The 57142-nt window shown below is 60.0% G+C and carries 55 protein-coding genes (2 of these 55 cut by a window edge); 51 read left to right on the top strand and 4 right to left on the bottom strand.

Annotated features, from left to right (window positions below; translation table 11 throughout):
• The 17 genes from BM062_RS12170 to coq7 form a co-directional block, all read left to right on the top strand.
• Positions 1 to 1804, top strand: partial view of an ABCB family ABC transporter ATP-binding protein/permease gene (locus BM062_RS12170; RefSeq protein WP_092397135.1) — the 3' portion only. The gene continues 77 nt to the left of window position 1, outside the view; 1804 of the gene's 1881 nt are visible here — the last part of the coding sequence; the start codon falls outside the window, past its left edge; the stop codon is at positions 1802 to 1804.
• An 83-nt stretch (positions 1805 to 1887) separates the two neighbouring features.
• Positions 1888 to 2868, top strand: coding sequence for a LysR family transcriptional regulator (locus tag BM062_RS12165; protein ID WP_092397191.1), 981 nt, complete (start codon positions 1888 to 1890; stop codon positions 2866 to 2868).
• A gap of 238 nt (positions 2869 to 3106) precedes the next feature.
• Complete coding sequence (locus tag BM062_RS12160; protein ID WP_092397133.1) at positions 3107 to 4393, top strand: Glu/Leu/Phe/Val family dehydrogenase; 1287 nt, start codon at positions 3107 to 3109, stop codon at positions 4391 to 4393.
• Positions 4394 to 4673: 280 nt separating this feature from the next.
• Positions 4674 to 5552: an amino acid ABC transporter substrate-binding protein gene (locus BM062_RS12155; RefSeq protein WP_092397189.1), complete on the top strand. Its 879-nt coding sequence runs from the start codon at positions 4674 to 4676 to the stop codon at positions 5550 to 5552.
• 156 nt (positions 5553 to 5708) lie between these two features.
• Positions 5709 to 6662: an amino acid ABC transporter substrate-binding protein gene (locus BM062_RS12150; RefSeq protein WP_092397131.1), complete on the top strand. Its 954-nt coding sequence runs from the start codon at positions 5709 to 5711 to the stop codon at positions 6660 to 6662.
• Between the two features lie 134 nt (positions 6663 to 6796).
• On the top strand, positions 6797 to 7549 hold the full coding sequence (locus BM062_RS12145; protein ID WP_092397129.1) for an amino acid ABC transporter permease: 753 nt from the start codon (positions 6797 to 6799) through the stop codon (positions 7547 to 7549).
• A 2-nt stretch (positions 7550 to 7551) separates the two neighbouring features.
• Positions 7552 to 8247 (top strand): amino acid ABC transporter permease, encoded by a 696-nt coding sequence (locus BM062_RS12140; protein WP_092397127.1) that lies wholly within the window; start codon positions 7552 to 7554, stop codon positions 8245 to 8247.
• Positions 8248 to 8330: 83 nt separating this feature from the next.
• Positions 8331 to 9056 carry an amino acid ABC transporter ATP-binding protein gene (locus BM062_RS12135; RefSeq protein WP_092397125.1) on the top strand — a complete coding sequence of 242 codons (726 nt, stop codon included), beginning with the start codon at positions 8331 to 8333 and terminating at the stop codon, positions 9054 to 9056.
• A 161-nt stretch (positions 9057 to 9217) separates the two neighbouring features.
• The gene (locus BM062_RS12130) at positions 9218 to 9967 is read left to right on the top strand and encodes an AAA family ATPase (protein ID WP_092397123.1); all 750 of its coding nucleotides are present in this window, start codon (positions 9218 to 9220) and stop codon (positions 9965 to 9967) included.
• A gap of 4 nt (positions 9968 to 9971) precedes the next feature.
• Positions 9972 to 11006, top strand: a complete 1035-nt coding sequence (gene pyrC / locus BM062_RS12125; protein WP_092397187.1) for a dihydroorotase — start codon at positions 9972 to 9974, stop codon at positions 11004 to 11006.
• Between the two features lie 142 nt (positions 11007 to 11148).
• Positions 11149 to 11769 carry an ANTAR domain-containing response regulator gene (locus BM062_RS12120; protein WP_092397121.1) on the top strand — a complete coding sequence of 207 codons (621 nt, stop codon included), beginning with the start codon at positions 11149 to 11151 and terminating at the stop codon, positions 11767 to 11769.
• 278 nt (positions 11770 to 12047) lie between these two features.
• Positions 12048 to 13331: a CmpA/NrtA family ABC transporter substrate-binding protein gene (locus tag BM062_RS12115; protein ID WP_092397185.1), complete on the top strand. Its 1284-nt coding sequence runs from the start codon at positions 12048 to 12050 to the stop codon at positions 13329 to 13331.
• Positions 13332 to 13375: 44 nt separating this feature from the next.
• Positions 13376 to 14287: a nitrate ABC transporter permease gene (gene ntrB / locus BM062_RS12110; protein WP_092397119.1), complete on the top strand. Its 912-nt coding sequence runs from the start codon at positions 13376 to 13378 to the stop codon at positions 14285 to 14287.
• A 17-nt stretch (positions 14288 to 14304) separates the two neighbouring features.
• Entirely contained in the window at positions 14305 to 15117 is an 813-nt protein-coding gene (locus BM062_RS12105) for an ABC transporter ATP-binding protein (RefSeq protein ID WP_092397117.1), read from the top strand.
• A gap of 19 nt (positions 15118 to 15136) precedes the next feature.
• Entirely contained in the window at positions 15137 to 15907 is a 771-nt protein-coding gene (gene cobA, locus BM062_RS12100) for a uroporphyrinogen-III C-methyltransferase (protein ID WP_092397115.1), read from the top strand.
• A gap of 32 nt (positions 15908 to 15939) precedes the next feature.
• Positions 15940 to 16749, top strand: coding sequence for a DUF3025 domain-containing protein (locus BM062_RS12095; RefSeq protein WP_092397113.1), 810 nt, complete (start codon positions 15940 to 15942; stop codon positions 16747 to 16749).
• Between the two features lie 61 nt (positions 16750 to 16810).
• Positions 16811 to 17437 (top strand): 2-polyprenyl-3-methyl-6-methoxy-1,4-benzoquinone monooxygenase, encoded by a 627-nt coding sequence (gene coq7 / locus BM062_RS12090; protein WP_092397111.1) that lies wholly within the window; start codon positions 16811 to 16813, stop codon positions 17435 to 17437.
• A gap of 2 nt (positions 17438 to 17439) precedes the next feature.
• Here coq7 and BM062_RS12085 read toward each other — a convergent pair whose 3' ends face one another.
• Positions 17440 to 17886, bottom strand: coding sequence for an OsmC family protein (locus BM062_RS12085; RefSeq protein ID WP_092397109.1), 447 nt, complete (start codon positions 17884 to 17886; stop codon positions 17440 to 17442).
• Positions 17887 to 18402: 516 nt separating this feature from the next.
• Here BM062_RS12085 and rplM point away from each other — a divergent pair.
• The 6 genes from rplM (at position 18403) to erpA (ending at position 22198) form a co-directional block, all read left to right on the top strand.
• Entirely contained in the window at positions 18403 to 18831 is a 429-nt protein-coding gene (rplM, locus tag BM062_RS12080) for a 50S ribosomal protein L13 (RefSeq protein ID WP_061944550.1), read from the top strand.
• Between the two features lie 9 nt (positions 18832 to 18840).
• The gene (gene rpsI, locus BM062_RS12075; protein WP_061534642.1) at positions 18841 to 19233 is read left to right on the top strand and encodes a 30S ribosomal protein S9; all 393 of its coding nucleotides are present in this window, start codon (positions 18841 to 18843) and stop codon (positions 19231 to 19233) included.
• 299 nt (positions 19234 to 19532) lie between these two features.
• Entirely contained in the window at positions 19533 to 20570 is a 1038-nt protein-coding gene (gene argC, locus BM062_RS12070; protein WP_092397183.1) for an N-acetyl-gamma-glutamyl-phosphate reductase, read from the top strand.
• 75 nt (positions 20571 to 20645) lie between these two features.
• Positions 20646 to 21353, top strand: a complete 708-nt coding sequence (locus BM062_RS12065; protein ID WP_092397107.1) for a DUF6776 family protein — start codon at positions 20646 to 20648, stop codon at positions 21351 to 21353.
• Positions 21354 to 21365: 12 nt separating this feature from the next.
• Positions 21366 to 21761 (top strand): bactofilin family protein, encoded by a 396-nt coding sequence (locus BM062_RS12060; protein WP_092397105.1) that lies wholly within the window; start codon positions 21366 to 21368, stop codon positions 21759 to 21761.
• A 74-nt stretch (positions 21762 to 21835) separates the two neighbouring features.
• Positions 21836 to 22198 (top strand): iron-sulfur cluster insertion protein ErpA, encoded by a 363-nt coding sequence (gene erpA, locus BM062_RS12055; protein WP_014007938.1) that lies wholly within the window; start codon positions 21836 to 21838, stop codon positions 22196 to 22198.
• A 122-nt stretch (positions 22199 to 22320) separates the two neighbouring features.
• Here erpA and BM062_RS12050 read toward each other — a convergent pair whose 3' ends face one another.
• Together BM062_RS12050 and BM062_RS12045 are read right to left on the bottom strand one after the other, a co-directional pair.
• Positions 22321 to 23478 (bottom strand): anhydro-N-acetylmuramic acid kinase, encoded by a 1158-nt coding sequence (locus BM062_RS12050; RefSeq protein ID WP_092397103.1) that lies wholly within the window; start codon positions 23476 to 23478, stop codon positions 22321 to 22323.
• A gap of 95 nt (positions 23479 to 23573) precedes the next feature.
• Positions 23574 to 24977 (bottom strand): M23 family metallopeptidase, encoded by a 1404-nt coding sequence (locus BM062_RS12045; protein ID WP_092397102.1) that lies wholly within the window; start codon positions 24975 to 24977, stop codon positions 23574 to 23576.
• A gap of 241 nt (positions 24978 to 25218) precedes the next feature.
• Between BM062_RS12045 and tyrS the strand changes: the two genes are divergently transcribed.
• The 26 genes from tyrS to lpxC all read left to right on the top strand — a co-directional run bounded on the left by tyrS (position 25219) and on the right by lpxC (position 53257).
• Positions 25219 to 26490 carry a tyrosine--tRNA ligase gene (tyrS, locus tag BM062_RS12040; protein WP_092397100.1) on the top strand — a complete coding sequence of 424 codons (1272 nt, stop codon included), beginning with the start codon at positions 25219 to 25221 and terminating at the stop codon, positions 26488 to 26490.
• Positions 26487 to 26945 carry a D-aminoacyl-tRNA deacylase gene (dtd, locus tag BM062_RS12035; RefSeq protein WP_092397098.1) on the top strand — a complete coding sequence of 153 codons (459 nt, stop codon included), beginning with the start codon at positions 26487 to 26489 and terminating at the stop codon, positions 26943 to 26945. The genes tyrS and dtd overlap by 4 nt, the downstream gene beginning before the upstream one ends.
• Before the next feature lie 44 nt (positions 26946 to 26989).
• Positions 26990 to 27625, top strand: coding sequence for a YbhB/YbcL family Raf kinase inhibitor-like protein (locus tag BM062_RS12030; RefSeq protein ID WP_092397096.1), 636 nt, complete (start codon positions 26990 to 26992; stop codon positions 27623 to 27625).
• A gap of 22 nt (positions 27626 to 27647) precedes the next feature.
• Positions 27648 to 28307 carry a histidine phosphatase family protein gene (locus tag BM062_RS12025; RefSeq protein ID WP_092397094.1) on the top strand — a complete coding sequence of 220 codons (660 nt, stop codon included), beginning with the start codon at positions 27648 to 27650 and terminating at the stop codon, positions 28305 to 28307.
• A 175-nt stretch (positions 28308 to 28482) separates the two neighbouring features.
• Positions 28483 to 29589, top strand: a complete 1107-nt coding sequence (locus BM062_RS12020; RefSeq protein WP_092397092.1) for a GGDEF domain-containing protein — start codon at positions 28483 to 28485, stop codon at positions 29587 to 29589.
• Positions 29590 to 29673: 84 nt separating this feature from the next.
• Positions 29674 to 30690 carry a tRNA dihydrouridine synthase DusB gene (dusB, locus tag BM062_RS12015; protein WP_092397090.1) on the top strand — a complete coding sequence of 339 codons (1017 nt, stop codon included), beginning with the start codon at positions 29674 to 29676 and terminating at the stop codon, positions 30688 to 30690.
• 112 nt (positions 30691 to 30802) lie between these two features.
• A complete protein-coding gene (locus BM062_RS12010; RefSeq protein WP_014007929.1) occupies positions 30803 to 31036 on the top strand; it encodes a Fis family transcriptional regulator in 234 nt (77 codons plus the stop codon).
• Between the two features lie 117 nt (positions 31037 to 31153).
• Positions 31154 to 32719 carry a bifunctional phosphoribosylaminoimidazolecarboxamide formyltransferase/IMP cyclohydrolase gene (purH, locus tag BM062_RS12005; protein ID WP_092397088.1) on the top strand — a complete coding sequence of 522 codons (1566 nt, stop codon included), beginning with the start codon at positions 31154 to 31156 and terminating at the stop codon, positions 32717 to 32719.
• A 407-nt stretch (positions 32720 to 33126) separates the two neighbouring features.
• Positions 33127 to 33669: a crossover junction endodeoxyribonuclease RuvC gene (ruvC, locus tag BM062_RS12000; protein ID WP_092397086.1), complete on the top strand. Its 543-nt coding sequence runs from the start codon at positions 33127 to 33129 to the stop codon at positions 33667 to 33669.
• A gap of 489 nt (positions 33670 to 34158) precedes the next feature.
• Positions 34159 to 34587 (top strand): division/cell wall cluster transcriptional repressor MraZ, encoded by a 429-nt coding sequence (mraZ, locus tag BM062_RS11995; protein WP_061534628.1) that lies wholly within the window; start codon positions 34159 to 34161, stop codon positions 34585 to 34587.
• Between the two features lie 10 nt (positions 34588 to 34597).
• Complete coding sequence (rsmH, locus tag BM062_RS11990) at positions 34598 to 35566, top strand: 16S rRNA (cytosine(1402)-N(4))-methyltransferase RsmH (RefSeq protein ID WP_092397084.1); 969 nt, start codon at positions 34598 to 34600, stop codon at positions 35564 to 35566.
• Positions 35563 to 35835 carry a cell division protein FtsL gene (ftsL, locus tag BM062_RS11985; protein WP_092397082.1) on the top strand — a complete coding sequence of 91 codons (273 nt, stop codon included), beginning with the start codon at positions 35563 to 35565 and terminating at the stop codon, positions 35833 to 35835. The genes rsmH and ftsL overlap by 4 nt, the downstream gene beginning before the upstream one ends.
• The gene (locus BM062_RS11980; RefSeq protein WP_092397080.1) at positions 35832 to 37613 is read left to right on the top strand and encodes a peptidoglycan D,D-transpeptidase FtsI family protein; all 1782 of its coding nucleotides are present in this window, start codon (positions 35832 to 35834) and stop codon (positions 37611 to 37613) included. The genes ftsL and BM062_RS11980 overlap by 4 nt, the downstream gene beginning before the upstream one ends.
• On the top strand, positions 37610 to 39175 hold the full coding sequence (locus BM062_RS11975; protein WP_092397078.1) for a UDP-N-acetylmuramoyl-L-alanyl-D-glutamate--2,6-diaminopimelate ligase: 1566 nt from the start codon (positions 37610 to 37612) through the stop codon (positions 39173 to 39175). The genes BM062_RS11980 and BM062_RS11975 overlap by 4 nt, the downstream gene beginning before the upstream one ends.
• On the top strand, positions 39172 to 40578 hold the full coding sequence (gene murF / locus BM062_RS11970; RefSeq protein ID WP_092397076.1) for a UDP-N-acetylmuramoyl-tripeptide--D-alanyl-D-alanine ligase: 1407 nt from the start codon (positions 39172 to 39174) through the stop codon (positions 40576 to 40578). The genes BM062_RS11975 and murF overlap by 4 nt, the downstream gene beginning before the upstream one ends.
• 1 nt (position 40579) lies before the next feature.
• On the top strand, positions 40580 to 41749 hold the full coding sequence (gene mraY / locus BM062_RS11965; protein ID WP_092397074.1) for a phospho-N-acetylmuramoyl-pentapeptide-transferase: 1170 nt from the start codon (positions 40580 to 40582) through the stop codon (positions 41747 to 41749).
• A gap of 15 nt (positions 41750 to 41764) precedes the next feature.
• On the top strand, positions 41765 to 43309 hold the full coding sequence (gene murD / locus BM062_RS11960) for a UDP-N-acetylmuramoyl-L-alanine--D-glutamate ligase (RefSeq protein ID WP_092397072.1): 1545 nt from the start codon (positions 41765 to 41767) through the stop codon (positions 43307 to 43309).
• Positions 43306 to 44541 carry a putative lipid II flippase FtsW gene (gene ftsW, locus BM062_RS11955; protein ID WP_092397070.1) on the top strand — a complete coding sequence of 412 codons (1236 nt, stop codon included), beginning with the start codon at positions 43306 to 43308 and terminating at the stop codon, positions 44539 to 44541. The genes murD and ftsW overlap by 4 nt, the downstream gene beginning before the upstream one ends.
• Before the next feature lie 8 nt (positions 44542 to 44549).
• Complete coding sequence (murG, locus tag BM062_RS11950) at positions 44550 to 45626, top strand: undecaprenyldiphospho-muramoylpentapeptide beta-N-acetylglucosaminyltransferase (protein ID WP_092397068.1); 1077 nt, start codon at positions 44550 to 44552, stop codon at positions 45624 to 45626.
• Positions 45627 to 45635: 9 nt separating this feature from the next.
• Positions 45636 to 47042: a UDP-N-acetylmuramate--L-alanine ligase gene (gene murC, locus BM062_RS11945; protein WP_092397066.1), complete on the top strand. Its 1407-nt coding sequence runs from the start codon at positions 45636 to 45638 to the stop codon at positions 47040 to 47042.
• A 30-nt stretch (positions 47043 to 47072) separates the two neighbouring features.
• Complete coding sequence (locus tag BM062_RS11940; RefSeq protein ID WP_092397064.1) at positions 47073 to 48059, top strand: D-alanine--D-alanine ligase; 987 nt, start codon at positions 47073 to 47075, stop codon at positions 48057 to 48059.
• A gap of 77 nt (positions 48060 to 48136) precedes the next feature.
• Complete coding sequence (locus BM062_RS11935) at positions 48137 to 48904, top strand: cell division protein FtsQ/DivIB (RefSeq protein ID WP_092397062.1); 768 nt, start codon at positions 48137 to 48139, stop codon at positions 48902 to 48904.
• 10 nt (positions 48905 to 48914) lie between these two features.
• On the top strand, positions 48915 to 50147 hold the full coding sequence (gene ftsA, locus BM062_RS11930; RefSeq protein WP_092397060.1) for a cell division protein FtsA: 1233 nt from the start codon (positions 48915 to 48917) through the stop codon (positions 50145 to 50147).
• A 118-nt stretch (positions 50148 to 50265) separates the two neighbouring features.
• Positions 50266 to 51441 (top strand): cell division protein FtsZ, encoded by a 1176-nt coding sequence (gene ftsZ / locus BM062_RS11925; protein ID WP_014007911.1) that lies wholly within the window; start codon positions 50266 to 50268, stop codon positions 51439 to 51441.
• 231 nt (positions 51442 to 51672) lie between these two features.
• On the top strand, positions 51673 to 52179 hold the full coding sequence (locus BM062_RS11920; RefSeq protein WP_092397058.1) for a peroxiredoxin: 507 nt from the start codon (positions 51673 to 51675) through the stop codon (positions 52177 to 52179).
• Between the two features lie 142 nt (positions 52180 to 52321).
• Positions 52322 to 53257, top strand: coding sequence for a UDP-3-O-acyl-N-acetylglucosamine deacetylase (gene lpxC, locus BM062_RS11915; protein WP_092397056.1), 936 nt, complete (start codon positions 52322 to 52324; stop codon positions 53255 to 53257).
• A gap of 68 nt (positions 53258 to 53325) precedes the next feature.
• Here lpxC and BM062_RS11910 read toward each other — a convergent pair whose 3' ends face one another.
• Positions 53326 to 53727, bottom strand: a complete 402-nt coding sequence (locus BM062_RS11910; protein WP_254785045.1) for a hypothetical protein — start codon at positions 53725 to 53727, stop codon at positions 53326 to 53328.
• Positions 53728 to 53880: 153 nt separating this feature from the next.
• Here BM062_RS11910 and BM062_RS11905 point away from each other — a divergent pair, with 153 nt between their 5' ends.
• Together BM062_RS11905 and secA are read left to right on the top strand one after the other, a co-directional pair.
• Positions 53881 to 54834, top strand: a complete 954-nt coding sequence (locus BM062_RS11905; protein ID WP_092397052.1) for a M23 family metallopeptidase — start codon at positions 53881 to 53883, stop codon at positions 54832 to 54834.
• A 197-nt stretch (positions 54835 to 55031) separates the two neighbouring features.
• On the top strand, positions 55032 to 57142 hold the 5' portion of the coding sequence (secA, locus tag BM062_RS11900; protein WP_092397050.1) for a preprotein translocase subunit SecA. It continues 649 nt past the right edge of the window; the window shows 2111 of its 2760 coding nt (coding positions 1-2111); it begins with the start codon at positions 55032 to 55034; the stop codon falls past the right edge of the window.

Raw genomic sequence — 57142 nt, 5'->3', positions numbered from 1 at the left:
CACGCTCAAGACCTTGCTGCCTTACCTTTGGACCTACAAGTGGCGCGTCTCGCTGGCGCTGCTGTTCATGCTGGGCGCCAAGCTGGCCAATGTCGGCGTGCCGCTGGTGCTGAAGAAGCTGGTCGACAGCATGACCATCACGGCCAGCCATCCGCAGGCGATGCTGGTGCTGCCGCTGGGAATACTGGTGGCTTACGGCGCGCTGCGCCTGAGCACCACCTTGTTCACGGAGTTGCGCGAGTTCGTGTTCGCCCGCGTGACGCAACGCGCGGTGCGCACCATCGCCCTGCAGGTGTTCCGCCACCTGCATTCGCTGTCGCTGCGCTTTCACCTGAATCGCCAGACCGGCGGCATGACGCGCGACATCGAGCGCGGTACGCGCGGCATTTCGTCGCTGGTGTCGTACGCGCTGTTCAGCATCTTGCCGACCTTGATCGAAATCTCGCTGGTGCTCGGTTACCTGGTGCTGCACTACGACATCTGGTTTGCCGGCATCACCGTGGTGGCGCTGGTCAGCTACATCTTTTTTACGGTGACCGTGACCGAATGGCGCACCCATTTCCGGCGCACCATGAACACGCTCGATTCGAGCGCCAACACCAAAGCCATCGATTCGCTGATCAACTACGAAACCGTCAAGTATTTCGGCAATGAGGAATACGAAGCACGGCGTTACGACGACGGCCTGATGCGTTATGAGACCGCCGCGGTGAAATCGCAGACCTCGCTGTCCTTGCTCAATACCGGCCAGTCGCTGATCATCGCCATCGCGGTGACGCTGATCCTGTGGCGCGCCACGCAGGGCGTGATCGACGGCAAGATGACGCTGGGCGACCTGGTGCTGGTCAATTCCTTCATGATCCAGCTGTATATCCCGCTCAATTTCCTTGGCGTCATCTATCGCGAAATCAAGCAAAGCCTGGCCGACATGGAGCGGCTGTTCCACCTGCTCGATGAGAACCGCGAGATCGCCGACGCCGCCGAGGCGCGGCCGCTACTGACCGGCGGCGCGCAAGTGCATTTCGCGCATGTCGATTTCAGCTACGAGAGCAAGCGCCAGATCTTGTTCGACGTCGATTTCACGATAGCCGCAGGCACCACCACCGCGGTAGTCGGCCACAGCGGTTCCGGCAAGTCGACCTTGTCGCGGCTGCTGTTCCGTTTTTACGATATCAACGCCGGCCGCATCACGATCGACGGCCAGGATTTGCGCGACATCACGCAGGCTTCGCTGCGCCAGGCGATCGGCATTGTGCCGCAGGATACCGTGCTGTTCAACGACAGCATCGAGTACAACATCGCTTACGGCAAGCCGGGCGCCAGCAAGGCCGAAATCATCGCGGTCGCCAAGGCGGCGCATATCCATGATTTCATCGAGTCGCTGCCGGACGGCTACGATTCGATGGTGGGCGAGCGCGGCTTGAAATTGTCGGGCGGCGAAAAGCAGCGGGTGGCGATCGCCCGCACCCTGCTGAAAAATCCCGCCGTGCTGATTTTCGACGAGGCCACTTCGGCGCTCGATTCGAAATCCGAACAGGCGATCCAGGCGCAGCTGAAAGAAATCGCCAAGGACCGCACGACACTGGTGATTGCCCATCGCTTGTCGACCATCGCCGATGCGGCGCAGATACTGGTGCTGGACCACGGCCACATCATTGAGCGCGGCACCCATGCGCAGCTGCTGGCGGCGGGCGGCGCATATGCGCAGATGTGGCAGCGCCAGCAGGCGCATCCGGACGAGGTGGAAAGCCCGTCGCCGGAAGCCGGCGACGGCTACCCTGAAAACGTGGTGCGCATGGTGTAGGAGTACAACGCTCATGCAGATTGTCGTCCGCGGGTGCGCCAATTTCCTATGCCGCCGCTGCCGACTCGCGTTACGATAGCGGCATGGAAAGCAAATGGTTAGAAGACTTCATTTCGTTGGCGGAAACCCATAGTTTCAGCCGCTCTGCAGAATTGCGTCACGTCACGCAGCCGGCCTTCTCGCGCCGCATCCAGTCGCTGGAGGCATGGCTGGGCGCCGACCTGATTGACCGTACCTCCTATCCGACGCGGCTGACGGCGGCCGGCGAGGTCTTTTACGAGCAGGCGCTGGAGATGCTGGGCCAGATCAACAACGCTCGTGCGCTGATGCGCGGCAAGCGCCCGACAGCATTGAGCACGGTCGATTTTGCCGTGCCGCATACCTTGTCGCTGACCTATGTGCCGCGCTGGATCCGTTTGCTGGAAGGCGGTTTTGGCCCGCTCAATACGCGCCTGCTGGCCTTGAACGTGCATGACGCCGTGATGGCCATGGTGGATGGCGGCTGCGACCTGCTGCTGTGCTATCACCATCCGCGCCAGCCGGTACAGCTCGACACCGGCCGCTACGACCTGATCACCTTGGGCAGCGAGGTGCTGCGCGCCTATGCCCATTGCAACAAGGCCGGGGTGCCGGACTATGTCTTTCCCGGCAGCGCCGGCGCGCCTTTGCCGTTCTTGTCCTATACCAGCAACGCCTACCTCGGGCGCATGGTGGAACTGATCCTGGCCGACGCCAAGAAGCCGCTTTACCTGGAAAAACGCTACGAGACGGATATGGCGGAAGGCTTGAAAATGATGGCGCTGGAAGGACACGGCGTGGCGTTCCTGCCGGAGTCCGCGGTGACCCGCGAAGTCAAGCTGAAACAGCTGGCCAGCGTCGACCACAACGCGCCGGAATGGGAAGCCACCATGGAAATCCGCCTGTACCGTGAACGTCCTACCGTGCAAAGGCCGGGCAAGCCGGTGGTCGCGCGGTTGTGGGCTTACCTGCTGCAGCAGCAGGAAAACGCCGCCAAGGAAGCAGCCAAAAACGCCAAACGCAAAACACCGGCGGCGCTCGCATAAACCCTGGAACCGCCAGGTTCCAGGCGCCGGAAGCTGCGCGAAAAGTTTATTGCCATGTGGTAATTGTATTTTTTGATATCAATGCAAAAAATGCATAGTTACATGCGCACAAAGCATTGGCTTTGCCCTATGCCGTTGTCCTACGATTCGCCACTAGATCGATTTCGCCCCCGCTGTCAGTACCCCTGTCGTCCTAATCCAGGGGGCCGGTCTGCAACTTCCAGGAGCGCGCAAAAATATGACTATCAAGCACGAAGTTCCATCCTATCTCACGCAACATGGCATCGGCCCATGGGGCGACTATCTCGAACAAATCGATCGCGTAACACCTTACCTCGGCAACCTGGCCCGCTGGGTCGAAACCATGAAGCGTCCGAAGCGGATGCTGATCGTCGACGTCCCTATCGAACGCGATGACGGCACCATTGCCCACTTCGAAGGCTATCGCGTGCAGCACAACACCTCGCGCGGCCCGGGCAAGGGCGGCGTGCGTTTCCACCAGGACGTGACCCTGTCCGAAGTGATGGCCCTGTCGGCCTGGATGACGGTCAAGAACGCCGCGGTCAACGTGCCGTACGGCGGCGCCAAGGGCGGTATCCGGGTTGACCCGAAGACCTTGTCGCAAGGCGAACTGCAACGCATGACGCGCCGCTATACCAGCGAGATCGGCATCATCATCGGCCCTAACAAGGACATCCCGGCGCCGGACGTCAACACCAACGAACAAATCATGGCCTGGATGATGGATACCTATTCCATGAACCAGGGCAGCACTGCATCGGGCGTCGTCACCGGCAAGCCGATTTCACTGGGCGGCAGCCTGGGACGGCGCGAAGCCACCGGCCGCGGCGTGTTCGTGGTGGGTTGCGAAGCAGCGGTCAAGCGCGGCCTGGATATCCACGGCGCCAAGGTTGCGGTGCAGGGTTTCGGTAACGTCGGCGGCATCGCCGCGCGCCTGTTCTCGGAAGCCGGCGCAAAAGTGGTGGCGGTGCAAGACCATATCTCGACCGTGGTGCGATCCAGCGGCCTCGACGTCGCGGCGCTGCAAGCCCACGTCAATGAAACCGGCAGCGTTGCCGGTTTCAAGGGCGGCGAAGAAATCAGCGACCGTGCGCAGTTTTGGGCTGTCGATTGCGATATTTTGGTGCCTGCTGCTTTGGAGCAGCAAATCACCGTGGAGAATGCGCCGACCATCCGCGCCAAGATCATCCTGGAAGGCGCCAACGGCCCGACCAGTCCGGCTGCGGACGACATCCTGCATGAAAAGGGCGTGCTGGTAGTGCCTGACGTGATCGCCAATGCCGGCGGCGTGACGGTAAGTTATTTCGAGTGGGTGCAGGATTTCTCCAGCTTCTTCTGGACTGAAGATGAAATCAACCTGCGCCTGACCCGCATCATGCGCGAAGCGTTTACCGCGGTCTGGCAACTGGCTGAAGAGAAGAAAGTATCGTTGCGCACCGCTGCATTTATTGTTGCCTGTACCCGTGTGTTGCAAGCGCGTGAAATGCGTGGTTTGTATCCTTGATTGATGTTGCGTTATAGTCGGGATGTTTTGCGCGCGCTCAAGCTGCTGCCCGGCTGAGCGCGTGTCATCTGGCCCTGGGCGTATCCGGGGATTTGTCTGCAAAAGAGCGACGCTATAGCAGTCGCCGCCGACAAGCAAACAGCTGGCTTGAATATTGCATTAAGCATATTCATTGCATAAAAACATTATCGACAGCGCACATCAAGGGGAGAGCAGCGTGGGAATCAAGGACGGTAAGGGCGGCCAGGGCAGCAATGCGGCCGCGCGGTGCAATGCAGGTCTGGGAGTTGTGTTAGCGGTAACGTTGAGTATCGCAGCGGCAGCCGCGCATGCGGAAGACGTGCTGGCGAAAATCCGCGACAGCAAGACCATCACGATCGGATACCGGGAAGCGTCGTTCCCATTCTCTTTTGTGGACCAGGATAAAAAGCCGGTTGGCTATGCGATCGACCTGTGCCTCAAGATAGCCGACGCGGTGAAGCAGCAATTGAAACTGCAGCAATTGAATATCGCGTATGTTCCAGTGACGTCATCTAATCGCATTGACATGATCGCAAGCGGAAAAATCGACCTGGAGTGCGGGTCAACCACCAACAATGCAGAGCGGCGCAAGCAGGTCGGCTTTACCATCGCGCATTTCATGGCGTCGTCGCGGATGCTGGTGCGGACCGAAGACAAGATCAAGAACTGGCCGGACCTGCGCGACAAGAAGGTGGTGACGACCAAGGGGACGACCAGCGTCAAATCCCTGGTCGACCGGGGCCAGGTCCGCTCCCTGAACATGACCATACTGGAAGGACGCGACCACAACGAATCGTTCAAGATGGTGGAAGACAAGGCGGCCGATGCATTTGTGATGGATGACGTGCTGCTGTACGGATTGAAGGCTACCGCCAAGGATCCCGCAGCGTACGCGATTGTCGGCGAGCCTTTGACAACCGAACCTTACGCTATCATGCTGCCGAAAGGCGATACAAACTATAAAGCTGTGGTCGACCGTGAAATGGGCCGCATTATCCACGATGGCGAAATCAACAAGTTGTACACCAAGTGGTTCCTGAGCCCGATTCCGGCAAAAAATAATCTCGTGTTGAACATGCCCATGGGCTATCTTTTCAGGGAGTCTTTACGCTTCCCGTCGGACCAGGTTGGCAACTAAAGTAATCAGAATTGACTGTAATTTTTAATTTATGCAAAGGTGGAGACAGGCATTTTCGGAGGAGAAGTAAGAATAATAAATAAGCATGAGTTTAAGTCTGCTGCTGAGGCAGTGAGTTTGTTAAACTATACAGATAATTTTTTTACGGGAGTTGTTATGATGTCATCGAAATTAGTTGTCGCTTTGGTTGGCTTGGGAGTAATGGTTGGCTCCGTACAAGCACAAGAACTGACCGGAACACTCAAGAAAATCAAGGATACCGGCACCATCACCCTGGGCGTGCGCGATTCGTCCATTCCATTCTCTTACCTTGATGACAAACAATCGTATCAGGGTTACTCGATCGACCTGTGCCTGAAAGCTGCGACCGCCATTCAGAAACAGCTCGGCATGACTGCCTTGAACGTCAAGATGGTTCCAGTGACTTCGGCGACCCGCATTCCGCTGATCTCCAACGGCACCATCGACCTGTCCTGCGATTCCGCCACCAACAATGCAGAGCGTCAAAAGGTCGTTTCCTTTGCGCCGACCATGTACGTGACCGCGAACCGTATCCTGGCCAAGAAATCGTCCAACATCAAGACGCTGGACGACCTCAAGGGCAAGACCATCGTTTCCACTTCCGGCACGTCGAACCTGAAGCAAGTCACGATCCTCAATGGCGAGCGCAACCTCGGCATGAACATCCTGGCCGCCAAAGACCATGCTGAAGCGTTCCTGATGGTGGAAACCGGCCGCGCAACAGCGTTTGTCATGGACGACATCCTGCTGGCGTCGCTGGCGGCAAGCTCCAGAGCGCCTGCCGACTACGAAATCACCAAGGAAGCCTTGTCGGTTGAGCCGTACGGCATTATCGAACGCAAAGACGACCTGCCATTCAAGAAAGCGGTCGACACTGCGCTGAGCAATGTCTACACCTCGGGCCAGATCAACGACATCTACGCAAAATGGTTCCTGAAGGCGATTCCGCCGAAGGGCATCAACCTGAACGTGCCAGTCAGCCCAGAGCTGAAGGCTGCGTTTGCCAAGCCAACCGATTCGGGTGATCCGGCTGCCTATGCTGCCGTCCCTGAAGCGCAAAAGCAATCGCTGAAGTTGAAGAAAAAATAAGATAGGCGATAAGAACGGAACGGGAGGCGCAAGCCTCCCGTTTTGTTTCTGAAATTGAATTGCTGCGCCGCACAATAGGCGCTTGCCGATTGCTGGCGCAGCAATGGAGATTTGAGTAATAGAGGGGACTTAATATGCATTACAACTGGAACTGGGGCATCTTCTGGCAAGAGTCTCCCGACGGTGTCAGCACTTACATGGACACCTTGCTGGCCGGCCTGAAGTGGACGCTTGCGCTGTCCGCATCGGCCTGGATCATGGCGCTGATCATCGGTACGGTGATCGGTACGATCCGTACCATGCCGAACAAGTGGGCAGTACGCGTGGCCAACGGCTACGTTGAATTATTCCGCAACATCCCGCTGATCGTGCAGATGTTTCTCTGGTATTTCGTGATGCCGGAAATCGTCCCTGCGGGCGTCGGCAACTGGCTCAAGAGCCTGCCAAATGCATCATTCATCACCGCCTTCCTGGCGCTGGGTTTTTTTACGTCGTCGCGGATTGCCGTACAAGTCTCCGCTGGCATCAATGCGCTGCCCCGTGGCCAAAAGCTGGCGGGTACTGCACTTGGTCTGACGTTGCCACAAACATATCGCTACGTTTTGCTGCCGATGTCGTTCCGGATCATCATCCCGTCGCTGACCAACGAATTTGCAGCAATCATCAAAAACAGCTCGGTCGCACTGACGATCGGCCTGGTGGAACTGACCGCCGCCACCTACTCGATGCGTGAATTTACCTTCCAGACTTTCGAAGCCCTCACCGGCGCCACCGTGATCTACGTGATCATCTCGGCGATTGCCTTGCTGCTGGCGCGCTGGCTTGAAAAAGCGATCGCGATTCCAGGTTTCATTGCTGCCGGCAGCGCTAACACGGGAGGTCATTAATCATGTTTTCGAATTTCGATTTTGACGTCATCCAGCGCTCCTGGCTCTACCTGTTCACCACCGGCATGAAGTTCACGCTGACGCTGACCTTGGTGGCGATGATAGGCGGCATCCTGTTCGGCACCGTGCTGGCGATGATGCGCTTGTCGCACAACAAGACGATTTCACTGATCGCCACCAGCTACGTCAACCTGATCCGCTCGGTGCCCCTGGTGCTGGTGATTTTCTGGTTCTACTTCCTGGTGCCGTACATCGGCGCCTGGATTATCGGCGCATCGCAGCCGGTGCAGGTCGGCGCATTCTCGTCGGCATTGATCACGTTCATCTTGTTTGAAGCAGCTTATTATTGCGAAATCATGCGTTCCGGGATCCAGTCGATCCCGCGCGGCCAGGTTTCTGCCGGCTATGCGCTGGGCATGAATTACTGGCAAATGATGGGCAATGTGGTGCTGCCGCAAGCGTTCCGCAACATGATCCCGATCCTGCTGACCCAGACCATCGTCTTGTTCCAAGACGTTTCGCTGGTCTATGTGCTGGGCTCGGTGCCGGACTTCGTTACTGTCGCATCCAAGATCGCGCAGCGCGACGGCCGCCTGGTGGAGATGTACATGTTTGTCGCCGTGGTGTACTTCGTGATGAGCTTCGGCTTGTCGTCGCTGGTCAAGAAGCTGCAGCAAAGGGTTGCGATTATTCGATAATTGTTCGACAAGATCCAGGCCCGGCCCAAGGAAGGGGCGGGCCTGGACTGCAAAACAGAATTCAGGAATTAGGAGAAATACTCATGATTAAGCTTAACAACGTCAGCAAATGGTACGGCCAATTTCAAGTCCTGACCGATTGCACCACGCAAGTGGCCAAGGGCGACGTGGTGGTGGTGTGCGGACCGTCGGGTTCCGGTAAATCGACGCTGATCAAGACCGTCAACGGCCTGGAGCCGTTCCAGAAGGGCGAGATCACGGTCGACGGCGTTTCGGTCGGCGACCCCAAGACCAACCTGTCGAAACTGCGCGCGCGCATCGGCATGGTGTTCCAGAACTTCGAACTGTTTCCGCACATGTCGATCCGCGAGAACCTGACCATCGGCCAGGTCAAGGTGCTGGGCCGCAGCCAGGACGAAGCCAATGAAAAAGGCTTGAAGTACCTCGACCGCGTCGGCCTGATTGCACAGAAAGACAAGTTCCCTGGCCAGCTGTCCGGCGGCCAGCAGCAGCGCGTGGCGATTGCCCGTGCGTTGTCGATGGATCCGATTGCGATGCTGTTCGACGAACCGACTTCAGCGCTCGATCCGGAAATGATCAATGAAGTGCTGGACGTGATGGTCGGCCTGGCGCAAGAAGGCATGACCATGATGGTGGTGACGCATGAAATGGGCTTCGCCAAGAAGGTCGCCAACCGCGTGGTGTTCATGGACAAGGGCCTGGTGGTGGAAGACTGCACCAAGGACGAGTTCTTTGGCGCGCCGCGTTCCGACCGCGCCCGCGATTTCCTGGCCAAGATCATTCACTGACCGCTGCGTTTTGCGCGAGGCAAGAAGCCGCTCCGGAGCATATCCGGGCGGCTTTTTTGTTGCCTGGTTGCCTGGCGCGGAAGGGCAGGCGGGGAGCATCCGGCGAGGCGCCGCCCCCCGGCCTGCGGTAAAATGACGCTCATCCGAACCCCCGCCGCACCATGCTAGCCACCAAACCTTACCTGCGCAGCCTGAAACTCAATCCCGAGCTGGCGGTCGATTATGATGTGTATCCCTTCAGCATCCCGGCCGTGCGCGAACTGGAGCAGATCGATTTTCATCCTGACGTCACGTTCCTGGTCGGCGAAAACGGCGCAGGCAAATCGACCTTGCTGGAAGCGATTGCGGTTGCCTGGGGGTTTAATGCGGAAGGCGGCACCAGGAACGCGAATTTCTCTAGCGCCGAAGCGCATTCCGACCTGCATCGCTACATACGGACGGTGAAGAGCTTCAAGCGGCCCCGGGCCGGCTATTTCCTGCGCGCCGAAAGTTTCTTCAACCTCGCCACCTACGAGGAAAACATGGATGACGGACAGCATCCATCCTATGGCGACAAGGGGCTGCACCGGCAATCGCATGGGGAGTCTTTCCTGGCGCTGCTGCAAAACAAGTTCCAGCCTGACGGTTTTTACATGCTGGATGAACCGGAAGCAGCGTTATCGCCCAACCGCCAGCTGGCGGCGCTGGCGATTATCCACAAGCTGGCGCAAAATCGCAGCCAGTTCATCATCGCCACCCATTCGCCTATCTTGCTGGCTTATCCCCACGCCAGGATTTACCTGCTGGACCAGAGCGGCCTTGCCGAGACCCGCTACGAAGACACCGAACACTATACGACCACGCGCCATTTCCTGAACAATCCGGCAGCCATGCTGGAGCGACTTTTTGCAGAAGAGAATGAACATGACTGATGCCTTGACCGACACACTGACCATCACCCGTCCCGACGACTGGCATTTGCACCTGCGCGACGGCGTGGCGCTGGCCGCCGTCTTGCCGCATAGCGCGCGCCAGTTCGCCCGCGCCATCGTGATGCCTAACCTGAAGCCGCCGGTGACCACCACTGCGCAGGCGGCAGCCTACCGCGAGCGCATCCTGGCAGCCTTGCCGCAGGAGCTGGCGTTCGAGCCGCTGATGACCCTGTACCTGACCAACAATACGCCGCCTGACGAGATCCGGCGCGCCAAGGACAGCGGCTTCGTGCACGCGGTCAAGCTGTATCCGGCCGGCGCCACCACCAATTCCGATGCCGGCGTAACGGACCTGGGCAAGTGCTACAAGACACTGGAAGTCATGCAGGAGCTCGGCATGCCGTTCCTGGTGCATGGCGAAGTGACCGATCCGGCAATCGATATCTTCGACCGCGAAGCGGTTTTCATCGACCGTGTGATGCAGCCGTTGCGGGGCGACATGCCGGAACTGAAAGTGGTGTTCGAGCACATCACCACCAAGGACGCCGCCCAATACGTCGAGAGCGCAAGCGGGCCGGTGGCGGCCACCGTCACGGCGCATCACCTGCTGTATAACCGCAACGAAATCTTCAAGGGCGGCATCCGGCCGCATTATTATTGCCTGCCGGTACTGAAGCGAGAAGAGCACCGGCAAGCATTGGTGCAGGCAGTGGCGTCGGGCAGCACGCGGTTCTTCCTCGGCACCGATTCAGCCCCGCATCCGAAGGGTTTGAAAGAGCACGCCTGCGGCTGTGCCGGCTGTTATACCGCGCTGCATGCGATGGAGCTGTATGCGCAGGCATTCGACCAGGCCGGCGCGCTGGACAAGCTGGAGGCGTTCGCCAGCTTCAACGGCCCCGATTTCTACAATCTGCCGCGCAACCAGGGCACGGTCACGCTGAAGCGCCAGTCGTGGACCTTGCCGGCGGAATTGCCGCTGGGCGAGACTACCCTGGTGCCGCTGAACGGCGGCGAGACGATAGATTGGCAACTGGCGTAGGGTCATTTAACACCTCCGCTTTTTACCTTTTGCATCGACATGGTGCGATTTTTGCTTGCCTGAATGGCAGGAACGGATAAAACCGGCCTTCCATCCTGTCTAACCGTAGCTCACCGATTCGCCTTCGGATCCAGGTTCAAGCATGCAAAGTCTACGTATCGTTGTTGTCAATCCGGTCGCCATCGAGGGTGACGATGATCCCGCGTTCGAGGCGCAAGCCGCGCGCGGCAAGGCTTTGCGCATCGGCTTGCTGGAGGCCGGCTACAACATAGTCGCTTCACTTCCAGCCGACCTGTACCTGCCAGAGAGAATTGCCCAGTTGCAACCAGACATGGTCATCATCGATGCTGAATCCGATGCGCGCGACGTGCTTGAGCACGTGGTGATCGCCACACGCGATGCGCGCCGCCCGATCGTCCTGTTTACCGAGGATGCAAAAACTTCCAGCATGGATGCGGCGATGGCGGCCGGCGTCTCCGCTTATATCGTGGCCGGCCTGCAGACGGCGCGCATCAAGCCGGTGCTGGAGGTCGCGCTGGCGCGCTTCCGGCAAGAGCAGAAGCTGCTGGCGGAGCTGTCCGACACCAAGCTGAAGCTGGCCGAACGCAAGTTGCTGGACCGGGCCAAGGGTTTGCTGATGGATCACCATAAGCTGACGGAGCAGGAGGCATATCAAAAGCTGCGGCGGCTGGCGATGGACAAGAACCTCAAGCTGTCCGAAGTGGCGCAACGCATTATCGACGCTGCCGACCTGCTGGGCTGACCAGGCCGTGAACTGGACGCGCGGTTGCCGCGAGCTGGTTTGGTGCATTGCACAAGGCCGGTGCGCTTTTTGAGCGGAAAACCGGCACGGTCCTGCATTTCCCCCGGTAAAAATCCCTGGCACGTGGTTTGCATAGTCCATTTCAGGCGCCAACGCTGGCGCTGCTGGAATCGGCTAACGGCGGCCGTTTCCGCATAAGACAAAGGTGTCTTTCCGCATGGCTTGTCCAGCGCGGGATGACGCCTTTTTTGTTGCCGGAAACAATCTGGAGCCATGCGATGGAAGCAAGCAATGCACTGCAGCTAAACACCCCGGACACGCCGAACACGCTTGTCGACGGCAAGCGCCGTCAACTATTACAGACCGCGACTCTCGCGGCAGGAGCCAGCATGTTAGGACTTTCCAGCACCGGTGTTTGGGCCGCAGGCTCGGACAAGCCGGAAAAAACCGAGGTCAAGATAGGCTTCATCCCGCTGACCGATTGCGCGTCGGTGGTGATGGCGTCGCTGCTCGGCTTTGACAAAAAATACGGCATCAAGATCATCCTCAGCAAGGAAACCTCATGGGCCGGCGTGCGCGACAAGCTGGCCAACGGCGAACTCGACGCCGCGCATGTGCTGTCGGGCTTGATCTACGGCGTGCAGATGGGTATAGGCGGCCAGAAGAAAGACATGGCGATCCTGATGGGGCTCAACAATAACGGCCAGGCCATCACGCTGTCCAAGAAGCTGGCCGACAAAGGCGCTGTGGACGGGCCGTCGCTAGCCAAGCTGATGGCCAGCGACAAGCGCGAATATACGTTTGCCCAGACCTTCCCGACCGGCACCCACGCCATGTGGCTGTACTACTGGCTGGCCGTCAACGGCGTCAATCCGCTCAAGGACGCCAAGGTGATTACGGTGCCGCCGCCGCAGATGGTGGCCAACATGCGGGTCGGCAACATGGACGGCTTTTGCGTCGGCGAGCCTTGGGGCCACCGGGCGATCGTCGATGGCATCGGCATTACCGCCATCACGACCCAGGAAATCTGGAAAGACCATCCGGAAAAAGTGCTGGGCACTACCGCCGAGTTTGCCGCCAAGAATCCGAACACCTGCCGCGCCTTGATCGCTGCCGTGCTGGAAGCGGGGAAATGGATCGATGCTTCGCTCGCCAACAAGAACAAGATGGCCGAAGCGATCGCCGACAAATCGTATGTCAACACCAGCAAGGACGTGATCGACCAGCGCATCATGGGCCGTTACCAGAACGGCCTGGGCAAGACCTGGGACGATCCGAACTACATGAAGTTTTACAACGACGGCCTGGTCAATTTCCCCTACCTGTCGGATGGCATGTGGTTCATGACCCAGCACCGGCGCTGGGGTTTGCTGAAAAGCGACCCGGACTACCTGGCGGTGGCCAAGTCGGTCAGCCAGATCGCGCTCTACAAGGATGCGGCGGCGATGACAAGCACGCCGCTGCCGAAAGACCCGCTGCGGAGCTCGAAGCTGATGGACGGCACGGTGTGGGACGGCAGGAATCCGCAAGCCTATGCCGCATCTTTCAAGATCCGTGCATAAATAAATCCAAACGTTTATGAACCGCGATTTATTGGAGAGTCACTATGAGCGCAATCATGGACACGGCGGCAAATGCCAATCGCCAGGCGGCAGCAATGGATAGCAAGGCAACCGAGGTTGTGGCTGAAGTCGTGGTTGCCATCCCGCGCCCGTCGCCGAAAATGAACCGCCGCAGCAGCATGCCGTCCTGGCTGATGAGCATCGTTGCGCCGTTGCTGGGGCTGGCGTTCCTGGTGCTGGTGTGGCAGATCATCGCGATGAGCAACAGCCAGTTTCCGACGCCGCTGCTGACCTTGCAGGAAGCGCTCAAGCTGTTTGCCGATCCGTTCTACAGGACCAGCCCTAACGACCAGGGCATAGGCTGGAATATCCTGGCTTCACTGCAGCGGGTCGGCGTCGGCTTCGGCCTGGCGGCGCTGGTGGGGATTCCCCTGGGTTTCATGATCGGCCGCTTCAAATTCCTCTCCAGCATGTTCGGTCCCATCATCAGCTTGCTGAAACCGGTATCGCCGCTGGCCTGGCTGCCGATCGGCCTGCTGGTGTTCAAGTCGGCCAATCCGGCGGCGATCTGGTCCATCTTCATTTGCTCGATCTGGCCGATGATCATCAACACCGCGGTCGGCGTGCAGCGGGTGCCGCAGGATTACATGAACGTGGCGCGCGTGCTGAACCTGTCGGAATGGAAAATCATCACCAGGATCCTGTTCCCTTCGGTATTGCCGTACATGTTGACCGGCGTGCGGCTGGCGATCGGCACTGCCTGGCTGGTGATCGTCGCCGCCGAAATGCTGACCGGCGGCGTCGGCATCGGCTTCTGGGTCTGGGATGAATGGAACAACCTCAACGTGCCGCACATCATCATCGCGATAGTAGTGATCGGCGTGGTCGGCCTGCTGCTGGAGCAATTGCTGGTGGCTCTGGCCAAGGCGTTTACCTATGAGCAAGTATCGAACTAACTGACATCGGGGAAAACATGGAACAGCGCGACGCCAAATTCATCGATATCCACCAGGCCGAAATGGTGTTCAGCACCAGCAAAGGCCAGTTCCACGCACTGCGCAACATCAACCTGACGGTGCGCAAGGGCGAGTTCGTGACCTTGATCGGCCATTCCGGCTGCGGCAAGTCGACCCTGCTGAACCTGATCGCCGGTTTGCTGCTGCCGAGCGACGGCGTGCTGATTTGCGCCGGCCGTGAAATCGGCGGACCGTCGCCGGAACGGGCGGTGGTGTTCCAGAACCATTCGCTGCTGCCCTGGCTTACCTGCCACGAAAATATCTATCTCGGCGTGGAGCGCGTGTTCGCCGCCACCGAAAACAAGAGTGCCTTGAAGGAGCGCACCAAGGCCGCGCTGGCGATGGTGGGATTGACGGCGGCCGGGCAAAAACGCCCGCATGAAATTTCCGGCGGCATGAAACAGCGGGTCGGCATTGCCCGCGCTTTGGCGATGGAGCCCAAGGTGCTGCTGATGGACGAACCGTTCGGCGCGCTGGACGCCTTGACCCGCGCCCATTTGCAGGACGAGCTGCTGAAGATCGTCGCCAAGACCGGATCGACGGTGGTGATGGTGACCCACGATGTCGATGAGGCGGTGCTGCTGTCCGACCGCATCGTGATGATGACCAACGGTCCGGCCGCCACCATCGGCGATAGCGTGCAGGTGAGGCTGGCGCGGCCGCGTGAACGCGTGGCGCTGGCGCAGGATCCTTTGTATGCCGAGTACCGTACCTCGGTGCTGGAATTTCTGTATCGCAAACAAGCCCATCCGGCCGCGCAGGCGGCCTGAGGGAAACCAGGAACCTATGATGAAACCGCAAGGTAAAGTGATGCTGGTCGGCGCCGGACCAGGTGATCCGGACCTGCTGACGCTGAAGGCTGCCAGAGCCATCGCGCAAGCCGATGTGCTGCTGGTGGACGACCTGGTCAATCCCGAGGTGCTGGTGCATGCGCAAGACAGCGCACGGGTGATCCATGTCGGCAAGCGCGGCGGTTGCCAGTCGACCTCGCAGGAATTCATCGAACGCCTGATGGTGCTGGAAGCGCAGGCAGGCCATTGCGTGGTGCGCCTGAAAGGCGGCGATCCCTATCTGTTCGGCCGCGGCGGCGAAGAGCGCGCGCATTTGCAGCGGCAAGGGGTGGCGGTCGAAGTGGTGCCGGGCATTACCAGCGGCATGGCGGCCGCGGCCAGCATCGGCATTGCGGCGACGCATCGCGACCATAGCCAGGGCGTGATTTTCGTGACCGGCCATGGCAAGAGCGAGAGCGCCCAGCCGAACTGGACGGCGCTGGTGGCGGCCGGCATGACGCTGGTGGTGTACATGGGAGTGGCCCGCTGCGCGCAGTTGCAGCGCAGCCTGCTGCAGGCCGGCATGGCCGCAACCATGCCGGTGGCGGTGATCCAGTCGGCGACCTTGGCTACGCAGGCGCAACTGCTGACCACTCTCGCGCAGTTGCCGCAAGCCTTGCATGACAGCGGGCTCGGCAGCCCCAGCATTATCGTTATCGGCGAAGTGGTGCGTTGCGCCGATGCTGTCGCCAATATCGGCCTGGACAATTTGCAGCGGGCAGTGGGCTGACCCGCATGCGCGCGAGGTAAAATGCGCGGCAAATGCCTACTCCTGCCGCCCTCGTCGATTGGTCACAACCCTGGCTCAAGCCGTTTCGCCTGCTTGGCCAGCGCCTGAGCGTCGCCGATGACTGGCGGCAGGCATTGAATACGGCCGCCCGAGAGCGCGACATCCGCAACTACCAGGGTTTGCCGGTCAGCTTTGTGGCACAGGCCGAGCTGCCTGCGGCGACCGCCTACGAGTCATTTATCGGCAGCAGCGGCAAAGTGCCGACCCGCGACAATCTCCACGATTTCCTGAACGCCTTGATCTGGCTGTCGTTCCCGGCCGTCAAGGCGCGCCTGAATGCGCTGCAGGCCGCCGAGCTGGCCAAGGCCGGGACCGTCTCCGGCAGCAGCAAGCCGCGCGGCGCGGCGCGCGATGCCGCCACCATCTTTGACGAAAATGCCGCCTTGCTGCTGGTGCCGGACAATGCCGCGGGGCAGTCGCTGAGCGCCGCATTGCGCCAGCACCAATGGCAGCAGGTGTTTATCGAGCAAGGCGCCATGTTTGGCGGCGCAGCCGAGGTCTGGCTGTTTGGCCACGCCTTGCTGGAAAAACTGGTGCAGCCATACAAGGCGATAACCGCGCATACCCTGGTGCTGCGCGTGCCGGAATCTTATTACGGGTTGAGCGATAACCTGCGGCGCGAATGGATCGACCGGCACGTTGCCGCCGAGCTGGCGCAGCAAGACGCGCTGATCGGCCGCCTGACGCCGCTGCCGGTGCTCGGCGTGCCGGGCTGGAGCCAGGGACAGGACCAGGCTTTTTATGCCGACGCCGCGGTGTTCCGCCCAAAGCGGGGCAAATGAGGCGGTAAATGAAGACAGCCTGATAAAATCCACCTACCTAATTTTAAAAGTGATTCTTCGCATGCTATTCCTGGACAGAGCCATCGCCGATTTCGACAACGCCTTGCGGGTGATCACCGGACAAGCGTCGGCTTCGCGCCCGAATCCGGCGCTGCAGGCGGCCGACGGTGTGCTGGATGCGGCAGAGCAGCGCCACAGCGCCGGCCTGATGCGGGTCAATCACGTCGGCGAAGTCTGCGCGCAGGCGCTGTACGACGCCCAGGGCCGCTTCGCCCAAGGCGATCCGATCAAGCAGCAATTTGCCGCGGCGGGCAGGGAAGAGGAAGACCACCTGGCCTGGACTGCGGAACGCCTGCGCGAGCTGGGTTCGCACGTCAGTTTGCTCAATCCGCTGTGGTATGCCGGATCCTATGCGCTAGGAACGCTGGCGGCGCGCCTGGGCGATGCCCGGAGCCTGGGTTTTGTGTCGGAAACCGAGCGCCAGGTTGAGGCGCATCTCAGCAGCCACCTGGAACAGCTGCCGCTGCAGGACGCCAAGTCGCGCGCCATTGTCGAACAGATGCGCGACGATGAAATCGCCCATGGCGAGGTGGCGCGGTCGCTGGGTGCAGCTGAAATGCCGCGCCCGGTGCAAAAGGTGATGCAGGCGATGTCGAAAGTGATGACAACGGTCGCTTACCACATTTGAAACTAGGCTTCGGCGGCCGCTTCGGCCAGGTCGTCAACGATCTCGAAGGAATGGGTGATCGCGGCGGTTTTTTCCAGCATGATCGAGGCTGAGCAGTATTTTTCGTGCGACAGCTTGATTGCGCGCTCGACCAGGTTGGGCTTCAGGTTGCGGCCGCGTACGGTGAAATGGAAGTGGATCTTGGTGAATACCTTGGGTTCCGTTTCCGCCCGTTCCGATTTCAGCGTGACGTCGCAGCCGCGGATATCCTGGCGGCTTTTGCGCAGGATCAGCACAACGTCGTAAGCGGTGCAGCCGCCGGTGCCTGCCAGCACCACTTCCATCGGGCGCGGCGCCAGGTTGCGGCCGCCGCCGTCAGGGGCGCCGTCCATCGCCAATACATGGCCGGAGCCGGTTTCTGCCAAAAATGTCATGCCGGACGAACCGGTCCAGCGAACTGTGCATTCCATATGATCTCGTGGGAAGTGGTTGTGTCGCAATATTCTAACTGCTCTTGACGGATGTAGCCTGGACGGGAGCGGGTTGGCAAAAAGAAAACGAGGCCATGTTTTGGACGAACCCGCGATTCTTTACCTTGCGATGCACCATTCCGTTTGCTAAGATCAATCTAACGGTTGCGGAATTGATTTCCGGCAATTGACGCCATGTCTCCTCCACCCTCCACAGGAGTGGATTTAAACCCGATGCCCAAGTGCGCAGTTCGGGTTTTCTTTTATCCGCAACAGCGGCAGCCGGCGCATCGGCAAGCTTATTTACAACATCGCATAGCGCAAACGGCGATTTTTTTCAATCAATTTGACGCCAAGTCCTTGAAAAGGCTATAATTTACGGCTTTTCCGTTTGCTCAGGAAAAGATAACAAGGAAGAGTCTGTCGCTGACGCAGGACGAAGCCCCGGTCTAAAAGCCGGTTTTCGATAGCGGCGGAACCACCATTTGAGCGAATTAAACTAGTTAGGAAGTCAACATGAAAACTTTTTCCGCTAAGGGCCATGAAGTCCAGCGTGATTGGTTCGTGATTGACGCGACGGACAAAGTCCTCGGACGTGTTGCCAGCGAAGTGGCACTCCGACTGCGCGGCAAACACAAACCGGAATTTACTCCACACGTTGATACCGGCGATTTCATCGTCGTCATCAATGCAGGCAAACTGCGCGTCACTGGCGCCAAGGCAACCGACAAGACGTACTTCCGTCACTCCGGTTACCCAGGCGGCATCTACGAAACAAATTTCCAGAAAATGCAACAGCGTTTTCCAGGTCGTGCGCTGGAAAAAGCGGTCAAGGGCATGCTGCCTAAGGGTCCGCTTGGCTACGCCATGATCAAGAAGCTCAAAGTGTACGCAGATGGCACCCATCCGCACACTGCGCAGCAACCTAAAGCACTTGAACTCTAAGGAATAGACATGATCGGTAACTACAATTACGGAACCGGCCGTCGCAAGAGTGCAGTGGCTCGCGTCTTCATCAAGTCCGGCTCCGGCCAGATCGTCGTCAACGGCAAGCCAGCGAATGAATACTTTTCGCGCGAAACCGGCCTGATGGTGATTCGCCAGCCACTGGAACTGACCAACCATGTCGAAACTTTCGACATCAAGGTCAATGTCAGCGGCGGCGGTGAATCCGGCCAGGCTGGCGCAGTTCGCCACGGCATCACTCGTGCACTGATCGACTACGATGCAACTTTGAAATCGGAGCTGTCCAAAGCCGGCTTCGTTACACGTGATGCACGTGAAGTTGAGCGTAAGAAGGTCGGTCTGCGCAAGGCACGCCGCGCAAAACAATTCTCCAAGCGCTAATCTACGCTTTCAGAATATCGAAAAGCCGCCAGGTTTGCGCCTGGCGGCTTTTTGTCATTTGCCGGGTCGTTTGTTGCGCTCTTTATCAAAAGGTAACATTGGGAAAAGCACTGCAGCGCCTGTGCCTGCAAGGAATTTCCGATTTCAATGTTAAGCCTCCTCAACGATTCATTGGCTGATAAAATAGCCAGCTCTTGGCGGCAATTTACCCAAGGCACCGGGTCCAACATCGTACGGTTTCCATATCGGGTTTGAAAAACCGGATTGGAAAGATGTACAGCTCCATGCAAGGAAAAGAAATGATCAAAGTCGGGATTGTGGGTGGTACGGGTTACACCGGAGTGGAGCTGCTGCGTTTGCTGGCAAGCCATCCGCATGCGCAATTGCAGGCGGTGACTTCGCGCAAGGAAGACGGCATGCCGATCGCCGACATGTATCCGTCCTTGCGCGGCCGCGTCGCGCTGGCGTTTTCTGCGCCGGAAAAAGCCAAGCTGACCGAGTGCGACGTGGTGTTTTTCGCCACCCCGCACGGCGTCGCCATGGCGCAGACGCCTGAACTGCTGGCCGCCGGCGTCAAGGTGATCGACCTGGCCGCCGATTTCCGCCTGCAGGACACCGCGGTGTTCGAAAAATGGTACAAGATGCCGCACAGCTGTCCCGAGCTGCTGAAGGAAGCCGTGTACGGCTTGCCGGAACTGAACCGCGCCGCCATCAAGGAAGCGCGCATCATCGGCAATCCCGGCTGTTATCCGACCACCATGCAGCTCGGCCTGGCGCCGTTGCTGAAGGCTGGCATGGTGGATGCTTCGCACCTGATCGCCGATTGCAAGTCGGGTGTATCCGGCGCCGGCCGCAAGGCTGAAATCGGCTTGCTGTTCTCGGAAGCCAGCGACAATTTCAAGGCTTACGGCGTATCCGGCCACCGGCATTCACCGGAAACGCTGGAGCAGCTCGGCAAGCTGACCGATCAGAAAGTCGGCCTGTTGTTTACACCGCACCTGGTGCCGATGATTCGCGGCATGCATTCCACCATCTACGCGCGCCTGATCAAGGATATCGACAATGCGGCCCTGCAGGCGCTGTTTGAAGATGCGTACAAGGATGAGCCGTTTGTCGATGTGATGCCGTTCGGCTCGCATCCCGAGACCCGCTCCACCCGTGCGTCGAACATGTTGCGGATCGCCTTGCACCGCCCGGACAACGGCGACACCGTGGTCGTGCTGGTCGTGCAGGACAACCTGGTCAAGGGCTCGGCCGGCCAGGCCGTGCAATGCATGAACCTGATGTTCGGCCTTGAAGAGACCACCGGGCTGCTGCATGTGCCGGTCATGCCATGATCGCAGTGTTTCGTTTGTATCCGTCCCTGAACGACCGGGCCGGCAGCGATGAAGTATAAATTGTGGGTTCGGCGCATGTCGATTTCGGCGCCGAAAATGACGGTGAAGAGCCATTACCCGTGGCCGCTGAAAGCGCTTTTCCTGGTGCTGGTGCTCGGCTTCGGCGGCGCGGTTGCGATGTGGATATATGACCTCGGGCGCGATTTTACCGGCCATAGTCCGATGGTCAGCAAACAGCAGCTGGCGGACCTGAATGAAAAAGTGAACGCCTTGACGGCGGAGCGTGACCGTTTCTCGAGCACCGTCAATGCGGCCGAAAGCCGGCTCAATATCGAGAAAGCGGCGCAAGAGCAGCTGGGCCAGCAGATCAAGGTGCTGGAAACCCAGAATGCGAAGCTGAAAGAAGACCTGGCGTTTTTCGAGGGCCTGTTGCCGAATGCAACCGGCAGCCAGGGCATCACGATCCAACGCCTGACCGCAGAGCTGTTGACGCCGACGCAATTGCGTTACCGGATGTTGATCATGCAGGGCGGGAAGGGTGCCAATTTTGTTGGAAATGTGCAACTATTGGTGACCGCGACAGTGGCAGGCAAAAGCACGGTGCTGATTTTCCCCGGCGCCAACGCCACGGCGGCAGAAAAGACCGCCTCGCAGCTGGATTTCAAGTACTACCAGCGCGTCGAGGCTGAACTGACTTTGCCGGAAGGCGCCGTGGTCAAGGCGATTCAGGCGAAGGTCATGGAAAAGGGCCAGATGCGGGCGCAGCAAACCTCTAATTTGTAAAAAGGAAACATCATGTTCAACCGTAAAGCAAAGAGCACTATCGATAGCTTGATTGGCTCGTCGACCAGCATCGAGGGCGATGTCCGTTTCAAGGGCGGTCTGCGCATCGACGGCAATGTGAAGGGCAATGTGGTCGCCGAGGCTGGCGAAACCAGCGTCCTGGTGATTTCCGAGAGCGCCAAGGTGGAAGGCGACGTGCGGGTCGCCCATCTGGTGGTCAACGGCGAGATCTGCGGCAATGTCTACTCCGCCGAACTGCTTGAATTGCAGCCGAAAGCCCGCATAACCGGTGATGTCAATTACAAGGCGCTGGAAATGCATAGCGGCGCGCTGGTAAGCGGCAAACTGACCCATGAACAGAATGTGGCCGAGCCGGTGCTGAAGCTTGCCATGTCGCAATCTGCTTAGATTTGGGCATTGCCTGCATGAATCCGGGCAAGCGCCTATAATGCAGTATTGTATGTCCCCCGCAGGAGCCAAAAATGAATGCTGTCGCTGAAATTCAAGATGTAGTCGCATCTCCGATCGTGTTTACCGATAGCGCCGCCGCCAAGGTTGCGCAACTGATCGAAGAAGAAGGCAATCCAGACCTCAAATTGCGCGTTTTCGTGCAGGGTGGCGGTTGCTCCGGTTTCCAGTATGGATTCACCTTCGATGAAATCGTCAACGAAGACGACACCACCATGAGTAAGAACGGTGTGCAGCTGTTGATCGATTCGATGAGCTATCAATACCTGGTCGGCGCTGAAATCGACTACAAGGACGACCTGGAAGGCGCGCAATTCGTGATCAAGAATCCGAATGCGACGACTACCTGCGGCTGCGGTTCTTCTTTCTCAGCCTGATTAAATAATCACGCAGTCCCGATACGCGGCTCTTGAGAAAAAGGACGCCGAGGAGAAATCCTCGAGCGTCCTTTTTTTATTGCATGGCGCTGATGGTTGATTGCGCTCCCGGCGGGATCCCGTCAGGCGGGATACAGCGCCCCCAGGATCCGTAAATCGCGCGCTCCGGTCACCAGCGGCAGGTTGCCAGGCCGGCGCTGGTCGAAACGCAGCGCCAGCCAGGCGAAAGCAACCGCTTCGACATGGTTGGGAGCAATGCCGAGCGCCTCGGTGGATTGCACGGCTGCCGCCAGATGGCGCTTTTGCAGCGCTTGCGCCAGCTGTTGCATCAGGTACGGGTTGTAGGCGCCGCCACCGCAGACATACACGGTTTGCGCTGCCGGCGCATGCTGTGCGATCGCATCGGCGATGGTGGTGGCGGTCAGCACTGCCAGCGTTGCCTGCACGTCAGCAGGGGCAAGCTGCGGCAAGCTGGCGAGGTGGCGCGCCAGCCAGGCATCGTGGAACAGGTCGCGCCCGGTGCTTTTGGGCGGCGCGGCGGCAAAATAGTCTTCCTTGCGCATGGCGTCGAGCAAGGCCGGCGCCGGCTGCCCGCTGGCCGCCCACAAACCGTTCTCATCGTAATCCTTGCCGTGATGGCGCTTGATCCATAAATCCATCAGGACGTTGCCTGGCCCAGTATCGAAGCCGATGACGTCGCGGCTTTGGCCCGGCGTTGCATGGTGATGCAGCACGCTGATATTGGCGATGCCGCCGATATTCACCACCACCCGGGTTTGCGCCGGATCGGCGAAGACAGCCTGGTGGAACGCCGGCACCAGCGGTGCGCCCTGGCCGCCGGCGGCGATGTCGCGGCTGCGGAAATCGGCGATGACGTCGATCCCGGTCAGTTCGGCCAGCAGCGCCGGGTTGTTGGCCTGGCGCGTGAAGCCCAATTCGGGCCGATGCCTGATGGTCTGGCCATGGACGCCGATGGCGCGGATCTGGTCTGGCCGCAAACCGGCATCCGCCAGCAAGCGCTCGACGCAAGCCGCATAGTGCGAACTCAAGGTATTGGCGACCAGCGCTTCGCGTTCGATTTCATTCTGGCCGGCGGTTTGCAGCGCCATCAGTTCGGCGCGCAGCGAGGCCGAAAACGGCATGTAGGCCGATGCCAGCGTGGCCACCGGATGCTGCGCCGGGGCGCTGGGAAATGCCGCGATGACGCCATCGACGCCGTCCAGGCTAGTGCCGGACATCAGGCCGATGAACAGGCTGCTATGGATAGTTGTAGGGGGCATAATAAAACCGTTGTGAGATCAGCTGATTTTACTAGCGACTCGACAACGGTTCTAAATTAATTCCAAAGTCAGCAAGGCCAAGGCTCGCCGAGCATTTATTTCGATGCCAGTTTGGCGGCCGGCAAGGGCGCTGCTTCGCTGCCGCTCAACAGGGTAAAACGATGGGTGATATCGGCCGCGACCGTCTTGAAGCGCTCGAGCTCGGCGCCGGCCAGCGGGCTGGCGGTAGGCACCACCACCGACATCGGGTCGCGCGGCTCGTTGGCAACGCGGAACTCGTAGTGCAGGTGCGGGCCGGTAGCCCAGCCGGTCATGCCGACATAGCCGATGACGTCGCCCTGGCTGACCTTGCCGCCTTTGCGCGAGGTTGGCGCAAAGCGGCTCATGTGCGCATACACCGTTGAGTATTTGCTATCGTGCTTGATGATGACCACATTGCCGTAGCCGCTTTCAACGCCGGCAAAGTCGATCACGCCGTCAGCAGTGGCATGGATAGGCGTACCCGCGGCGGCGGCGAAGTCGACCCCGGTGTGCTTTTTCCATTTGCCCAGGATCGGATGCACGCGCATCGAGAAGCCGGAAGAAATGCGGGTAAAGGTCAGCGGCGATTTCAGGAAAGCCTTTTTCAGCGACTTGCCGTCGAAACCGTAGTAGCCGCCCTGGCCGCTGCCGGGCTCGTCAAACCACACTGCCTGGAACGGCTTGCCGCCATTCACGAATTCGCCGGCAAGGATGCGGCCGGCGCGCAGGAACTGGCCGTTTTGCCAGAATGTTTCATAGGCGACATTGAAGTGGTCGCCGCGCTTCAGGTCGGAAGCGAAATTGATGTTGGTGCCGAACATGGCGACGATTTGCGAAGCTACGCTGTCTGGGATATCGGCGGCGTCGGTGGCGGCGAACAGCGAGGAGCGGATCACGCCGGTATGCATTTCGACGCGCCGCTCAAGCGCGGCGGTTTCTTCCGTCACGGTGAATTTATCGCCGTCGCGCTGGATCAGCAGGTTGGTGGGGGTATTATCGTCGCGGCCGTCGACGAGGGTTGCGCGCAGCATCTGCAGCACGCCGTCGTTGCTGGTCTGCGCCTGCACCGAGGTGCCGGCCTTGAGGCGCAGCATGGCGCGTGCGCGGCTGTCCGACTTGATGAAATTGCTGGCCTCGTCGTCGTCCACGCCGAGCCGCGTCAGCAAAGCCGCCAAGGTGTCGCTGGCGCGCATTTTGTCTTCGGCAACATAAAGTTGTTGCTGAGCTTCAAGTTTTGCGATCTGCTCGCTGAGGCTAGGCAATTCCAGTTCGGCGGAAATCGCCCGCACCGAGACTTCGTCGGGATCCGTTGGCAGCGGAGCAACACCGGCTGCGCCAAACGCAATCAGGGTCAGCACCACGGCGGAAGCGGAGACGATACGGGTTTTACGCGAGGAATCAGTAAACAACGCGGGTATCTGCTTGAAAAACGGCTTGATCCTGGACCGCAAGTTGATGATTTTATCTTTGAGAGACATGCAATACGTTAAAATTTGCCGTTTGCTACCGATTCTTGTGTTGTTGTTTGTTTGATTGAACGACTTGCGGCGGGTTAAAAGGATCAGGGATTATACCTTAGGGTACCTTGTGCGACTGTAGGAATGGTCCGATTTATGGTAACCCTTTGTATTCGTTTCCCTTTACATCCGCAATTTCCGTTCCGTGCAGGCAGAGGCGCAGCTTTTCAGATTTCATTTTCGCTGGATTTTTATTTCCCATATGGCTCACGATTCCCACAACGCATCACCGAAGGCAGCCGCTGCTGTTGAAAACACCCCCCTGGTCCTGTCGGACCGGACCCAGGAGGCGCTGGCGATCACCAAACGCGGCGTCGACGAACTGCTGATCGAGAGCGACTTTGCGCGCAAGCTGCAGCGTTCCGAACAGAGCGGCAAGCCGCTGCGCATCAAGCTGGGCCTGGACCCGACCGCGCCCGACCTGCACCTTGGCCACACGGTGGTGCTGAACAAGATGCGGCAGCTGCAGGACCTCGGCCACAACGTGATTTTCCTGATCGGCGACTTTACCTCGATGATCGGCGATCCGTCCGGACGCAATGCGACGCGGCCGCCGCTGACCCGCGAACAGATCGAAGAAAACGCCAAGACCTATTTTGCCCAGGCCAGCCTGGTGCTGGACCCGGCGCGAACTGAAATCCGTTATAACTCGGAATGGTCGGACAAGCTCGGCGCGCGCGGCATGATCCAGCTGTCCGCCAAATACACGGTGGCGCGGATTCTTGAACGTGAAGACTTCACCAAGCGTTTCAAGGCCGGTACGCCGATTTCGGTGCACGAACTGCTGTACCCGCTGATGCAGGGCTACGATTCGGTGGCGCTGGAGTCGGACCTGGAACTGGGCGGCACCGACCAGAAATTCAACCTGCTGGTCGGCCGCGAGCTGCAGAAGGATTACGGCCAGGAGCCGCAATGCATCCTGACCATGCCTTTGCTGGAAGGACTGGACGGCGTCGAGAAGATGTCCAAGTCCAAGGGCAACTACATCGGCATCACGGAGCCGGCCAACACCATGTTCGCCAAGGTGATGAGCATTTCCGACGTCATGATGTGGCGTTATTACGAGCTGCTGTCGTTCAAGTCGCTGGCGCAGATCGCCGGCTACAAGGCGCAGGTCGAAGGCGGCCAGAATCCGCGCGACATCAAGGTGGCGCTGGCGCAGGAAATCGTGGCGCGCTTCCATAACCAGCAAGCGGCGGAAGACGCCTTGAGCGATTTCAATAACCGCGCCAAGGGCGGCATCCCGGACGACATTCCCGAGTTGACCCTGAGCGGTGCGCCGCTGGGCATCGGCCAGTTGCTGAAACAGGCCAATCTCTGCCCGTCGACCTCGGAAGCGCTGCGCATGGTGGAGCAGGGCGGCGTGCGGATCGATGGCGCCGTGGTCAGCGACAAGGGTTTGAAAGTCGAGGCTGCCACCTTCGTGATACAGGTCGGCAAGCGCAAGTTCGCCCGGGTCAACCTGACGGCATGATCGGCCTGCTGCAACGGGTCAGCCACGCCAGCGTGGTGGTGGACGGCGCCACGGTCGGCGCTATCGAGGGCGGCCTGATGGTCTTGCTGTGCGCGGAGCGCGGCGACCGCGAAAAGGAAGCCGATGCGCTGCTGGCCAAGCTGCTGGCGTATCGCGTGTTCGCCGACGACGCCGGCAAGATGAACCGCAGCCTGAGCGACATCGGCGGCGGCCTGCTGCTGGTGCCGCAATTTACGCTGGCGGCGGACACCCAGTCAGGAACCCGGCCCTCGTTCACGCCGGCGGCGGCGCCGGAAGACGGCCGCCGCCTGTTCGACTATTTCGTCGGCCAGGCGGCAAGCCGGCACAAGCAGGTCGCGACCGGCTGTTTTGGCGCCGACATGAAAGTGTCTTTGACCAATGATGGTCCGGTGACTTTCTGGCTGCAGGTAAAACCGCCGGCCGCCAAAGCGTAAACCGTTTTTGCTGTAGCCTGACAACTTTACGACAGGAGCTTATCGTGAACCTCTGGAGCCATTCTTTCAACGACGGTGCATATATTCCCGGCGAATTTGCTTTCGCGGTGGTGCATCCCGAGACCCATGTCACGCTGTCCGCCAACCATAACCCGCACCTGGGCTGGGGCGAACCGCCGGCCGGCACGAAATCGCTGGTGCTTATCTGCCACGATCCCGATGTGCCCTCGCGCGGCGACGACGTCAACCAGGACGGCAAGATCGTGCCGGCCGACCTGCCGCGCGTCGATTTTTTCCACTGGGTGCTGGTCGACCTGCCGCCGCATGCGACTTCGATAGAAGCCGGAACCTTCAGCGATCGCGTCATCTCGCGCGGCAAGCCCGGCCCGGAAATCTATGGCAGCCCGATCCCTGGCGCGCGCCACGGCCTGAACGACTACACCGGCTGGTTTGCCGGCGATGCGGCGATGGGCGGCGATTATTTTGGCTACGACGGCCCATGCCCGCCATGGAACGACGAGACTGCGCACCGTTACATTTTTACCCTGTACGCGCTGGACATCGCGCGCTTGCCGGTAGACGGCAAATTTACCGGACAGCAGGCGCTGGCCGCCATGCGCGGACACATCCTGGCCGAGACATCCATCGTCAGCCTGTACACCCTGAATCCGGCCTTGTAAGCAGCAATCCTGCAGGAAGCCCATGCCAACCACCGAAATCCTGCTGATACGCCACGGCGAAACCGACTGGAACCTGGAGCGCCGCCTGCAAGGCCACCTGGATATCCCGCTCAATCCGGCAGGCCGGCGCCAGGCGCTGGCATTGGCGCGCAGCCTGGATGGCCTCGCCCTGGACGCCATTTTTTGCAGCGACCTGCAGCGCGCGCAACAAACCGCGGCGCCCTTGGCCGAGGCGAGCGGCATGGCCCTGCGCCTCGAAACCGGATTGCGCGAGCGTTGCTACGGCGCGCTGGAAGGCTTGCGTTACCCGGAAGCTGCCGAACGCTTTCCTGATGCCTACGCGGCGTTGATGGCGCGCGATATCGATGTCCGTTATCCGGCCGGCCAGCACGTGGCGGAAACCATGAGCGAATTCTACGCAAGGGTGGCGGCGGTCCTGCCAGCATTGCTGGCGGCGGGTGATCTGCGCCAGATCGCGATAGTGACCCATGGCGGCGTACTCGACTGCATATACCGTCTTGCCCACCAGCTGCCGCTGGAGCAGGCGCGCAGTTGCGATATATTCAACGCCAGCATCAACCGCCTGAGCTGGAACCCCGAATGGCCGCAGCCATTGCGGGTGGACGGCTGGGGCGACGTGGCGCACCTGGACGCCTTGTCGCTGGACGAAATCGATCAATGAGCCCGGCTTGCCGCGCCAATGCAGCCAGTGTTTTGCCGCTTATGTTGGGCTTCGGCGGCAAGTCCCGAAAATCGCTATAAATCTGTATAAGCTCTTGCAAAAACAGTTGCGATAAAAGCAGTGTGCTTGTGCTAATCTTGCTGACAAGAATTAAAACAACAGCGGGACCGCCAGCATGAAACTTAACCTCTTTCCCTCCTGGACTCAGCGTGCCGCTGAGCCTGAACCATTGGTCGAAGCGGCCGCGGGGAAACAGAGCGCGCCCGCTGCGCCGGCGCTGAACGATGAGCAGCTGGCGCTGGTCGGCGTATTGCACCAGCTGCTGCAAACCTTGCCCCAAGCCTATAGCGGCCGTGAAAGCGTGAAGCGGCTGTGCCAGATGATCCTGCCTGCCAGTCCGCATATCCGGCTGGTGTGGGTGGGATTCTGCCAGGACGATTCGGAAGCGACCATCAAGCCGGCGGCGATTGTCGGCCCGGCGCGGGGCGAGTCGGATCATTGGCAGCTGGCCAAGGATTGTTTTGACTACGTGGCGCCGTTTGCCCAGGTCGCCGATTGGGAGGCCGGCCACGACAGTGACTTCCATGCGCTCTTTACACCCTGGCAAGCGCACCCTGAGCACTGCTCCGCCAAGGCCGCGCTGGCCATACCGCTGCGTTCGGAAAAAGCCCGCATGCACGGCATGATGGTGTTTTACGCCGATAGCGAGGATTATTTTTCAGAAACCGGGTTTGCTTCGTTCCAGGCTTTCGGCCATGTGTGCGAAGTGATCTGGAAGCAATCCAATTTGTCGCACCTGCTCACGCGCCAGGTGCAGCTTGATTCGCTGACCGGCTTGCTGACACGGCGCCGCATCGTGCATGTCTATGAGGAAGCGGTAGCCGCCACCGCCGTCGATGAGTCGCCGCTGTCGATCCTGTATTGCCAGCTGGACGATTTCCACAAGATCAACGACCTGTACGGCTGGGCGGTGGCCGACAATATCCTGGCGGCATTCGCCAAGGATACCGGCGCCCAGCTGCGCAAGACCGACAGCGGCGGCCGCTGGAACGCCACCGAATTCCTGTATGTGTTGCCGGCGACCGACACCGTCGATGCCGACAACCTCGCCGAGACTTTTCTCGGCCATTTCAAGCACCATCCGGTGAACATCGAAAACTGGTCGATCCGGCTCGCGCTGTCGATAGGAGTGGCCACTTACGGCGCCGACGGCCGCGGCCTGGATGAACTGATCCATTACGCCACCCAGCACCTGCGCAGCTCCGCCGAAGACGAACTTTGATTGTGCAAAACCCCGCTTGCTTCGGCAATCGGGATAAAATGACGCCTTTCCCTTTCGATTTCATCCCGAGTCAGCGACGCCGCCGTGAATATTGGCCCTTATTTCCTTCGTAACAACGTCTTTGTGGCGCCCATGGCGGGCGTCACGGACAGACCGTTCCGGCAGCTCTGCAAAGAGCTGGGCGCCGGCTACGCGGTGTCGGAAATGGCTGCCTCCAATCCGCGCCTGTGGCAGACCGAGAAGACTTCGCGCCGCATCAACCACGACGGCGAGATGGAGCCGCGGGCGGTGCAGATCGCCGGCGCCGATCCGCTGATGCTGGCGGAGTGCGCAAAATACAATGTCGACCACGGTGCGCAAATCATCGACATCAACATGGGATGCCCGGTCAAGAAAGTGTGCAACAGCTGGTGCGGTTCGGCTTTATTGCAGGATGAGCAACTGGTGGCACGGATACTGGAAGCGGTGGTGGGCGCGGTCGACGTCCCGGTTACGTTGAAATTCCGCACCGGCTGGGACCGTCTCAACAAGAACGCCTTGCGTATCGCGCGGCTGGCGCAAGCCAGCGGCATCGCCATGCTGACCTTGCACGGCCGTACCCGCGCTGACGGTTATAGCGGCGACGCCGAATACCAGACCATTGCCGCAGTCAAGGCAGCGGTCACGATCCCGGTAGTGGCCAACGGCGACATCACGACGCCCGAAAAAGCACGGCAAGTGCTGGAGTACACCAAGGCCGACGCCATCATGGTGGGGCGGGCGGCGCAGGGCCGGCCATGGATTTTCCGCGAGATCGAGCACTATCTGCGCACCGGGGAATATTTGCCGGCGCCGCTGGTGACGGAAGTGCAACAGCTGATGGATGAACATCTGCGTGCGCATTATGGATTTTATGGCGACTACTTGGGGGTGCGTACCGCCCGCAAGCATATCGGCTGGTATGTGCGCGATTTGCCTGGTGGAGAGGCTTTCCGGCAACGCATGAACCTGCTGGAAGATTGCGGCCAGCAGCTGGCCGCAGTAAATAGCTTCTTCGAATCGCAGTTTGCGTTTGGGGAGCGGTTACAATACGGGGTGGCCGAGCAGATGCTGGCGGCCTGAATCAGATCAACAAGAAACAGGACCAGGATTTCCCCCAGCAAGGCGGGCATGACGCCGTCGACGGAACGCTGATGGAATGCCGAAATCCTGAAAAAAAGAATAGTAAAAAAGAATGAGCAAAGAAAGTATCCAAGACGTGGTGAAGCAAAGCCTTGAAAAATATTTCAAGGACCTGGGCGAGCAGCCGCCGTCGAACGTGTATGACATGGTGATTTCCACGGTTGAAAAACCGGTGCTGGAAGCCGTGATCGCGCGCGCCGAAGGTAATCAGTCGCATGCAGCCGAAATGCTGGGCATCAATCGCAACACCCTGCGCAAGAAATTGCAGCAGCACGGTCTTTTGTAACAGGCAGTTCCAAGGATCCGCGGCGCCAAGCCAGGACCGACAGCAGGCCGCAGTTCTCGCCGAGACAGGCACCAGGGCTGTATTTATCCGTTTCCCTTCCCTTCCAGAGTTTCCATCATGATTAAACAAGCCCTCATTTCCGTATCCGACAAAACCGGGATACTTGATTTCGCAAAAGAGCTGTCGGCGCTGGGTGTGAACATTCTGTCGACGGGCGGCACCGCCAAGCTGCTGGCCGACAACGGCATCAAGGTGACTGAAGTGGCGGATTACACCGGTTTCCCGGAAATGCTCGACGGCCGCGTCAAGACCCTGCATCCGAAAGTGCATGGCGGCATCCTGGCCCGCCGTGATTTCCCCGAGCATGTCGCGGCCCTGGCGCAGCACCAGATTCCGGTGATCGACATGGTGGTGGTCAATCTCTACCCGTTCCAGCAGACCATCGCCAAGGAGCAGTGCTCGCTGGAAGACGCGATCGAGAATATCGATATCGGCGGCCCTGCCATGCTGCGTTCGTCGGCCAAGAACCATAAGGATGTGATCGTGCTGTGCGATCCCAGCGATTACGCCGGCGTGCTGGCCGAGCTCAAGGCGCACGACGGCGAAGTCGGCTACGGCACCAAATTTGCGCTGGCGAAGAAGGTGTTTGCCCATACCGCTCAATACGACGGCGCCATCACCAACTATTTCACTTCGCTGGGCGAAGACAAGCAGCACACTACCCGCAGCGCCTATCCGGCGACGTTGAACCTGCATTTCGAAAAGGTGCAGGAAATGCGTTACGGCGAAAACCCGCACCAGTCGGCGGCGTTTTACCGCGATACCCGCCATGTTGAAGGTGCGCTGGCCAACTACAGGCAGTTGCAGGGTAAAGAGCTGTCCTACAACAATATCGCCGACGCCGATGCGGCGTGGGAATGCGTCAAGACTTTCAACGAAACTGCATGCGTCATCATCAAGCACGCCAATCCCTGCGGCGTCGCCATCGGCAACAATCCGCTGGAAGCGTATAGCAAGGCGCTGCAAACCGATCCGACTTCAGCCTTTGGCGGCATCATCGCCTTCAACCAGGAACTCGACGGTAATGCCGCCGAAGCCGTCGCCAAGCAGTTCGTCGAAGTCATCATCGCGCCGTCCTTCACGGAACAGGCGAAGCAGGTTTTTGCCGCCAAGCAGAATGTACGCTTGCTGGAAATCCCGCTAGCGCACGCTATCAACCTGCATGATTTCAAGCGGGTCGGCGGCGGCCTGCTGGTGCAATCACCGGATGCGCGCAACGTCGCCCTGAGCGAACTCAAGGTGGTAAGCAAGAAGCAGCCGACCCAGCAACAGCTGCAGGACCTGATGTTTGCCTGGCGCGTCGCCAAGTTCGTCAAGTCGAACGCCATCGTGTTTTGCGGCAATGGCATGACCTTGGGCGTCGGCGCCGGCCAGATGAGCCGGGTTGATTCGGCCCGCATTGCTTCGATCAAGGCGCAGAATGCCGGTTTGTCGCTGGTCGGTTCGGCGGTCGCCTCGGATGCGTTTTTCCCGTTCCGCGACGGCCTCGATGTCGTGGTCGACGCCGGCGCCACCTGCGTGGTGCAGCCAGGCGGTTCGATGCGCGACCAGGAAGTGATCGACGCCGCCGACGAACATGGCGTCGTCATGCTGCTCACCGGCACCCGCCACTTCCGTCACTAAGTAGCAGCGACCGGCGCTTCGTGCTTGCCACGGCGAAGCGCTTCGGTCATTGTCTGGTTAGAGCTCATTTCATCAATATTCGTGAGATGCGTTCTTGCCAGAAGAGGCGCTGGCAAGGCGCGCGACGCGTCCGATAGCGGTGCTATCGGCAAGGAGCGCAACGCGGCCAGCGCCTCTTCTGGCAAGAACCCTTCGGGAACGGGCAATTTGGGCGTATTGCTGCGTTGCGCCGCTTGCCAAGGGGTGTAGCAGGGAATTCGGACAGCATGCTGTCCGCCTGCGGAACGGTTTCCGCTTGCAAGCGGAAACGCGACCGGCAAGGGCCACCCTTGGCTGCGCGGCGCGCCTTGCACTACCTCCCAAATTGCCGCGTTCGCACTCACGAATATTGATGAAATGAGCTCTATATGAAAATCCTCGGTATCGACCCCGGTCTGCGGACCACCGGCTTTGGCGTCATCGACAAGCAGGGCAGCAAGCTCAGCTATATTGCGTCGGGCACCATCAAGACCCCGGATGCCGATCTGCCGCAACGCCTGAAGGTAATCCTGGCCAGCGTTTCGGAAGTCATCCGCACCTATGCGCCGGATTGCTCGGCGATCGAAAAAGTCTTCGTCAACGTCAATCCGCAATCGACGCTGCTGCTGGGGCAAGCCCGCGGCGCAGCGATTTGCGCCTTGGTCAGCGCGGATTTGCCGGTGGCTGAATATACCGCCTTGCAGATCAAGCAGGCGGTCGCCGGCCATGGCAAGGCGCAAAAGCAGCAGGTGCAGGACATGGTGCAGCGGCTGCTGCAGCTGCCGGGGTTGCCTGGCACCGATGCCGCCGATGCGCTGGCGGTGGCGATCTGCCACGCCCACAGCGGCGAGGCACTGGCGCATCTGAGTGCGCTGGCGCCGGGCCTGGCCAAGAAGGGCTTGCGGGTGCGCGGCGGCCGGCTGGTGGGTTAAGCCGCTGTCGTGGTCATCGCCGTTCCCGATTCTGGTGCATTGTTTGAAGCTGGTTCTTGTCGCTACAATAGGAATTAATTCTATTCCACCATCCGCAGCCGTTTATCCCGCGCTATCAAGCCGCCTACTCCTCGCTTTATCTGCGATTTGTCTCATTTTGCGTATCGGAAGCCTCGTTCAATTGTGAACCTTTGTTTCCGCAAAATTACGGCAAACACATGTGTATATCTGAGAGCTGACATTTACATATAGCGCTAAGTCCTTCATTTATTTGGTAATTCAAAATAAGGGCACTCTCGGCCGATTGTGAGATACCAGCGCTAAGTCATTGACTTTACTCGGATATCTTGCAATTGCAGGCAGCTAAATGGCTTGACCTAGAATAGTGCATCCTCTAAAGTGGGTGGAAGTGTGGAAAAGTGTTTTTTTGTGGGGCATTTTTACTTGCTGCCAGAGAATTTTTTCAAGATTGATTAAGGAGCGTGTGCGGTGTTTCAGGGGGCGTCAGCATTAAATCTCGATGCGAAAGGGCGGATGGCAGTGCCGTCCAAGCATCGTGACGCGCTCACCGTTCAGTGCGAGGGGCGCTTGACGCTTACCAAACACCCGCATGGCTGCCTGCTGCTGTTTCCCCGTCCGACCTGGGAGAGCCACCGCGAACAGATCGCTGCGTGGCCAATGTCGGCGCGCGCCTGGCAGCGGATTTTCCTTGGCAACGCCTCCGACGTCGAGCTTGACTCCGCCGGCCGGATCCTGGTGGCGCCGGAGCTGCGTTCGGCCGTCGGCCTGACGCGCGAGGTGATGCTGCTGGGCATGGGAAGCCATTTCGAGATTTGGGATGCAGCCAAGCTGGCTGAGAGCGAGTCGCAAGCAGTTGCGGCTGGCATGCCCGAAGTGTTAAGCAATTTTTCGTTCTGACGGGCCGGCCATGAGTGAACCAGTGGTGCCCGAGTTCCAGCACCGCACCGTGTTATTGGATGAGGCTGTCAGTGCGTTGGCGATCGTCGGTGCGCGCGCGGACGGCATCTATGTCGACGGTACTTTCGGCCGTGGCGGCCACAGCCGCAAGATTTTGCAGAGCCTGGGGCCGCGCGGCCGCCTGATCGCTTTCGACAAGGATCCGCAGGCCATCGCTACCGCGGCCGAGATTGCCGATCCGCGTTTCGAGATCGTGCACGACAGCTTTGCGACGATGGCGCAGGCATTGCAGGAAAGAGGCATACAACAAGTCGACGGAGTGTTGCTGGACCTGGGCATCTCGTCGCCGCAGGTGGACGACGCCAGCCGCGGATTCAGTTTCCGCGCCGACGGCCCGCTCGACATGCGCATGGATACGACGCGCGGCATGTCGGCAGCAGCCTGGCTGGCAGTCGCAGATGAACAAACAATCGGAAAGGTGGTACGTGATTATGGGGAAGAACGGTTTGCTGTTCAGATTGCAAAGGCGATTGTTGCTAGCCGGACAGTCCAGCCCATTACTGGCACACGACAGCTTGCCCAGATCGTGGCAAACGCCGTCAAGACCCGCGAGAAAGGCAAAGACCCGGCCACTCGCACCTTTCAGGCTATACGGATTTTCATCAATCAAGAGCTTGAAGAACTCGAGATAGTACTGGATCAGGCATTTCGGCAGATGGCCCAGCAAGGGAGATTAGTCGTGATCAGCTTTCATTCGCTGGAAGATCGGATCGTCAAGCAGTTCATGGCTTCCAAAGCCAGGCTGCCGCAGCCCGACCGTCGCCTGCCGATTCGCGCGGTCGACCTGCCGCAGCCGGAATTGAAGCTGGTGGCCAGGATCAAGCCGTCCGATACCGAAGTCGCCGACAATCCGCGCGCGCGCTCCGCCATCATGCGGGTCGGTGAACGTCTGGCTGCACCTGCTGGAGTCCAGCCGTGAGCGGGCGCCTCAATTTTGTCCTGGCCCTGGCGCTGGTGCTATGTGCATTGGCGCTGGTCAACGCCCAGTACCAGGCGCGCCAGCTGTTCATTGAACTGGAGCGGACCGCCAGCCAGTCGCGCCAGCTGGACATCGAATGGGCCCAATTGCAGCTTGACCAGTCGACGCTGGGCAAGAACGCCAGGATCGAAGCCAGCGCCACGCGCGACCTGAACATGGTGCCGTTGACTGCTGCCCGCACCCAATACCTGACGGTGGGGGAAAAATGACGCGTAATCCCCCGCGCAGCTCGCACACAGGACGCATTGCCGCCGGCAAGGGAGTGCCGTTTTCGGCCAGCCCCATGCTCAAGGTCAAGCTGCCGGCATGGCGCTCGCGGGTAGTCTTGTTCGCCATGTTTGCGGCCTTCCTGGCGCTGATCGTGCGCGCTCTGTGGCTGCAAGGCATTTCCACCGATTTCCTGCAAAAGCAAGGCGCTTCGCGCTATGCGCGCACCCTGGAGCTGCCGGCCACGCGCGGCAAGATCACCGACCGCAACGGCCAGGTGCTGGCGTCGTCGGTGCCGGTCAAGGCGATCTGGGCGATTCCCGAAGATGTGCAGGCCGCGCCGAAAGAAAAGCTGCAGGCATTGGCGAAACTGCTCGACATGAGCTACGCCGAACTCAGCAAGAAACTCGATTCCGACCGCAATTTCGTCTACCTCAAGCGCCAGGTAGAGCAAGACGTTTCCGACCAGATCGTCAAGCTTGGCATCGACGGCATCGAGACCCGCAAGGAATACAAGCGCTTCTATCCGGAAGGCGAGGTGATGGCGCACGTGGTCGGTTTTACCAATGTGGAAGACGCCGGCCAGGACGGCATGGAATTGTCGCAGCAGAAAAACCTCGCCGGCACGACCGGCAGCCGGCGCGTCATCAAGGACCGCCTGGGCCGCATTGTCGAGGATATCGAGGCGGTCAAGGAACCGCATGACGGCAAGGACCTGGTGCTGTCGATCGACAGCAAGATCCAGTACATCGCGTTTACTCAATTAAAAGAAGCCGTGGCCAAGAGCAAGGCCAAGGCTGGTGGCATCGTCGTGGTCGACGCCAAGACCGGCGAGGTGCTGGCGCTGGCCAACCTGCCCAGCTACAACCCGAATGACCGCTCGGTGCTGACCGGCGCGCAATTGCGCAACCGCGTGATGACCGACACCTTCGAGCCGGGCTCGACCCTGAAGCCGTTTACCGTGGCGCTCGCGCTCGACACCAACCGGGTGCAGGCCACCACCACCTTCCAGGTGCCCGACAAGATGACCATCGGCACCGCGACCGTGGGCGATTCCCATCCGCATCCGGTGTGGACCATGAGCGTTGCGCAGATCATCCAGAAATCCTCGAATATCGGCACCGCCAAGATCGCGCTGCAAATGCCGGCGGAGGAAATGTGGGAAATGTTCACCACGGTCGGCCTCGGCCAGCAACCGAAATTCGGCTTCCCCGGCGCTGTCGCCGGCCGGGTGCGTCCTTTCAAGTCATGGCGGCCGATCGAGCAGGCCACCATGAGCTATGGCCATGGCATCTCGGTATCCCTGATCCAGATGGCCCACGCTTACACGATCTTTGCGCGCAACGGCGACCTGATCCCGCTGTCGTTCCAGAAAGTCAGCGAACCTCCGGTCGGCCAGCGCGTGGTTTCTGAAAAGACCGCGCTCACCATGCGCGCCATGCTGGAGCGGGTCACCGCGCCGGGCGGCACTGCGCCTAAAGCGCAAGTGCCGGGTTACCGCGTGGGCGGCAAAACCGGCACCGCCTACAAGATAGAAGGCGGCAAATATGTCAAAAAATATATCGCCGATTTCGTCGGCTTTGCACCGGCTTCTGACCCGCGCCTGATTATTGCCGTGATGGTGGACGAACCTAGCGTCGGTTCGCATTTCGGCGGCGATGTGGCCGCACCGGTATTCGCGACGGTTGCGGCGAATGCCTTGCGGGCGCTGAACGTGTCGCCGGATTCTACCGTCACCGACATCATCATCCCGACCGACGGTCCGCAGGAGGGCTTGTGACGAAGCCTAAGCTACAGCAATTGCCAGAGATCCAGCAATGGCTGGGCAGCGTTGCCCCGGCAGGTGCGGAGCTGGTGTCGGACTCGCGCAAGGTGAAAGCCGGCGACGTGTTCTTTGCCTATCCGGGCGATGCCGCGGATGGCCGCGCCTATATTGCACAAGCGCTGGAAAACGGCGCCTGCGCGGTACTGTACGAGAAAGAGAAATTTGCCTGGGACACGGCCTGGCGGGCTCCGCATCGCGCAGTGAGCGGACTCAAGCAGCTCAGCGGCGAGATCGCCCACGGTTATTACGGCCAGGCGGACCAGGGCATGCTGGTGGTGGCCGTCACCGGCACCAATGGCAAGACTTCGTGCACCCAATGGCTGGGCCATGCGCTGTCGCACCTGGGCCAGGCTACCGGCGTGATCGGTACCCTGGGTACAGGGATCTATACACAAGGCGAGCGCGGCGAATTCGAGGAAACCGGCAACACCACGCCGGACGCGCTGCTGCTGCAGCAAACGCTCAACGGCATGCGGCGGCAAGGCGCGACCGCACTGGCGATCGAAGCATCGTCGATCGGCCTGGAGCAGGGACGCCTGAACGGCTTGCATGTCGACATCGCCCTGTTCACCAATTTCACGCGCGATCATCTGGACTACCACGGCGACGAGCAGCACTACGAAGCCGCCAAGCGCATGCTGTTCGACTGGCCCGGACTGCGGCACGCGGTGATCAATCTCGACGACGCCATGGGTTTGCGCCTGGTGAAACATCTGCAGCAGAAGCAACCGGCAATTCCGGTGATCGGCTACAGCTGCGAGGAACTGGCGACGCCGACGGGTGTTCCTGCGGCCGGCGCTCCGGCGGCCGGCGCCCCGGTGCTGCGCGCCTCGGCGATCCGCACCAATGCCAACGGCACGGCGTTCCACGTCGATTCGCCTTTCGGTTCGGCGCAAGTCAAGACGCAGCTGGTGGGACAGTTCAATGTCAGCAATGCACTGGGCATCCTGGGCGTGCTGCTGGCAAAAGGCGCGGCCTGGGACGCCGCGCTGAATGCGATTGAACTGTTGGTTGCGGTGCCGGGTCGAATGCAGCAGTTCGGCGGCCAGGACGCGCCGCTGATAGTGATCGATTATGCACATACCCCTGATGCGCTGGAAAAAACCTTGAATACCTTGCGGCAAGTAACGCAGCAGCGCAACGGCGAGTTGTGGTGCGTATTCGGTTGCGGCGGCGATCGCGATCCCGGCAAGCGGCCGCAGATGGGCGCCGTGGCGGAACGCGCGGACCACGTCATCGTCACCAGCGACAATCCCCGCAGCGAAGAACCCGCCGTCATCATCAGCCAGATCCTGGCCGGGATGAAAGCGCCGCAGGCAGCGCAGGCGCTGGAAGACCGCGCTGCCGCGATTTTATGGGCGGTGCGACATGCGGCCAAGGCCGATGTGGTCTTGCTGGCAGGCAAAGGACATGAGACTTACCAGGAAATAAAAGGAAAGAAATTGCCGTTTCTAGATGCCGACCATACCGCGCTGGCCCTGGCTGCGCGCGCCACGATGAAAGGCGGCAACATATGAAGACTTCATTGCAGCAACTGCAATCGTGGCTGGGATTGCCGCCGGCAGGCGCCGCCAGCCAGGTCGCGGTAAACGGCTTGTGCACCGACAGCCGTGCGGTGACGCCAGGTTCACTGTTTGTCGCCTTGCGCGGCGAGCGCTTCGACGCCCACGATTTCCTGGAACAGGTAGTGGCCCAGGGCGCCGCTGCAGTGGTGGTGGAGCGCGACCCAGGCACGCTGGCAGTGCCGGCGCTGGTGGTAAGCGATACCAGGGCCGCGCTGGGCAGGATAGGACAGTGCTGGCGGCAGCAATTCACGCTGCCCCTGATTGCCGTCACCGGCAGCAACGGCAAGACCACGGTAAAGGAAATGATTGCCGCGATCCTGGTCGCGGCTTTTGGCGTCGACAAGTCACTGGCGACACGTGGCAATTTCAATAATGAGATTGGCGTGCCGCTGACCTTGCTGCGGCTTGACGCCGGCCACCAGGCCGCCGTGATCGAGCTGGGCATGAACCATCCTGGCGAAATTGCGTTGCTGACGGCATTGGCGGAGCCGACGGTGGGGCTGGTCAACAATGCTCAGCGCGAGCACCAGGAATTCATGGCCAGCGTGGCGGCGGTCGCCGAGGAAAACGGCAGCGTGATCCGCGGCCTGCCGGCCAGCGGCATCGCGGTGTTTCCGGCTGACGATCCCTATACCGGACTGTGGCGCGGTTACGCCGCCGGCAAGGCCGGCAGCATCAGTTTCGGCCTCTCGCCTGATGCCGATGTCAGCTGCAGCTACGCCAGCGCGGCGCATGGCTTCGGCAGCGACCTGATCGTTACCTTCGCCACTGCGGGAGGTCCGCAAATATATGCATTGCAGCTGGCTGCCGCCGGCGAACACAATGTGCGCAACGCGCTTGCCGCGATCGCCTGCACCCTGGCGATCGGCGTCGACGTCGCGGCGATCAAGCGCGGCCTGGAAACATTCGTGCCGGTCAGCGGCCGCCTGCAACGCAAGCTGGCGACAGTCGCCGGCTGCGCCGGGGCGCTGGTGATCGACGACACCTACAACGCCAACCCGGATTCAGTGCGGGCCGCCATCGATGTGCTGGCGCAGGCAGGCGCGCCGCGTTTGCTGGTGCTGGGCGACATGGGCGAAGTCGGCAACGAAGGCGGCAAGTTTCACCAGGAGATCGGCGCTTACGCGCAGCAGCGCGGCATCACCCGGCTCTTTACCTTGGGCGAGCTGGCGGCCGACGCCAGCGCGGCCTTCGGTCCGCAAGCACAACACTTTAACGACATCGCAGCGTTGCTAGCCGCGCTCGATGCGACCATGACGCCGGACACCACGGTGCTGATCAAAGGGTCGCGTTTCATGAAAATGGAACGCGCTGTCCAGCACCTGGCCGGTACAACATCTGAGGGGATTCACTAACATGCTGCTATGGCTGGCACAAAATTTCCAGCAGGATTTCAGTTTCCTGCGCGTCTTCAACTTCATCACCTTTCGCGCCGTGTTCGCGACGTTGACGGCGTTGATGATCGGCCTGATCGCGGGACCTGGCGTGATCCGCATGCTGGCGCGCCTGAAGGTAGGCCAGGCGGTGCGCACCGACGGTCCGCAGACGCACCTGGTCAAATCCGGCACGCCGACCATGGGCGGCGTGCTGATCCTGATCGCGATCGGCATCTCGACCTTGCTGTGGAGCGACCTGGGCAACCGTTTTGTCTGGATCGTACTGGTAGTGACGCTGGGTTTCGGCACCATTGGCTGGGTCGACGATTACCGCAAGGTGGTCTACAAGGATCCGAACGGCATGCGTTCGCGCGAAAAGTATTTCTGGCAATCGGTGATCGGCGTCGTCGCCGCGATCTACCTGGCGTTCTCGGTCTCGGCGCCGAACAATACCCAGGTCTGGGACCTGTTCGTAGCTTGGGTCGAATCCGGCTTCAGCCTCGACCTGCCGCCCAAGGCCGACCTGATCGTGCCTTTTTTCAAGACCATCAGCTATCCGCTGGGGGTCTGGGGTTTCATGGCCTTGACCTATTTTGTCATCGTCGGCACCAGCAATGCAGTCAACCTGACCGACGGCCTGGACGGCCTGGCGATCATGCCGACCGTGATGGTGGGGGCTGCGCTGGGCCTGTTCGCCTACCTGACCGGTAACGTCACTTTCGCCAAATACCTGCTGATCCCGCATATCCCGGGCGCCGGCGAACTGCTGATTTTCTGCGGCGCGATGGCCGGCGCCGGACTCGCTTTCCTCTGGTACAACGCCTATCCGGCCCAGGTATTCATGGGCGATGTCGGCGCACTGGCCTTGGGCGGCGCCTTGGGTACCGTAGCGGTCATCGTGCGCCAGGAAATCGTGCTGTTCATCATGGGCGGTATTTTCGTTGTAGAGACTTTGTCGGTGATGTTGCAGGTAATCTATTTCAAGTACACGAAAAAGCGTTTCGGCGTCGGCCGCCGTGTGCTGCTGATGGCGCCTTTGCACCATCACTATGAACAAAAAGGCTGGAAAGAAACGCAGGTTGTGGTGCGCTTCTGGATCATCTCGATGATGCTGGTGCTGTTCGGGCTTTCAACTCTGAAGTTAAGGTAGGCAGGTAAGGCGGTAATGGACTATACGGGTAAACATGTTCTGGTATTAGGGCTTGGAGAATCGGGCCTGGCATCCGCATTGTGGCTGGCGCACTGCGGTGCGACGGTGCGCGTGGCGGATACGCGCAGCGCGCCGGAACGCTTGCCGCTGCTGCAACAGGCGATTCCGGCGGTGGAATTCTTCGGCTCGGGCGACGGTTTTGACGTCAGTCTGCTGGACGGCATCGACTTTGCCGTCACCAGCCCTGGCCTGGCGCCCACCGGCGAGCTGAAGGAAATCCTGTCGGCGGCGACCGACCGCAACATCCCGGTATGGGGTGAAATCGAAGTGTTTGCGCAAGCCCTGGCGGCGTTGCGCGAGAGCCGCGCCTATGCGCCGAAAGTGATTGCCATCACTGGCACCAACGGCAAGACCACGGTCACCAGCCTGACCGGCCTGCTGTGCGAACGCGCCGGCTTGACGGTGCAGGTGGCCGGCAATATCAGCCCGGCCGCGCTGGATGTATTGCGCAGCGCGCTGGAAAAAGATGCTTTGCCGCAGGTCTGGGTGCTGGAGCTGTCCAGCTTCCAATTGCATTCAACCTGCAATCTGCAAGCAGACGCGGCCACCATCCTGAATATCACCCAGGACCACCTCGACTGGCACGGCGACATGGCGTCCTATGTCGCCGACAAGGCGCGCATTTTCAGCGCCGATACGGTACGGGTGCTGAATCGCGACGATCCTTTGACAATGCAGTTCAATAACGGCAACAGCATCAGTTTCGGTTTCGACGAGCCGCTGGACGGCGACTGTTTCGGCCTGGTGAGCGACAACGGCATGCAATGGCTGTCGGTAGCGGTGCCAGGCGACGAAGAGGAACGCGCCGCAGACGGCAACAGGAAACGGCGCAACAAGAAAGAACAGCTGGCCTTGCTGCCGGTTTCAGTCAAGCGCCTGATGCCGGCCGACGCGCTGCGGATCCGCGGCCGTCACAATGCCGCCAACGCGCTGGCCGCGCTGGCCTTGTGCCGCGCCATCGATTTGCCTTTTGCGCCGCTGCTGCACGGCTTGCGCGAGTATCACGGCGAACCGCACCGGGTCGAACTGGTGACAACGATTGGCGGCGTGGAATACTACGACGACAGCAAAGGCACCAATGTCGGCGCCACGGTGGCGGCATTGAACGGCTTGGGACGCGGCTGCGACGGTGACGGTACGGGTAATGCTAACCCTAGCCGCCTGCTGCTGATCGCCGGCGGCGAAGGCAAGGGGCAGGATTTTGCGCCGCTGGCCGCGCCATTGGCTGCCTATGGCCGCGCATTGCTGCTGATCGGCCGGGATGCTCCGGCGATCCGCGCTGCGGTCGAAAAACAGGCAGCCGGCATCGCCATGATCGATTGCGCCACCCTGGAAGAGGCGGTGACGCGCGCCGCCGAACTTGCGCACGCGGGCGATGCCGTATTGCTGTCGCCGGCTTGCGCCAGTTTCGACATGTTCCGCAATTACGCCCATCGCGCGCAAGTATTCGTCGATGCCGTGCGTGAACTGGCCTTGTCGCGTGGCGAGGTCGGGCTATGAAATTCGCCTTCCCATCATTTTCAGGCAAGCCGGCGGACCATGCGCCGGCGCGGCCGCGCACGCTCGATAGCCAGAAACCTGGCGTCCAGCGTTCGAAAATGATGGAGTACGACCAGCCGCTGGTGTGGGTGGTCGTGCTGCTGATGCTGTTCGGGCTGGTGATGGTGTATTCGGCTTCGATTGCGCTGCCGGATTCGCCCAAGTATTCGAATTACACGAATGGCCACTTCCTGGTGCGGCAAGCGATCTTTATCGGCGTTTCGCTGCTGGCCGGACTGGTGACCTTCCGCATCCCGATTGCCACCTGGCAGCGCTGGGCGCCATACCTGTTCGTGATTACCCTGATCCTGCTGGCGATGGTGCTGGTGCCGGGCCTGGGGCGCGGCGTCAACGGCGCCAAGCGCTGGCTGTCGTTCCGCGTATTCAATTTGCAGCCATCGGAATTGATGAAGCTGTTTATTGTCCTGTATGCCGCCAACTACACGGTGCGCAAGCAGGAAGTGATGCACAAGCTGACCAAGGGATTCCTGCCGATGACCGCCGCGGTCGGACTGGTCGGCCTGCTGCTGATGCTGGAGCCGGATCTCGGCGCGCTCGGGGTGATCGTCTGCATCGCGATGGGCATCCTGTTCCTGGGCGGGATCAACGGCGTCTGGTTCGGCGGCATTGGCGCCATGCTGGCCGGCATGTTCACGCTGGTGATCTGGCTGTCGCCATGGCGGCGCGAGCGGATCTTCGCTTACCTGAATCCATGGGCGGAAGAAAATGCCCTGGGCAAGGCTTATCAGCTGTCGCATTCGCTGATCGCCTTCGGCCGCGGCGAACTGTTTGGCGTCGGCCTCGGGGCCAGCGTCGAGAAGCTGCATTATCTGCCGGAAGCGCATACCGACTTCTTGCTGGCGGTGATCGGCGAAGAACTCGGGTTTGCCGGCGTGCTGGTGGTGGTCATGCTGTTTTACTGGATCATCAAGCGCTCTTTTGAAATCGGCCGCCAGGCGATCGCCATGGAACAGACTTTCGCCGGTTTGACCGCCAAGGGCATTGGGATCTGGATCGGTGTCCAGACCTTCATCAACATGGGCGTCAACCTGGGTTTGCTGCCGACCAAGGGCCTGACCCTGCCACTGATGAGCTACGGCGGTTCCGGCGTGCTGATCAATTGCGTCGGCCTGGCGATCCTGCTGCGCATCGATTACGAAAACCGGGTTCTGATGCGCGGAGGCCGGGCATGAAACCGGGTATGAAACATTTATTGATCATGGCCGCAGGCACCGGCGGCCACATATTTCCCGGCCTGGCGATTGCCGACACCATGCGCGCGCGCGGCTGGCAAGTGAGCTGGCTGGGGACTACCCACGGCATGGAGCGCGACCTGGTGCCGCAGCATGGCATCGAGATGGACCAGATTGCCTTCTCGGGTTTGCGCGGCAAAGGCCTGGCGCACACCTTGCGCGGCGTCTGGCGCTTGCTGGCGAGTTTTCCAGCCTGCTTCCGCATCCTGGGCCGGCGCCAAGCCAACGTGGTGCTGGGCATGGGCGGATATGTGACGGTGCCGGGAGGAGCGATGGCGCGCTTGCGCGGCGTGCCCCTGGTGCTGGTGAATGCCGATGCGGCGTTGCTGTTGTCGAACAAGACCTTGACGCCGCTGGCGCAGCGGGTGCTGTTCGGATTTCCGGCCGATTTCGGCCGGGCCGCCAACAAGGCGCTGGTCACCGGCAATCCGGTGCGCAAGGAAATCCTGGCGCTGCCGCTGCCGGCAGAACGTTACGGCGGCCGCATCGGTCCTTTGCGTTTGCTGGTGGTGGGCGGCAGCCTGGGCGCGAAGGCGCTCAACGATTGTTTGCCGGCGGCGCTGGCCCTGATTCCGGCCGATCTGCGGCCCAGCATCACGCATCAATCCGGCAAGCAGCATATCGATGCCTTGCGCAGCGCGTATGCGGCGGCCGGCGTGACAGCGGAGGTAGTGGCGTTCATCGACGACATGCCGCGCCGTTATGCCGACGCCGACCTGGTGATTTGCCGCGCCGGCGCGATCACGATTTCGGAACTGACGGCGGCCGGCGTCGCCAGCGTGCTGGTGCCGCTGGTGGCCTCGACCACTTCGCACCAGCGCGACAACGCGCGCTGGATGGCGACGCAGAAAGCGGCGATCCATTTGCCGCAGACAGATTTGAGCAAAGAGCGCCTGGCCGCCTTGTTGACGCGGATCTCGCGCCAGGACTGCCAGACGATGGCGCAGGCAGCATATGAAAACGGCCGGCGCGACGCCAACCAGGCGATCGCGCAGGTTCTTGAAGAATTGGCAGGTGCGCAGTGAGTGAAGACCATGAAACATAAAGTTAAAAATATCCATTTCGTAGGCATTGGCGGCAGCGGTATGAGCGGCATCGCTGAAGTGCTGCTCAACCTCGGTTATACGATTTCCGGTTCCGATCTCGGCGACAACGCCGCGACCCGGCGCCTGGCCGCCCTCGGCGCCAAAGTCAGCCGCGGCCACGCAGCCGCGAATATCGACCAGGCGCACGCGATCGTGACATCGACGGCGGTGCAGGCCGATAACCCGGAAGTGGTCGCTGCGCGCGAAAAGCATATCCCCATCGTGCCGCGCGCGGTCATGCTGGCGGAGCTGATGCGCCTCAAGCGCGGCATTGCGATTGCCGGCACCCATGGCAAGACCACCACCACCAGCCTGGTGGCGAGCGTGCTGGCGCAAGGCGGCCTCGACCCGACTTTTGTGATCGGCGGCCGCCTCACCAGCGCCGGCGCCAACGCCAAGCTGGGTTCGGGCGACTTTATCGTGGCCGAAGCCGACGAATCGGATGCATCGTTCCTGAACCTGTCGCCGGTGATCGAAGTGATCACCAACATCGATGCCGATCATATGGATACCTATGATCATGATTTCGGCAAGCTGAAGCAGGCTTTTGTCGAATTCACCCAGCGCTTGCCGTTTTACGGCGTGGCGGTGCTGTGCATCGATGACGCCAACGTGCGCGAAATCATGCCGCAGATTTCCAAGCTGATCACCACCTACGGTTTCCACGCCGACGCCGATGTGCGCGCGATCGACGCCAAGGCCGTCGCCGGCCACATGCAGTTCACGGTGATCCAGAAGGGTTATGCGGCGATGCCGATCAGCCTGAACCAGCCCGGCATGCACAATGTCCAGAACGCTTGCGCCGCGATTGCGATTGCGCGCGAGCTGGGCGTCGCCGATGCCGCGATCCAGCAGGCGCTGACCGAATTCAATGGTGTCGGCCGCCGCTTCACGCGCTACGGTGAAATCAAGCTGCAGGACGCCGCCGGCAAGGCCAACGGCGAATTCGCCCTGGTCGACGATTATGGCCACCATCCGGTGGAAACCTCGGCGACCATTTCGGCGGCGCGCGGCGCGTATCCGGGGCGGCGCCTGGTGCTGGTGTTCCAGCCGCATCGCTACACCCGTACCCGCGACCTGTTTGAAGATTTTGTGAAAGTGCTGTCGACGGTGGATGTGCTGGTGCTGGCGGAAGTGTACGCCGCCGGCGAAGCGCCGATTGTCGCCGCTGACGGGCGCGCCCTGGCGCACGCCTTGCGGGTGGCTGGCATGGCTGAGCTGGTGTTTGTGGAAGATATCAACGACATGCCGGCATCGGTCTTGAATCTGGTGCGCGACGGCGATGTAGTGATGACGATGGGCGCCGGCTCGATCAGCGGCGTGCCCGGCAAGCTTGCGCAGCTGGTAGAGCAGTAAAAAACAGTCATACCAAATATTGAGATACAAATGAGCAAAAAAATGGTGACCAATCAATTCGGAAAAGTCGGCGTGCTGTTCGGCGGACGTTCGGCCGAGCGCGAAGTCTCCAACATGTCTGGAGCAGGCGTGCTGCAGGCGCTGAAAAGCCGCGGCGTCGATGCCCATCCTTTCGATCCGGCACAGCGCAGCCTGGCGGAACTGGCGGCGGAAAAGTTCGACCGCGTGTTTATCGCCCTGCACGGCCGCTATGGCGAAGACGGGACGTTGCAAGGCGCGCTGGAGCAGCTCGGCATTCCTTACACCGGGCCGGGCGTGATGGCGTCGGCGATCGCGATGGACAAGGTCATGACCAAGCGCATCTGGCAAAGCATGGGATTGCCGACGCCGCGCTTCATCGTGCTGGATGCGCACAGCGCGACCCGCGAAGAACTGCGCCAGGTGCCGGACGTGCTGGGCTTGCCGCTGATGCTGAAAGCGCCGCATGAAGGATCGACCATCGGCATCAGCAAGGTCGTCGGTTATTCCGACATGAACGAAGGTTTTGCCTTGTGCGCCAAGTTCGATGAAAAAGTGCTGGCGGAAGAATTCATCGCCGGCCGTGAATTGACGGTGCCGGTGCTGGGCGCCGGCCGCAATGCGCGGGCTTTGCCTATCGTCGAGATCCGCGCGCCGGAAGGCAATTACGATTATCAGCATAAATATTTTACCGACGACACCAAGTACCTGTGTCCGGCGCCGCTGGATGAGGCATTGGCCCAGCGCATACAGTCGCTGGCGGTACAGGCCTTCAACGCGATCGGATGCGAAGGATGGGCGCGGGTCGATTTCATGCTGCGCTCGTCCGATAACGAGCCGTTCCTGCTGGAGATCAATACCTCGCCAGGCATGACCGGCCATTCGCTGGTGCCGATGGCGGCCAAGGCGGACGGCGTCAGCTACGAAGACCTGTGCGTTGAAATACTGAAGTCGGCTTCGCTGGACCTGAAGCCGTCGGAAGACTGGAAACCGGACTGATCCGGCGGAATGCAGAAAGCGTGAATAGAAAACCTTAATAGAAAACCTTAACGATCCAAGCGATAAAGTCGATAACCATGTGGCAAGACATCAAAATGTTGAACGCAATCTCCGGCACCTTGCTGGGACTGGCTGCGCTCGCATTGCTGGCGTCTGGCGTCTGGTGGCTGGCGCAGCGTCCCATGTTCACGCTGAAGACGATCCGGATCGAGGGTGCTGGGCAGAGCGAACTGCGGCGTGTCAATCCATTGATCGTCCGCGCCAGCGCGCTGCCTCGCATCAAGGGCAATTTTTTCACCGCCAACCTGGATACGGTGCGCAGCGCGTTCGAATCGGTGCCCTGGGTGCGCAAGGCGGCGGTGCAGCGGGAATGGCCGAACACGCTGATCGTGACGGTGGAAGAGCACCAGCCGCTGGCGACCTGGGACGACGACGGCCGCTTGCTGTCGGTGTATGGCGATTTGTTTACCGCCAACCTGGACGAGGCGGAAGAGGATGGCGAGCTGCTGCGCTTGTCTGGTCCGAAAGGCAGTGAAAAAGATGTGACGGCGCGCCTGGCGGATTTTCGTGCCTGGTTTGCGCCGTTGAAGCTGAACCCGGTAGAGGTGGATTTATCGAGTCGTTATGCGTGGACCGTAAAACTGGACAACGGCATGACGGTGGAGTTGGGGCGTGAGCAAAACAAGAACACGCTGAAAGACCGTGTGGAACGACTGGTGCAGATTTATCCGCAACTGCTGTCGCGTTTGCAGAACCGGATCGAGAGTGTGGATATGCGGTATCCGAATGGCTTGGCGCTGAAGGCGAGCGGTTTGTCGGCCGGATTGGGAAGCAAGAAAAAATAAGCGAAACACTATGACAAAAGACGCAAAAAACTTGATCGTCGGTCTCGACATCGGCACCTCCAAAGTGGTGGCCGTGGTAGCCGAGGTATTGTCCGACGGGCGCCATGAAGTCATCGGCCTGGGCCAGGCTGAGTCCAAGGGGCTGAAAAAGGGCGTGGTGGTGAACATCGAAGCCACCGTCGAATCCATCCAGCGCGCACTGGAAGAAGCGGAGCTGATGGCCGACTGCAAGATCCGCAACGTGTACACCGGGATCGCTGGCAGCCATATCCGCAGCTTCAATTCCAGCGGCATGGTGGCGATCAAGGACAAGGAAGTCAGCGCGGCCGACGTCTCGCGCGTTATAGAAACGGCCAAGGCGGTCAACATTCCTACCGACCAGCAATTGCTGCATACCGTGCCGCAGGAATTTATTGTCGACAGCCAGGAAGATGTGCGTGAACCAATCGGCATGAGCGGCATCCGACTGGAAGTCAAGGTGCACATCGTCACCGGAGCGGTATCGGCGGTGCAGAACATCGTCAAGTGCATCCGGCGCTGCGGGCTGGAAGTATCGGACCTGACCTTGCAGCCGCTGGCCTCGGCCGATGCGGTGTTGACCTCGGACGAGAAAGAGCTGGGCGTGGTGCTGGTCGATATCGGCGGCGGCACCACCGACGTAGCGGTGTTCACCGAAGGCGCGATCCGGCATACCGCGGTGATCCCGATTGCCGGCGACCAGATTACCAACGACATCGCGATGGCGCTGCGGACGCCGACCAACGAGGCGGAAGAAATCAAGTTGCGCTATGGCGTGGCCAAGCAGATCCTGGCCGATCCGGGCGAGACGCTGGAAGTGCCCGGCCTGGGCGACCGCAATCCGCGCACCCTGTCGCGCCAGGCGCTGGCGGCGGTGATCGAACCGCGCGTCGAAGAGCTGTTTGCGCTGGTGCACCAGGTGGTCCGCGAGTCGGGTTACGAAGAGGTGCTGTCGAGCGGAGTAGTGCTGACCGGCGGCTCCGCGATGATGCCCGGCATGATCGAACTGGCGGAGGATATTTTCCTCAAGCCTGCGCGCCTGGGAACGCCGGATTATCGCGGCCAGCTGGCCGATGTGGTGCGCAGCCCGCGTTATTCGACGGTGCTGGGTTTGCTGCTGGAAGCGAAGAAGCAATACCTGCGCGGCTACATCGTGACGCGCCAGGAAGGTTCTGCGAAGGCGATCTGGCAGCGCATGAAGGAATGGTTCCTGGGTAATTTTTAAGAACTTTAATACGAGATTTGTTTTTAACGTTGTTTGTGCAACACGCAGTTGTCAGTTGCTAGGCCTCACACAGCGTGATGCCTATTGACTGGATGCTGCATCTTTATGAGGAAATATCATGGAAATCGATATGCTTGACAATGCAACTTTGGGCACCGTGATTAAAGTTGTCGGCGTCGGTGGCGCCGGCGGCAACGCGGTCCAACATATGATCAACAAGGGTGTGTCAGGAGTGGAGTTCATCGCTGCCAACACCGATGCGCAGGCGCTTAAGCAGTCGAAGGCGCACAACGTGATCCAGATCGGCGAGACCGGCCTGGGCGCGGGCATGAAGCCGTCGGTGGGGCGTCAGCTGGCCGAGGAATCGCGCGGCCGGATTGAAGACGCATTGCGCGGCGCGCACATGGTGTTCATCGCCGCCGGCATGGGCGGCGGCACCGGCACCGGCGCGGCGCCGGTGGTGGCGCAGATCGCCAAGGAACTGGGCGCGCTGACGGTGGCGGTGGTGTCCAAACCGTTTTCATATGAAGGCCAGAAGTGCATGGACATCGCCGATGAAGGCCTGGAAGCCCTGTCCCAGCATGTCGATTCGCTGATCATCATCCTCAACGAAAAGCTCGAAGAGATTTATGAAGACGACAGCATGATGGAATGGCTGCAGCACGCCGACGACGTCCTCAACAATGCTGTTGCCGGGATCGCCGAAATCATCAATGTGCCTGGCCACATCAACGTCGACTTCAACGACGTCAAGACCATCATGGGCGAACAAGGCAAGGCCATGATGGGAACCGCCACGGCATCCGGCGTCGACCGCGCGCGCCTGGCGGCGGAGCAGGCAGTCGCCTCGCCGCTGCTGGACGGCATCGACCTGTCCGGCGCCCGTGGCGTGCTGGTCAACGTTACCGCCAGCCGCAGCCTGAAGGGTAAGGAAATCAAGGAAGTGATGGCGACCGTGCGTGCGTTTGCGGCGCCGGATGCTTCGATTGCCCAAGGCATTGCCTACGACGAAACCATGGGCGACGATATCCGCGTCACCGTGGTGGCGACCGGCCTGGGCCGTGCACGCAAGGCAGTGCAGCTGGTGCAGGCGCCGATGATGCGTACCGGCACCCACAATGAGCCGATGATGCATGGCCAGGCTTCGGTGGGACACGGCAGCTCTTCGTTCGAAGGCATGAAGGCGCCGGCGGTATGGCGTCGCGAGTCGGCTTCCGACACGGTGCGGGCTTTGGAAAAGAACGGCATGGAAACCTACGACATTCCGGCTTTCCTGCGCAAGCAGGCCGACTGAGTCCAGGCTGTCCTGAGCAATAATGATGGCGGGTGCTGATACCCGCTATCATCGCGGGCCTTCTGCATGAATTTGCGGAACAAGGCATACTGCGGGTTCCACGCCGCGTCGACAGGCGCGGCGTTTTCTTTTGTAACATCCGCTAACTCCCAGTTCCTCTGAAAGTCCGGCGCGTGACCCAGTTCCGTGCTGCGTTTTTAGAGGCTTCTTCATCCAGACAAGGACTTAATCATGACCATCAAGATCGGCGATAGCCTGCCGGAAGGCAAATTAGCAGAATTCATCGAAACCGAGACCGAAGGCTGCGCGCTCGGACCAAATACGTTCAATGTGAGCGAGCTGGCGAAGGGCAAGAAAATCGCCTTGTTCGCAGTGCCGGGCGCTTTCACGCCAACCTGCTCCGCCAAGCATTTGCCGGGCTACATCCAGCACGCGGCAGAATTCAAGGCCAAGGGCGTCGATGAAATCTGGGCGATTTCCGTCAACGATGCGTTCGTCATGGGCGCCTGGGGCCGTGACCAGAAAGCCACCGGCATCGTGCGCTTGCTGGCTGACGGCAACGCCGATTTCGTCAAGGCGCTGGGCCTGGATGCCGACTTCGGCAAGTTCGGCATGGGCATGCGCTCGCAGCGCTTCTCGGCGCTGGTCGAAGATGGCGTGATCAAGCAGCTGAACGTGGAGCAGGGCGGCAAGTTCGAAGTGTCCAATGCAGAAACCCTGCTGGCGCAACTGGCGTAACAGCTGGTAATTTTGATCAACAAGGCGGCGCCCCAAGGCGCCGCTTTTGTGTGCGCGCGCAAAAACGCCTGGCCGTGTTTTTTACCCCACAGTGATTACACATCGCTACAGAATAATTATCAGTCAGACTTATAATGTCATCATGTTGAAACAACGCACCATCAAAAAAATTGTCAAGACGACAGGCATTGGCGTCCATTCCGGCACCAAAGTCGAGCTGACCTTGCGCCCGGCGGCCGTGGACACCGGCATCATTTTCCGCCGTGTCGATATTGACCCTGCTGTCGACTTCCCGGCCAAGGCCACCGAAGTCGGCGATACCCGCATGGCCTCGGTGCTGGTCAAGGATGGCGTGCGCGTCTCGACCATCGAGCATTTGATGTCAGCCTGCTCGGGACTGGGCATCGATAACCTGTATGTCGATGTGACGGCCGAGGAAATCCCGATCATGGACGGCTCGGCGTCGTCATTTGTGTTCCTGCTGCAGCAAGCCGGGCTGGAAGAACAAAACGCCGCCAAGAAATTTGTCCGCATCAAAAAATCCGTCGAAGTGCGTGAAGGCCAGGGCGAGCGCGAAAAATGGGCGCGGCTGGATCCGTGCAACGGTTTCAAACTGAAATTCTTTATCGAATTCAATCACCCTGCGGTGGATGGCACCGGCCAGACTGCGGAAGTCGATTTCAGCATCCAGTCGTATGTGAAGGAAGTGGCGCGCGCCCGCACTTTCGGCTTCATGCAAGATGTGGAAACCATGCGCGGGCTGGGGCTGGCGCGCGGCGGTTCGCTGGAAAACGCGATCGTGATGGATGAGTACCGCATCCTCAACAGCGACGGCTTGCGCTACGAAAACGAATTTGTCCGCCACAAGATCCTGGACGCCATCGGCGACCTGTACCTGATCGGCCATCCGCTCCTCGCCAGCTACACCGCCCACAAGTCGGGCCATGGCTTGAACAACCAGCTGCTGCGCGCGCTGTTGGCGCAGCCGGATGCCTATGAGGTAGTCAGTTTCGATGAACTGGCCGAGGCTCCTGGCGCCTATCAGCGCCAGGTCGGGCAGGAATGGGCTTTGAATTAAGCGTTTGAATTAAGTGCTTATGTATAATGCCATTTTTGCAAGATGGCGTTTTTCTTTACTGTGGCGGCTTATTTCTTGTCGCTATAGCGCCTGACCATCGCGGCGATAGCATTTTTCAGCGCTTCGTTTGCAGCCGATGGCTCCAGTTCTTCCATCAATGAAGAGAATGCCGAAACAGCTTTGGATGAAAGTAATGCCTGCTTGACAGCAGGCGCTTTCATTAGGTTTTGGCTTACTTGCACTTTGATTCGGATTGCATTAATCTGCCAATTTCCTGCCAGCAATTGGCTTTGCAGGCGTGGCAGTTGCTGCTTCAATTTGCTGGCCAAGGCCGCGTTGGGCGCCGACAGTACCAGCTGCCCGGCTTCGCATTGCAATACCTCGCAGGTACTGAACATGGCAGGCAATTCGGCGGCGCATTGTTTTTGCAATGCCGCCATGCGTGTGACAGCGGGCAGCAAAGCCGCCATCTTGTCATTCCCCCGTAAAAAATCGGCAACGGCTTTTTGAGTTTGAGGCCTGGAACCCGTTGTCGCTGGCCGGTAAGAAGAAGGTGAGAGTCTACGCATGATGGTGAAACCATATCACACCTGTGACCCGCTCAGGGCGTCACCGGAGCTGCAATGCAGGTAATTCTGTTGCACCCGCGTTTTAATCGCGCAAAATCCATCACCCTAGGCGCCAAGCACATCATCCTGATGATTGCCGGTTTCTTGCTGGCGGTATTGCTGGCGACCGGACTATTGTATTTCCTCACGGCCCGTTACGCGGTTGGCCTGCCGTTTGCCGGCAAGGCGCCTGGCAACTCCGTAGCCGGGGTGCAGGATAAAGACAAGTACCTGAAGGAGAACCTGGCGGCGATGGCCATCAAGCTCGGTGAAATGCAGGCGCAGCTGATGCGCCTGGATGCCTTGGGGGAGCGGGTCCAGGGCTTGGCGGGGGTCAAGCCGGAAGAATTCAATTTCAAGGAAGCGCCGGGACGCGGCGGCGCTGAATCGAGCAGCCTGTACGACAGGCGCTCGCACGACATGAGCATGAGCGAATTCCAGCAGGCGCTGGACGCCATGTCGCGCGACGTCGGTTATCGCACCGACTACCTGAACGTGGTCGAAACCGTGCTGATGAGCGACCGGATCAAGTCCAAGCTGTTGCCAACCAACCAGCCGGTCAACGTCAACTACAATTCCTCGAGTTTCGGCTGGCGGCTCGATCCTTTTACCGGCCGTAGCGCATTTCATGAGGGATTGGATTTCCCGGCCTCGGTCGGCACCAATATAGTCGCCGCCGCCGCGGGCGTAGTGATTGCCGCCGAATATCATCCGCAATACGGCAATATGCTTGATATCGACCACGGCAACGACATCATCACCCGTTATGCGCATGCATCAAGGCTGCTGGTCAAAGTGGGCGACATCGTGCAGCGCGGCCAGCACATTGCCGATATCGGCACCACCGGACGTTCGACCGGGCCGCACCTGCATTTCGAGGTAAGGATCAAGGGCGTGGCGCAGGATCCGCGCAAGTTCCTGAATGCCGGCACCGACTTGGCGAAAATGGCAACATTGGCAGGGAAGTAATGGATGTTGTTGTAATGCAAGCAGGATAGGCTGGAAGCGGGCACAATTTGCGCAACTTGCTATTGTTTCCTGGCGCATAACCCCAATGTGTCGGGGACTGCATGATAAAATTCTCCGATTATTTAGCCACAGCCCGGTTTCGGGGTCATCCACAAGATGCCGCGGAATGCCGCCGGCGCTTTTTTTAGAATCCAAGCATGTCATTACTGACCCAGATTTTCGGTAGCCGCAACCAGCGCCTGCTTAAGCAATATAAAAAAGTCGTCCGACAAATTAATGCACTTGAACCGGCGTTCGAAAAACTGTCCGATGCTGAGCTGCAGGCGAAAACGCCGGAGCTGAAGCAGCGCATTGCCGGCGGCGAAAAGCTTGATGCCTTGCTGCCGGAAGCTTTTGCCGTTTGCCGCGAAGCCGGCAAGCGCGTCTTGAAAATGCGCCATTTCGATGTGCAGCTGATCGGCGGCATGGTGCTGCATTACGGGAAAATTGCTGAAATGGGCACCGGCGAGGGCAAGACGCTGATGGCGACATTGCCGGCCTACCTGAATGCGCTGTCCGGCAAGGGCGTGCACGTGGTGACCGTCAATGACTACCTGGCGCAGCGCGATGCCGAATGGATGGGGCGCCTGTACGGCTGGCTGGGCCTGACGACCGGGGTCAACCTGTCGTCGGTAGAGCATGACGCCAAGCAAGTGGCTTACGCTGCCGACATTACTTACGGCACCAACAACGAATTCGGTTTCGATTACCTGCGCGACAACATGGTGTACGACGCCGCTGACCGCGTGCAGCGCACCTTGAACTTCGCCATCGTCGATGAAGTCGATTCGATCCTGATCGATGAAGCGCGGACGCCGCTGATCATTTCCGGCCAGGCTGAAAACCATACCGACCTGTATTACAAGATCAATGAAGTGCCGCCGCTGCTGACCCAGCAGATCGGCGAAGAAACGCCGGACGGCAAGGGCAAGGTTGAAGTCCCTGGCGATTACACCAAGGATGAAAAAGCGCACCAGGTCCTGCTGACCGAAGCCGGCCACGAAAAAGCCGAGCAGATCCTGACCAACATGGGCCTGCTGGCAGAAGGCGCGTCGCTGTACGACGCGGCCAACATCAGCCTGATCCATCACCTGTACGCGGCATTGCGCGCGCACTCGCTGTACTTCAAGGACCAGCATTACGTCGTGCAAAACGGCGAAATCGTCATCGTCGACGAATTCACCGGCCGCATGATGACCGGCCGCCGCTGGTCGGACGGCTTGCACCAGGCGGTGGAAGCCAAGGAAGGCGTCAAGATCCAGAACGAGAACCAGACCCTGGCTTCGATCACGTTCCAGAATTATTTCCGCATGTACGGCAAGCTGGCCGGCATGACCGGCACTGCCGATACCGAAGCCTACGAATTCCAGGAAATCTACGGCCTGGAAACCGTGGTGATTCCGCAAAACCGGCCGAACCAGCGCAAGGACCGGCAGGACCAGGTCTACAAGACTTCGCAGGAAAAATACAATGCGATGCTGAAGGATATCCAGGATTGCTACGAGCGCGGGCAACCGGTGCTGGTGGGCACCACCTCGATCGAAAACTCGGAATTGCTGTCCGGGATCCTGACCAAGGCCAAGCTGCCGCACAACGTGCTGAACGCCAAGCAGCATGCTAGGGAAGCGGAAATCATCGCCCAGGCAGGCCGTCCGCAAGCAATCACTATCGCCACCAACATGGCCGGGCGCGGCACCGACATCGTATTGGGCGGGAATGTCGAGAAACAGATCCAGTTCATTGAAGCCGACGACGCGCTCGGCGACACGGAAAAACAACTACGCTCCGACAAGCTGCGCGACGAGTGGCAATCGCTGCATGACCACGTGGTCAATGCGGGCGGCTTGCATATCGTCGGCACCGAGCGGCATGAGTCGCGCCGGGTGGATAACCAGCTGCGCGGCCGCGCAGCGCGCCAGGGCGATCCGGGTTCCTCGCGTTTCTACCTGTCGCTGGACGACGCCTTGCTGCGCATTTTCGCCGGCGACCGCGTGCGCGCCATCATGGACCGGCTGAAAATGCCGGAAGGCGAGCCGATCGAGGCTGGCATCGTTTCGCGCTCGATCGAATCGGCCCAGCGCAAGGTAGAGGCGCGCAACTTCGATATCCGCAAGCAGCTGCTGGAATACGACGATGTCGCCAACGACCAGCGCAAGGTGATCTATCAGCAGCGTAACGAGTTGCTGGAATCGCAAGGCGTTTCCGAGACAGTGGCGTCGCTGCGCGAAGGCGTGCTGGACGACACTTTCCGTACCCATGTGCCGGAAGA

Source organism: Collimonas sp. OK412 (assembly GCF_900112135.1).
Taxonomy (GTDB): domain Bacteria; phylum Pseudomonadota; class Gammaproteobacteria; order Burkholderiales; family Burkholderiaceae_D; genus Collimonas; species Collimonas rhizosphaerae.
Note: the sequence above shows the minus strand (reverse complement) of the source record. Positions and strands in the feature narration are given on the sequence as shown.

Excerpts from the sequence above, each read along its gene's own strand:
- BM062_RS12165 (WP_092397191.1), top strand. The coding sequence starts at position 1,888 with ATGGAAAGCAAATGGTTAGAAGACTTCATTTCGTTGGCGGAAACCCAT.
- BM062_RS12160 (WP_092397133.1), top strand. The coding sequence starts at position 3,107 with ATGACTATCAAGCACGAAGTTCCATCCTATCTCACGCAACATGGCATC.
- BM062_RS12150 (WP_092397131.1), top strand. The coding sequence starts at position 5,709 with ATGATGTCATCGAAATTAGTTGTCGCTTTGGTTGGCTTGGGAGTAATG.
- BM062_RS12145 (WP_092397129.1), top strand. The coding sequence starts at position 6,797 with ATGCATTACAACTGGAACTGGGGCATCTTCTGGCAAGAGTCTCCCGAC.
- BM062_RS12140 (WP_092397127.1), top strand. The coding sequence starts at position 7,552 with ATGTTTTCGAATTTCGATTTTGACGTCATCCAGCGCTCCTGGCTCTAC.
- BM062_RS12135 (WP_092397125.1), top strand. The coding sequence starts at position 8,331 with ATGATTAAGCTTAACAACGTCAGCAAATGGTACGGCCAATTTCAAGTC.
- BM062_RS12130 (WP_092397123.1), top strand. The coding sequence starts at position 9,218 with ATGCTAGCCACCAAACCTTACCTGCGCAGCCTGAAACTCAATCCCGAG.
- BM062_RS12120 (WP_092397121.1), top strand. The coding sequence starts at position 11,149 with ATGCAAAGTCTACGTATCGTTGTTGTCAATCCGGTCGCCATCGAGGGT.
- BM062_RS12115 (WP_092397185.1), top strand. The coding sequence starts at position 12,048 with ATGGAAGCAAGCAATGCACTGCAGCTAAACACCCCGGACACGCCGAAC.
- ntrB (WP_092397119.1), top strand. The coding sequence starts at position 13,376 with ATGAGCGCAATCATGGACACGGCGGCAAATGCCAATCGCCAGGCGGCA.
- BM062_RS12105 (WP_092397117.1), top strand. The coding sequence starts at position 14,305 with ATGGAACAGCGCGACGCCAAATTCATCGATATCCACCAGGCCGAAATG.
- cobA (WP_092397115.1), top strand. The coding sequence starts at position 15,137 with ATGAAACCGCAAGGTAAAGTGATGCTGGTCGGCGCCGGACCAGGTGAT.
- BM062_RS12095 (WP_092397113.1), top strand. The coding sequence starts at position 15,940 with ATGCCTACTCCTGCCGCCCTCGTCGATTGGTCACAACCCTGGCTCAAG.
- coq7 (WP_092397111.1), top strand. The coding sequence starts at position 16,811 with ATGCTATTCCTGGACAGAGCCATCGCCGATTTCGACAACGCCTTGCGG.
- BM062_RS12085 (WP_092397109.1), bottom strand. The coding sequence starts at position 17,886 with ATGGAATGCACAGTTCGCTGGACCGGTTCGTCCGGCATGACATTTTTG.
- rplM (WP_061944550.1), top strand. The coding sequence starts at position 18,403 with ATGAAAACTTTTTCCGCTAAGGGCCATGAAGTCCAGCGTGATTGGTTC.
- rpsI (WP_061534642.1), top strand. The coding sequence starts at position 18,841 with ATGATCGGTAACTACAATTACGGAACCGGCCGTCGCAAGAGTGCAGTG.
- argC (WP_092397183.1), top strand. The coding sequence starts at position 19,533 with ATGATCAAAGTCGGGATTGTGGGTGGTACGGGTTACACCGGAGTGGAG.
- BM062_RS12065 (WP_092397107.1), top strand. The coding sequence starts at position 20,646 with ATGTCGATTTCGGCGCCGAAAATGACGGTGAAGAGCCATTACCCGTGG.
- BM062_RS12060 (WP_092397105.1), top strand. The coding sequence starts at position 21,366 with ATGTTCAACCGTAAAGCAAAGAGCACTATCGATAGCTTGATTGGCTCG.
- erpA (WP_014007938.1), top strand. The coding sequence starts at position 21,836 with ATGAATGCTGTCGCTGAAATTCAAGATGTAGTCGCATCTCCGATCGTG.
- BM062_RS12050 (WP_092397103.1), bottom strand. The coding sequence starts at position 23,478 with ATGCCCCCTACAACTATCCATAGCAGCCTGTTCATCGGCCTGATGTCC.
- BM062_RS12045 (WP_092397102.1), bottom strand. The coding sequence starts at position 24,977 with ATGTCTCTCAAAGATAAAATCATCAACTTGCGGTCCAGGATCAAGCCG.
- tyrS (WP_092397100.1), top strand. The coding sequence starts at position 25,219 with ATGGCTCACGATTCCCACAACGCATCACCGAAGGCAGCCGCTGCTGTT.
- dtd (WP_092397098.1), top strand. The coding sequence starts at position 26,487 with ATGATCGGCCTGCTGCAACGGGTCAGCCACGCCAGCGTGGTGGTGGAC.
- BM062_RS12025 (WP_092397094.1), top strand. The coding sequence starts at position 27,648 with ATGCCAACCACCGAAATCCTGCTGATACGCCACGGCGAAACCGACTGG.
- BM062_RS12020 (WP_092397092.1), top strand. The coding sequence starts at position 28,483 with ATGAAACTTAACCTCTTTCCCTCCTGGACTCAGCGTGCCGCTGAGCCT.
- BM062_RS12010 (WP_014007929.1), top strand. The coding sequence starts at position 30,803 with ATGAGCAAAGAAAGTATCCAAGACGTGGTGAAGCAAAGCCTTGAAAAA.
- purH (WP_092397088.1), top strand. The coding sequence starts at position 31,154 with ATGATTAAACAAGCCCTCATTTCCGTATCCGACAAAACCGGGATACTT.
- ruvC (WP_092397086.1), top strand. The coding sequence starts at position 33,127 with ATGAAAATCCTCGGTATCGACCCCGGTCTGCGGACCACCGGCTTTGGC.
- rsmH (WP_092397084.1), top strand. The coding sequence starts at position 34,598 with ATGAGTGAACCAGTGGTGCCCGAGTTCCAGCACCGCACCGTGTTATTG.
- BM062_RS11980 (WP_092397080.1), top strand. The coding sequence starts at position 35,832 with ATGACGCGTAATCCCCCGCGCAGCTCGCACACAGGACGCATTGCCGCC.
- murF (WP_092397076.1), top strand. The coding sequence starts at position 39,172 with ATGAAGACTTCATTGCAGCAACTGCAATCGTGGCTGGGATTGCCGCCG.
- mraY (WP_092397074.1), top strand. The coding sequence starts at position 40,580 with ATGCTGCTATGGCTGGCACAAAATTTCCAGCAGGATTTCAGTTTCCTG.
- murD (WP_092397072.1), top strand. The coding sequence starts at position 41,765 with ATGGACTATACGGGTAAACATGTTCTGGTATTAGGGCTTGGAGAATCG.
- ftsW (WP_092397070.1), top strand. The coding sequence starts at position 43,306 with ATGAAATTCGCCTTCCCATCATTTTCAGGCAAGCCGGCGGACCATGCG.
- murG (WP_092397068.1), top strand. The coding sequence starts at position 44,550 with ATGAAACATTTATTGATCATGGCCGCAGGCACCGGCGGCCACATATTT.
- murC (WP_092397066.1), top strand. The coding sequence starts at position 45,636 with ATGAAACATAAAGTTAAAAATATCCATTTCGTAGGCATTGGCGGCAGC.
- BM062_RS11940 (WP_092397064.1), top strand. The coding sequence starts at position 47,073 with ATGAGCAAAAAAATGGTGACCAATCAATTCGGAAAAGTCGGCGTGCTG.
- BM062_RS11935 (WP_092397062.1), top strand. The coding sequence starts at position 48,137 with ATGTGGCAAGACATCAAAATGTTGAACGCAATCTCCGGCACCTTGCTG.
- ftsA (WP_092397060.1), top strand. The coding sequence starts at position 48,915 with ATGACAAAAGACGCAAAAAACTTGATCGTCGGTCTCGACATCGGCACC.
- ftsZ (WP_014007911.1), top strand. The coding sequence starts at position 50,266 with ATGGAAATCGATATGCTTGACAATGCAACTTTGGGCACCGTGATTAAA.
- BM062_RS11920 (WP_092397058.1), top strand. The coding sequence starts at position 51,673 with ATGACCATCAAGATCGGCGATAGCCTGCCGGAAGGCAAATTAGCAGAA.
- lpxC (WP_092397056.1), top strand. The coding sequence starts at position 52,322 with ATGTTGAAACAACGCACCATCAAAAAAATTGTCAAGACGACAGGCATT.
- BM062_RS11910 (WP_254785045.1), bottom strand. The coding sequence starts at position 53,727 with ATGGCGGCTTTGCTGCCCGCTGTCACACGCATGGCGGCATTGCAAAAA.
- BM062_RS11905 (WP_092397052.1), top strand. The coding sequence starts at position 53,881 with ATGCAGGTAATTCTGTTGCACCCGCGTTTTAATCGCGCAAAATCCATC.